Below are 45556 nucleotides of genomic sequence, written 5' to 3'. Positions count from 1 at the left end.
CGCGCCCGCAGGCCCCTGCGCTAAATGAAAAGCTCCGGGCCTACGCGCGCTGACCCTATGCAACCAGAGGCAGGGGTCACTTTTGGGAGCCGATAAGGGGTCCCGTTACCAAGCCGATTGACAGTCGGCGGCAATCAGGCCGAGGTCATGGGCGGAGATCGTCGGCTGCGCCATGTCGACTGGGTCCTGAAAAGTTGGCAAAATGCCGGAAGCGACGGCCATCGGGATCACACGCCCCCAATTGTGCATGTGTTCGGCCGACCGCAGCACAAGCAGCTGGGTTTTGAGTTGGGCGAGCCGCGCCTCAAGATCGCGGAACATGCTGGGCATCCCAATATCATCGGTGACGTGGGCTCCGTAATCGGAGATTGCCAGCACCTGCTTCGGCCGTGTCTGGGTCAGCGCCTCGAACAGGCCTTCGATCGATCGCCGGAGACCATCAGCCGGATCCTTTGTCAGTGGCGATACCGGGATAATGATTTGCACGGCGTCAGCATCGCCGATCGCCATGGCTAAAGCGGCGGCATTTTGCAAATCGGCGGTAGCAATCTCGCAGCCGATGTCGCTCAGCCGCGCTGCTTTTGTCCTATCGCGTAGGATCGCCCGGACTGGCATACCCGCCCGGCGCAGGGCCGATGACGTTGAGTAGCCGACATTGCCCGCGGCTCCGACGATCGCAAACATGCTCCATCTCCCTGTTGTGATGGCTAGGAATTGAGAAAAACCAGCCAGCATCGCACCCAGCCACTTATCTAAATGTGGAATCGTTAAGGCCATGCAGCAATAGCCCTCATAACGCATGTTATCGGGGGTATTGCCTATGTCGGAGAATTTCTTCGGAGACCCAAATGCGAACTTCGATTATGTGCTATGGCGGTGATCCATATGTGAGTCCGCCTAATTGACGGACGACAGCAGACCGACTGGCGTTGCAGTTGGCGTTGTCGTGGTATTTGGAGCGATGATGAAGGACAAGAAGGCGAATGCCGAGTTGGTTGTGTCACCTCAACAGATCGCTCAAGCAAAAGCAGAAGGTAAACTGGGCCGTGAGAACTCCCCGGGCTTATTGACTGTCCTGCCGATCCGCAGTGAAAAAGACGATATGCTGCCCCCGACTTGACCTATTTTCGGCGTTGCTGCCGGCCGCGCGGCCTTCGTTGTCACTCGGCGCAAATTAATCCCAGCGCGGAAGCCTCCTTTGTCTTCCCGCGCTCGATATAGACCTAGAGTGAGCGAACCAAATGCCCCGCTTTCTATTTGCCCTGATTATCGGAGTCGGAGCACTCCTGAACGGCTGGTATCGTCTTGGAACTCCGGCAACTGATGCCGAGCAGGCAGGCTGGCTATACACGCGTTTCGGCCCGAACGGGATCGGGTGGGGTATGATAATGCTCGGGGCAGTCGTGCTTGTTATCGGTGTTCTCATGCTACGTACTTGGCTAGTCAAAATGGACGAACCTAAAGTCAGACGCGACAGGTGAATGGTGGCGCTCGTCCCAGGCATGACGGATATCGGCCCGAAGTGGTCATCGGGAATGGTACCTGCCTGTCTGGTGGCGCGCGCAAGCGACAGGTCGGTGGGCTGGACCATATGTCATTGGTTGGGACCGCTTTTAACTCCCTGCAAGAAATTGTGAAAACAATACAATGCGTGGGAAATTGTGGGCTCCGCTTTCGCAGCGAGGCCGCATCCGCTCCCTGGGTCAGAGACTATGTGTCTAAGCCCGCTTTAGACACGATATGCTAGCCAAGATCCTTTTCACGATCATCTTCCCTATATTTCTTCCGCGCATTATGTCGAGAAAGGCCTGAACCGCGTGTTCGACCACGGTCTCGTCGTACACGATACGGCCGTCACTAAGCCCCTTTCCATGAGCGCGCGAAACTCGCATGCAAGGCCGAGATAACGTAAACGGCAGAAACTTGATAGAGGGCGTGGCGATGCCCTGAACACTTTGCGGGGAAGGAAAGGATCCACCCTCATTACGCCCCCCACAGGAAACAGAGCGGCGCGGCTAAGCCACGCAAGTAAATTGACCCCGACGTCGACCGATATTTCGAACTGAGGTGGCGTCCTATTTTCTGCTGACCATGGCGCATGTGTCCGCACCTTCTGACCTGTCACGACAGTACTGATCTTTATCTTCGTGATCGAAAACGTCCAGTCTCATCCACTCCTGCATCGAGAGAAAGAAACATCAGCATTTGAAGCCAAGCCCGCTCTTGCGAAAGCGGGCCATACACGCCTTGAAGGGATACGAACTGCCGACCCGTTATTGCCCCACCCACGCCCGTACGACCTTTGGATGAATTCAAGAGGCTGTTGAGTTTGTGCTTGCATAATCAGCAAGCGTCTCTATATTTGCTAGCATGAACAGCAAGCAGAGGAAGGCTCTCGCGGCGGTCTTCAAGGACCCGGTCTCGGGTACCATTGAATGGGCCGCTATAGAGAATCTGCTTGTGGCTGCCGGAGCCGACCTCATTGAGGGGAACGGTTCCCGCGTTAAGTTTGAAAAAGACGGGATCATTGCGAGCTTCCATAGACCACATCCGGCCAAGGAAGCAAAGCGTTATCAGGTGCGCGATGCTCGCGAGTTCCTGATGCAGATTGGAGTAACGCCATGAACATCATGACCTACAACGGATATCACGCTCGCATCGAATTCGACGCTGAGGACGATGTGTTTTTCGGCAGGATTGCAGGTATCTCCGATGTAATCGGCTTTCACGGTGACAGTGTCGCTGAACTCAAGAAAGCCTTCCATGAGGCAGTCGATGACTACCTGGAGACCTGCAGGAAAATCGGCAAAGAGCCTCAGCGACCCTATTCTGGGAAGATGATGTTTCGTGTCGCTCCCGAAGTCCATCGCCGAGCAGCTCTTGCTGCTGAGCTTGCGGGAAAGAGTCTGAACCAGTGGGCAGAAGAGGTGCTGGAAGAGGCCGCCGACCATTACGCCGAGGCGCGCTTGCCGGCGTAGTTCCCTTCACAGTACCGCCCATCGGCGTGTCCGATGAATTGGTGTTCCATTCGAACCATTACGCGATCTTCTTCGCCCATAGTGAACAGCATGGCGACAAGCTGGGTGCGGGTCTCCAAGCTCTCGCCCTGCCAGAACCATTTACCCCGCTATTTTCAGTGTCAGTGGCGTAAAGTGCATTTATGAACTTCAGGTTCTCGGTCCGATTTGCAGGAGCGTCTGATACTTCCCTTGAGCAACCACACTCTGCTGCGCGTCATCCGCATGCAGGACTATCGCCGTCGGGGAGCATCCGCCACTCTGTGAGATAGGTCGATGGAGCGAGGCCTGCGACCGTTTTGAAGTGGAGTGCTAATGATGTCGCGACATTGCGCTTTCTTGAGCAAGTTCTTCAAGCAGGCTCGAGGGGGGTCAAACACAGTGCCGGGGGAACTCGCGGTTCGGCCGGAGCCCGCAGTCAACCGGCCGGCATACGGCTTGAGGCGTTGATGTGAGATCGCAGGATCTCGATGAAAAGAAACTGCGCCGAGCTGGCTAATTCATAGAGTTGGCTTCTTCGAGGGTGAAGTGCAGCGGGGGCTACTTCGCCGCATAAGCGATCGAGCGTGCGGTAACCAACTCAAGTGCATCGGCATCGATGTCGGCGAACTCCAATCCTCGCGCCGCGCACTCTGCCGCTCCTGCCTCGACTGGTGCGAAAGGCTCGCCCATCTTGCCGGCAGCCTCGGCAAGGCGCTGCTGTCAAGCTTCCTCGACAAGGGCTGGGCGAGGCGCACCGCCGAAAGCCGCTCGATCATCTTCTCGCTCGAAGGCTCCCGGCAGTTCGTGAAACTGTTTCCGTCACAGGCGTAGCTTTCCGTTAGAATCTGACGTCCAATCGAGCGTTGGCGCTATGGCGGTTCTGGCCATCGCCGAATTCTCCCCGGTACGATACGGATGCGGCCGCGGCCGCGGTCAACTGCAATGCCACCGATCCACCGGCAACGACGCTGTTTTCGGCATTGCGCAACCCTTTCACGACGAAACTCCCGCCATTTTCGAATGTCAGCGCGGAGAGCGCCGTGTCCTGATCGGCTATCCGTCTTCAGGCGACATCGAAACCGGTTACGACGTTCTTTCGGCGACCGAAGCCTGCCGTTCCGCACGCAGTCCGACCGTCGTTGCAAACTGGTCTTCGCGCGCGCTTTCTCCGGAAAGGGAAGAAGCGCCGCCATCTTCGTGGAAGCTGTCGCGCTGAGCGATTGCATAATCCAGTCTGCCGAATGGGGTGATAATAAGGTCACGGGAAAGGCCGAAGTCGAATGAGGCCTCGGAAAAGAATTGGGCGGTGTGGCGTTTTATCTAGCGGCGCGAGCTTTGGCACCGCATCTCAGCAGGCTAGGTTGCGGTGGAGGGGACTGCCAAGAGGACTAAGTCCTGAGGAACATGCCCACTGGAGCCGCGTTTTGCTACGAAGGCAATTAAGCACTGACCCGAACGAACATGGACCGGCGGAATTTCTCGAAAATCCACATATGTGTTCTTTACCTGGTCGCAGCCCTGGCAGGCTGTTCCTCCTCTTCCGATGCTGATCAGATCAGTGCGCAAGCGAGAATTATTGCGTCCTGTTCGAATTCGGCTCGCATGGCGCTCGTCGAATGGGACTTGATGCAGTTGCCGGATGCTTATGTACAGCGGACCTTGCAGTCGATGCAGCGCAATGTCGAAGTTGCCGATTCAAAGATCGGAACCGTCCACGGCCTCGACGCGAAAGCGCGCGAAGTGACGCGATCGGCGAGCGATATTCTCGATCTACTCCGACAAGCGCGGAACCAGGTTGCGCAGGGGGATCGCGACACCAATCAAACGGCGACGCAGCTAAAAGCTGCGAGCGACCGCCTGAACCTGACCTCAGGTGTGAGACGCACATGAAGAAGATATTAGAAATATCGCTTGGAATTGTGACGAGCGTTGGCGGTTTTCTGGAAATCGGATCACTGGCAACGGCGGCCCAAGCGGGAGCGGCATTCGGTTTTCAACTGATCTGGGCAATTGTGCTCGGGACGATCTGCATCATCTTCCTTGTTGAAATGGCTGGCCGCTTTGCCGCAGTAAGCGGTCACACTATCTCGGATGGTATCCGTGAGCGGTTCGGTTTCAATTTCTTCCTTCTGCCTTTCCTCTCGATCCTGTTGCTCAATCTGATGGTCCTTGCCGCCGAAATAGGAGGTGCGGCTGTTGCACTGGAGCTCGCTACAGGCGTGGCCTTTCAATGGTGGGCACTCCCCGTTGCGTTCCTTGCCTGGTTGTTACTCTGGAAGGGCACTTTCGGTTTCATCGAGAAAGGCGTTTCCGTCCTCGGATTGGTGACCCTTTGTTTCGTGGTTGCTTCCGTATTGCTTAAACCTGATTTGAAGGCGGTGGCGGTCGGTGTATTGCCAAGCACGCCGCATCACGACCATGCCAGTTATTGGTTTATAGCGGTCAGCATTCTCGGTGCCTCGATATCACCATATCTATTTTTATTCTATTCATCCGGCGCCGTCGAAGACCAGTGGGACGAAACGTATCTAGGCACCAATCGCGCAATCGCGGGACTTGGAATGAGCTTTGGTGGCACCATATCGATCGCCGTTCTCATCGTGGCCGCTCTTGTGCTGGCTTCCAATGGGGTGGATCAAATCACCGATTACCATCAATTACCGACCATGCTCGTTCCCGTGTTCGGGCTGTGGGGATACTGGCTATTTGTTGCTTCCTTGGGAATTGCCTGTTTGGGCGCGATTTTGGAAGTTGGGTTGCAGCAGGCGTACCTGGCGGCTCAGGGATTGGGCTGGAACTGGGGCGAAGACCGCAAACCGCGCGAAGACCCCGGATTTAGCGCTGCATACACGCTGGCACTTTTGTTTGGCGCCATTCCGATCGCTTTTGGCCTCGATCCGCTGAAACTGACGATTATGTCCATGGCTTTGACTGCAGCCACACTTCCGCTGACAGTCGTCCCATTTCTCTTCCTGATGAATGATAAGCGATATGTTGGGAAACATGGAAACGGGATCATCTCCAATTCGGCAGTCGTCCTCATCATCCTGCTGGGCTCTGTGCTGGCGATTGTGACCATCCCACTCGAACTGATCGGAGGCACGTGATGGATTTGCTGCGTGATGTACTCGACAAGCAACTGGTCGACCGGGACGGCGTGAAGATGGGCAAGGTTGACGGCATCGTCGCCGAACTGGGCCCAGATGGCCCGCCCCGCGTCGTCGCAATAGAGGTCGGCGCTGTTGCGTTGGCCCGCCGATTTGGCCACCGGCCACAGCAATGGATAACCTGGCTCGCGACCAAACTCGGTGGAGAAAGATACTCAAGACCTCATCGCGTGGCGTGGAGCGCAGTCCGGTCTATTGGCGTCGACGTTCAGTTAGAAGCGTCCGTGAGCGATACCGCAATCTTCGATTGGCAAGACTGGTTACGAGACAGAGTGGTAACTAAAATTCCCGGAGCCTGACGTGGTAGAAATCAATATCGAATTGCTGGTCGGTCGCGCCGTCTCGTCTAGAACAGGGAAAACAATTGGCCACATCGAAGAGGTACGAGCCGAACGAGACGGGCCCGATCTTGTCATAACTGAATTCCATGTCGGCTCGTACGCAGCCCTGGAACGCATGTCTGCGTCGCCGATAGGTGCAGAGCTACTGGATCTCTTTCGCCTCCGCCGTGAACCGCGCGGCTTTCGCATACGATGGAATCAAATCGAACTCGGCAAGGCCGAGCTAAAGCTGCTTTGCGATGAATCCGAACTCACGGCGCTGGACCGCCATTCGGAAAGCGATTTGGGCTCTGCCGACCAGCGATATTAGGCCATTTTTGGCACGGTGGCTCGGGGGGGTGCAGCTTGGCTACCGATCGGCGGATCATCAGGCTTGTTGCCAGACCCTTCCGCCGCAACCATGCCTTCATGGAGTTCTCCTCTTCTTCCCGCGGTGATCATAAGTGGAAAATTCTAGGTCTGAACGGCCTAATTCAGCGGGGCACGTTACTCGGCAACAGCCCCAAGAACCAAACCAGTATGCAAGGCTGCTTATGAACGCAACGGCGAACACGAGCGCCCAGATGAGAGGACTTTGCCTGCTCTCGCACCCCGGCGTCCTTGTGCGTCGTACGGAGTGCCCTTCTCGATCGAAACGTAGGGATCACGCTGCCGGTCCCGATGATGATGAAGCTGCATGAGCCCGGCCCTATACCGGGCCGTATCGTCATCCGTCTCGGCTCGTGTCGTCATCTTCCGTTCAACGGTTTCAAACATCGCCCGCTACCATTCCGTGTCCTTCGCGTCATGTTAACCGTGGATGACATCGACGAGACGAGACGCTTGAAAGGCTACGCAAGCCGGGCGCGCAGGTCGTAGGCGAAGTCGTCGATTATAGGGACGTTTATCGGCTCTGCTACATCCGTGGGCCTGACGGGCTTCTCATCGGACTCGACCAGGAACTCGGCTGAGCGTTGGGAGCTCTGCGCGTCATTCTTGCGACGCTTCGATCAACGCCCTGGCGCGGAGCAGCACGGGGCTCGAATGACCTTCCGAGAATTGTTGATAGATGGGAGAGAGCACACTCCTTGCCTCGCCTTGGTATCCCGCCGCCTTGCGGAAATTTATGAGGCTGACGGCCGAGGTCAATTGCCAGTACAGCGCCTCCTGCCGGGCGGCTTCCATCATGGCGTTCTGGAAAAGCTCTTCTATCTCCAAAGGCGTTCTCAAGTCCTGATCCCTGAGAACCTCACCCTTTCTCCTCAAGATTTCCGGGATCATCCAGTGGTAGCCATGCTCCCGCGAAAATGACAATGCGTGGCTGAGCTCGCTCAGTGCCTCATTGAGCCGGCCCAAGGCTTGCAGCGCCGCAGCGAGTTCGCAAAGGAAGGTGGGATAGAACAACAGGTATGACGCTTCGCGCATCTCCGCGATGCCGGCCCGCAGATCTTCGACGCCCGCGTAGGCATCGCGGAGCCTGCGCGCAATTGCTCCCCTGACGCTCAGGCCAACGGCATGAAAGGGCCGAAGGCCGTGTTGCGACGCCTGCCGCGACAGCTCTTCGCCCCAGACTTTCGCCCGGTCCAAGTCGTCGATGCTGAGCGCAACGAACGAGGCGGACCAGGCGAGCGCGACGCATAGGACAAAAGGCTGCGCCGTTTCCCGGGCCTCCTGAATTGCCTGCTCTGCCGTTTCCGCCGCCTGCTCCAGCAGGCCGCGCGAGATGAGGTTGACCGTGTTATGAGACAAGGAAGAGGTGCGGACATCCGCTTCCAGTCTCAGCAGATCAATTTTGCGGTGCTCGACCGGATAGTTCGCCGCTGCCCAGCTCAGCCGATCACCTGCCTCCCGGTGGCGCGCCTGATAGGTTTGCGGGATACCGACGAGCCATGAGGCCGTGGTCCGTTCGTGCAGGTCTCGCTCGTCGAGCGTGGCCTCGTATTCCTGCGCGAATGTCAGCGCATCGTCCAGCCTGGCTGATCTCGCGGAAAAGAGCCACAGGGCACAGGTGACGCGCTGGAGGTAGTCGGGATCGTTGAGGCTCCTCGCCAGATGCAGCGCGCCGATGAGTACCTCTTTCCCGCGCGGATTCATTCCTTGCGTATAAATGAGGGCGTAACCGAGCGCACAGCGCAAGACCATCTCGATGCGACTTCCTTTTTCCTCGCCAAGGCGGTCGAGAGCGCGCTCGGCCCAGTCGCCCGCTTCGGAAACCAGCGAGATTGCCGTCCAGAAGTCGCTCGATGTCGCAGCGAGCTTAGCGCCAAGGCCACCCTTGCCGCCCTCGGACAGTGCCCATCGCAGGGCCGCTCGCAAATTGTCGATCTCGCGTCGATAGTGCGTGATGTTCTCGATGGCCGCAGAGAGCGTGCGTCGCCCCGAGAAGGGTTGAAAGAGCTTGAGGAAATGCTTCGCCATTCTGCACATCGTCCGGCGAAAGTCCTCGCCGTCGCCGAGCTTCTCGAGCGAGTAGACGCGCACCGTCTCGAGCAGACGCCAGCGCGGTACCGTTTCCGATCCGTCGAATGTGATCAGGGATTTGCTGACGAGGTTGGATATGGCCAGCGTCGTTTCCGCGTCCCCTTCACCACTTACGGCCACGGCGGCATCCAACGTGAAGCCTCCTGGAAACGCCGCCAGCCTGCACAATAGCTGGCGCTCCGACTCCGGCAGGAGCTGATAGCTCCAATCCAAAGCTGCGCGCAGCGTTTGATGACGGGGCAAGGCGGTGCGGCGACCGCCCGTGAGAAGAACGAACCGGTCGTCTAGGCGACCGGCAATCTGCTGTAGTCCGAGGGTCGCAGCGCGGGCCGCCGCCAGTTCGATGGCGAGCGGGATGCCGTCGAGATGCCGGCAGATATCGGCGATCGTTGAAAGCTTCTGCTGATCCGGCTCGAAATCCCATTGGAGCGCCCGTGTGCGCGCGACGAACAGATCGATGGCGCTGTGTTCTGCGGCACTGACCACCTCTCCACTATCCGGTACTTCCAACGGCGGTACGCGGTAGGCGAATTCTCCCTCTATTCGCAGGGATTCTCGGCTCGTCGCGATAACGGTCACGTGCGGGCAGATTCGCAGGATCGTATCGATCATCGCGGCAGCGGCGTCAATGACGTGCTCGCAGTTGTCAATAAGAAGCAGAACCCTGCGTTCGCCGATGGCGCGCGCCACCACCTCGGCGGTGATTTGATCACCCTGAAGCTTCAGATCGACAGCTTGGGCGACAGTCGTCGGAACGAGCTCAGGCTCCCGAAGCGAGACCAGTTCCACGAAGAATGCGTCGCTGCCCAGCTGCGGCAGCAGACGGCGTCCCAATTCAGACGCGAGCATTGTCTTGCCGATGCCGCCAGGACCGGTCAGGGTGACGACACGATATGCCGAGGTGAGCGTCAGAAGTCTGCGCAGGGCGCTCTCGCGCCCAACCAGTTCGGAGGCGGGTGCCGGAATGTTTGAGACAGGTCGGCTTTCCCGGGACGGCATGCCTGTCGTCGTAATCTGCGACGCGGCAGACGGAGGATCGGATTTCCACTGACCGATCAGTCGATACCCCCGGCCCGAGATCGTCTTCAGCAGATCCCGGTCTTTTCCCAGCGCCTTCCGGATCGCCGATATATGGACTTGGATCGTGTTGTCCTCCACGACAAGCCCAGGCCAGACGCGTCGCATTAGATCGTCCTTGGTGACGGCCTCTCCCGAGGCTGTCGCCAGCACTTCCAAGATATCGAAGGCGCGGCTGCCCAAAGGGACCGGAGCCCCGAGAGCACGGAGCTCCCGCTTCCCAAGATCCAGCTCCCAGCCCGAGAATTCGAATAAATTTCGTTCTATTTGTCCCAAGCTTATCCGATCTCTTTTGCCAAAGCCGCGAAAAATTCAGGGACGCTGAACCTCAAGGCGCCTGCTTGTGAAGCGATGCCCTCTGCGCAAGCAGATATATTTCAGGATATTTCAGATTCTCTCAAGCGACTTAAGTCGCGTTGGTGGTCATCCCGCTTTAGAAGATTGAACCCAGGTCCCGCGCCGCATCGGCGCTACTAAATTCTTGGACCGCTAAGATCACAAAGAGAAGGAGGCTGGCATGTATAGTGGCAAACTACTTCAGTTCCCCCCAAAAAAGATAGCACCGCCGGCGGAAGATGCGCCGGTTGTGTGCCTCGTGAGCAATGATCCAGTATTCAATCGATCTCTGGACCAAGAGATCCAAACTCTCGGCGCGCGGCCAACCAGCTTCAGTTCTGCACGGGATTTTCTCACCCAGGCTCGCGATGCACGCTTCGCGTGCGTCATCATCGACAATGCCCTGGCCGATCTTGACGTCGACGTCCTCACCCTCCTGATTTGCCGGCAGGCAGTTCGTCACCCCGTGATCGTGCTGACATCCGAGGGCGATTCTCAAGTGACGTTGACTGCCACCCGATATCCGGTGACATTTCTGCCGAGACCTTTAGCCACGGGCAATCTCGTCCAACTGATCCACTCTTCCGTTGAGGCGACCATCTCGATCAGCCAGCTGGATTGCCGTTACCAGAGCCTTTCGGCGCGCGAAAGGCAGGTCATGCAGTTCGTCGTCGAAGGTCTGCTGAACAAACAAGTCGCATATAAATTGAATATCAGCGTGATCACGGTAAAGGCCCACCGCGGTCAGGTAATGAGGAAGATGCGAGCCCGCTCACTGCCGGAGTTGGTGAACATGGCCGCGAAGATTGGACAGGGCCTCTACGCCGTATGCTGAAGCCGAGCCAACGGCAGTTCGAGACAGTTTAGCCAATACCTAAGTGTAGTTATAAGTGCGCGCCGATCGGTCTAATCTCCTCTATATCGCCGCCCTCGATAAGGCGATACGCTTAAACAGCGACAGTGCTCCCGCGTCCTCCCCTCCGCCGGAGCGCGCGGATCCTCAAGGTCCGCCAGAGGCCGTCTCCGACCGCCCGGAGACGGCCTTTTCTTCATGGGGCCGCCAATCGCGCGCCCCGCGATCGCGTACCGGCCATAGTGACGGAGACGGTTTCAGTGTCGAGCTTGTTCAATTCTTGCGCAATCAATTCGAAAGCCGCACTCCAAACGATCGGCTCGTAGCGATCGCTGCCAGCGTTGTAGCGCAGCGGCACAGTCAGCCTGCCGGAATCTTCCAGCTTGTGGTCCGTCCATTCCCAAAGCTCCGAGACGGCATGGTCAGCGAAAAAAACGGTCCCGATCGTTTTGCGGTCGATTCCCAGGTGATGGCCTTCGCGCCATTTTTACAGAAATCGAAAGACGATGTGTGCTTGGGATCGGGCCAGGCGCAGCCGGGACAGTCGAAACCCTCCGGCTGGTTCGCTTTGAGCAATGTCATTGCCCCCTGCGCGACCACTTGTGGTGCGCAAGCGTTTTTGCGACGGCCTTGAGCGCATCCCATCCGCCAGCCGGGCGGATCATACTGCTCGGTACCTTCCGGACGCTTATCTTTCATCTCGGCAACTCCTCAAGGCTTGATAGCTTTGTGATCTGGACGCGCGGGCGCGACCGCCAGAAAGTTAGTGCCGAAGGCGGACGACGGACATAATACACTGGGATAGGCGCGCGGGCGCATTTGCCGTCGCGCTCCGCGAGGCTCATCCCTCGATGCCTATGTCGTGGAAACCATCCGCGAAGCCCCGACAATATGAACGGACAAGGGCGCGGCCCCTCGATGGACGGGCCGCGGGATTGAACCGAAATTAACGAACCGGCTTGAAGGCCGCCCGCAATTCTTCGGCGAAGAGCTGCGGCTGTTCCCAAGCGGCAAAATGCCCGCCTCGCTCAACCTGGTGGTAGTAAACCAGGGAAGGATAGGCCTGGCGGCTCCAGCTCTCCGGCGCTTTGTAAATTTCCTTCGGGAAGACCGAGATTCCGACCGGGATCTTTATGTCCTTGGTCTTCTGCGCTTCGGAGCTGAAGTTGTTGTTGTTATTTTCCCAATAGAAGCGGGATGATGACGCGCCCGTGTTGGTCAGCCAATAGAGCGTGATGTCATTCAGCATTTCATCCCTCGACAAGACGCGTTCGGGAACGCCGTCACTGTCGCTCCACTGCGCGAACTTCTCATAGATCCACGACGCCAGTCCGGACGGCGAATCCGAAAGCGAATAGCCGATCGTCTGGGGCCGGGTGACCATCATGGCGCCGTAGGCGGCATTGCGGCCGAAGAACACGCTCAAGGAATGGTAGGCTTCCTTTTCGGACTGGGACAGTCCGGCAGGAGCCGCGTCGCCGCTATTGATCCCCCGCATGAGTTCGCCAGGCACGGTCGCCGGCATGTTCAGATGTATTGCCAGCAAACCAGTCGGTGCCTGCCTTGCCAAAGCATCCGAGATCACCGAGCCGTGGTCGCCGCCCTGCGAGACGTAGTGGGTGTAGCCCAGCCGCTTCACCAGGACATCCCAGGCGCGGGCGACGCGGTCAGGCCCCCAGCCTTGATCCGTCGGCCGGCCGGAGAAGCCGTAGCCGGGGATCGACGGAATGATCACGTCGAAGGCGTCTTCCGGCTTGCCGCCATAGGCAGTCGGGTCGGTGAGAGGGCCGATCGCCTTGATGAACTCGAACATCGAGCCTGGCCAGCCATGGGTCAAGATGACCGGCAGGGCGTTCGGATGGCGGGAGCGGACGTGAATGAACTGGATGTCCACCCCGTCGATCGTCGTGACGAACTGCGGCAGGGCGTTGAGCTGGTCTTCGGCTTTGCGCCAATCATAGTCGGTCCCCCAGTAACGGACTAGCTCCTGGACGCGCGCGAGCTGGATGCCCTGAGAGATATCTCCAACGGTCTCCTTATCCGGCCAACGCGTTTCTGCGATCCGTCTCTTGAGATCGTCCAGCTGGCTCTGCGCGACGCGAACGTGAAACGGCCGAATACTCTCGTCCGACGCTGGCTGGGTCTGCGCGATCGGCGCGCTCGTTTCTGCCGCGCCAGCGGACTGAACACAAGCCGTCGATATAAGCATGGTCGATCCGAGCGCGATCGCGACCGCGCGTACAAATAACGGGTTCGACCTGGAAAACTGGGCAATATTGGTCACTGAAACTCTCCTTCGCCTGTCGTTCTGCAACTACTCGCAATGGGAGTGCTAGGCGGCGGAAGTATCACATATGTTTCGTGGCGATATCTCTTTTGTCACGGATTGTACCGTCGAAGTCGTCAGATACTCGTTGATACAAATCCTGACATTACTCGTCCGTTGAAAATATCCGGCATCGCCGGCACTGCCCTTCGGCAGGCGCTGCAAAGAAGCTCGGCTGAAACGAGCATCACCTCATTAAACGATTTCGGAATTTATCATTCTATGGAAAACGGCGAACCAGATCAGCGGATTGTCGTGCGCAAATCGCGCCTAATCCCGGCGCGCATTCCCCTGTTGTTGCCGGGAAACAAAGCTGAAAGATCCAGGTTCGGCGCTGCCCAGAGATCAAATCATCGAGCATCGACGAATGCTGGATTCCGGTCCGGAGAAGTCAAACAAGCGTAATTGCCTGATACTCACCCGTTCCGCGATGAACCGCTGGTCGGAGGCGCCTTTGCCTCTGCAGTCGGAGCTGTCATCAGTCCAGCGCTTCCGAGGACCGAAACGAGGATCAGTCGGCCGGGGAAGCAACCGGCACCGGCAATGAAGCGATCAGGGCTCAAGCATCCGTGCTTGTCGACCAAGGCGTCCCTTGCTGGGAACGCCTATCAAGCCTAAGACTGTTTTCTGAAAGCGACCCGAGGGGCAACCGACTGGCGCACGATCATGTCGCACTCCAGCTTGACCTTGTGATTGTCATGCTGCATCCGCGGCGCCGCGATCATCTCGGCCAGCTTTTCGACCGCATAGCGCGCCATGTCGGCATGGGGCAGCTGCATGGTGGTGAGCGGCGGCAGCATGTCGCCGGAATAGGATTCGTTGTCGAAACCGATGACGGAAAGATCTCGCGGGATCTGTAGGCCGGCCTCCTTCGCTGCCTCGTACACACCCATGGCGATGCGGTCGCAGAAGCAGCATATTGCAGTCGGCCGGTCATCGAGCACCTGAAGCCGCTTGAAGGCGGCATAGCCGCCTTGAATGGTCCAGCGCCCCTTGATGATCAAATGATTATCGACGGGAATGTCACGCATGGTCAGGGCCCGACGATAGCCCTTGATCCGCTCGCGGGAGGCTTCGATCGAATCCTCGCCGCCGATATAGGCGATGCGGGTGTGGCCGGCATCGATCAGCGACAGCGTCGCATTCATCACTGCCGACAGGTCTCCCGGCACCACGCTCGGCAGAGGTTTTTCGACAGCGTAGCAATTCAAGAGGACCGTCGGCCATTCAGTGAGGTGCGGGGGAAGCGTGACCTGCTGCGTGATCAGCCGCGCATAGATGACCCCGGCAACAGGCAGCGTCGCGAGTCCAGGCGCCACAACGTAAGCGCGATTTTCTCCGCACCTTCAGTAATTGAGTGAGCTTTGGCATGAGATGTCCACCTAAAAGAGGTGGACACCAAGTTATGGATGAATGTCAAAAGTTGCCGTGCGGCTGGTTGGTCGGAATGGGAGACGCCGTTTCGATCAATGTTCGAAAGATCGCCTTGTTGCGGCCTGCCTTGAACCTGGCGCATCGGTATCAAAACTTGCGCGCCTACACGGGATCAACGCGAACCTCGTTTGGAAATGGATCAGGAAACACACCCAGGCCCATCCATTGCCGCCTTCTTCGCCATCAGTCTTTATTCCGGTTCAGGTCGCCTCCGCGAGCAGCAAGTTTGACATTGAGATGCTTGCGACGGATCGTGAAGAGCTGCCGCCAAAAGTGGAGAGGAACGGCCCGCTGTCTCCTCCAGCGAAGATGAGCGCGTCATTGCCGAATGGTGTGAGATTGACGACGCTGGAATGCGGCGATCTGGACGCATTGACGGCCGTAATCGGAGCCTTGGGTCATGTTCAAGCTGGGCGCTGATCTTCAAGTCTATCTGAATCGCGAACCGATCGACCTCAGAGCCGGCATCAACAGCCTTGCGGTTCTGGTCCAGGAGACGATGGCGCTCGATCCGTTTGCCCCGGCAGTTTTTGCCTTTTGTAATCGCAGGCGTGACCGCGTGAAGCTGTTATTCTTCGATCGCTCGGGCTTTGTGCTGATCCTGAGGCGGCTGACTGAAGGCAAGTTCCGATGGCCGCGCCGAGAGGTGCTGGTGGTCACGCTGACGACCGAGCAACTGCACTGGATTCTCGACGGGATCGATATCGGTGCGATGATCCGCCATCCCGTGCGGCAGTATCAGATCGCCGGTTGAAGGTGGCGAATTGAGCTGTTGACGCAAAGGGGCGGTTCAGATTCAAAACTACGATGAATCGAACCGGCGAACCGAAGCGTTGCAGAGCTGATGGCGCAGTTGGCGGCCAACGCCGCCGAAATCGCTGCGCTCAAAGCCGAGAAGGAAGCACTCTCGCAGCGGGTCGTCAAGCTGGAAGAAGAACTGGTGCTCGCAAGGCTCCGTCGTTTTGCCCCACGTAGCGAAAAGCACATCAATCGCCTCTTCAACGAAGCCGAAGAGGCGGCGGGTGAAGATGACAGTGACGACGGCGACGTCGTCTATCTTCCCAGGCCTGCCGCCTGTCGAGAGCGCGGCGGGATAGAAGCGCGGCCGCAGACCTTTGCCGGAAGATTTGCCGCGCGAGCGTGTCGAATATGACCTTCCCGACGATCAGAAGGCCTGCCCGTCCTGCCACGGCCAAATGCATCGCATGGGCGAGGCGGTTCCCGAGAACGCCAGGGTGAATGATCTCGGCGTTCAAAACCCATAGCGCCCGACTACAATGATTGAATTTAAAGAAATCACAGGTTGCGCGAGCGTCTCGCGCAATGTGAGCCGTCATCTTTCCAGTAACCGGAATCGCTGTTCTACTTTAAGACGCGCGTCCAAAAGGAGGCCGCGGGAGCAAGATCTCGCGTCCCCTTTTTCGCTCGCCGATTATCGCCTAGGCGACGACGGCGCCGGTTTTCACAGTGGTGAGAAGCTTGATGAGCGCCTGCGCTCCCGCAGTGGAAGATGCCGGGTTTTGCCCGGTGATCAACATGCCGTCGATGATAGCGAAGCTCTCCCAGTTCGCCTTCTTCTCATAGAGACCGCCGAGACGTTTGAGCTCGTCCTCAACAAGGAAAGGAACGACCTTCGTCAGTTGCACTTCCTCCTCCTCGCCATTGGTAAAGCCTGTCACCCGCTTTCCCTTGACGATCGGAGCGCCTCTATAGGTGACGCGATGAAGCACCGCCGGCGCGTGGCAGACTGCCGCCACCGGCTTGCCGGAGTTGTAAAAGGACTCGATCAGCTTGATGGACTCCGGGTTGTCCACGAGATCCCACATGGGACCATGCCCACCGGGATAAAAGACGGCGTCGAAATCTTCGGAACGGACTTCGCTCAGCTTCTTGGTGCTCGCAAAAACCTTCTGCGCGGCCTCGTCGGCCTTGAACCGCGTCATGGCGGGCGTCTGATTTTCCGGCAGATCGCTCTTCGGGTCGATCGGAGGTTGACCGCCTTTGGGGGACACGAGTGTCAAGTCGACGCCTGCATCGCGGAAGACGTAGTACGGTGCGGCGCCCTCCTCCAGCCAAAAACCAGTCTTGCGCCCAGTACTTCCGAGTGTGTCGTGCGAGGTGAATACCATGAGGATCTTCATGCTTAGGCTCCTTCCACTTTTCTGAATTTGCAGCCGATCGGCTGCACGACTGGAAGCATGTCTTGGATCAGCCGGATTTGCATGTGCACATTAGTATCGCCGATACCTTGGTATTGGTGGACCCACCAGACCGAGACGTGTGTACCTACCAGAGCTCGCCTGTCAGGAACTGCGCGCTGCCCATGCCGAACGACCAGTCCTCGTCCGAGTTGATATGCAGAGAGACCATCACGTCAGATGGCGCCACGTCGCAGCGAGCCTGGAGCGCACGCGTGAGGCTTGAATAGAAGGCCACCTTGGCATCTCGAGACCTCGGGCGGCTGGTTATTTCGAGCAGTAGGAACTTCTCGGTCCGGGTGATGTCGAGCCCAGTGTCAAGCGCGCGAATATTCGACGCCTCGTGCTCTTGAAGGATCTGGTATCTGTCTCTCCGCGGAGCTCCGAAAGTCTCCACGACGACGTCGTGAATGGTATCAAGCAACACGTCGACCTCCTGTGGCGAACGACCTTTCAGGATATGGATTTTGACGAGGGGCATTGGTGTCTCCAAAATTGCCGAAAACAGTGTCGCTGAGAACTGTCCTCCTGCTCCGGGGCCAAGGCTATTGCACGATGGTATTTCCGACGCCTCGACGGGACGGAGAAGCGATGGCGGATCCTTGCCGCAGCACCAGGCACGCCGGCTGGCTGGGATGAACCCACTTCGCTCACAGGGTGCTCCGCATCCTGTTTGCCGAACTGAGAGCTTCCAGTTGGATCAGGCCGGCAGCGAAAAACGCACACGCCGCCGGTGATCACCGGCGGCGTGCATATTCTTCCTCTGGAATAGCGTGAGGTCAGGCTTTGCCTTCAGCCTTCCTCTTCCGGTATTGGACGGTTGGAAGGCCGCCCCAGCCCCAGTTGTCCAAGTCGACTTCCTCGATCACCACGTAAGTCGACTCGAGCGGCTTGTTGAGGACGTGGAGCATGACCTGGCTGACGCCAGCGATGATTGCGGCTTTCTCCTCGGGAGTCACCGACGCGCGATCTGGGGTCGTGCCCTCACGGGTTACTTGCACGGTGACTATGGGCATTTGCTATTCTCCTTGTTCGATGACTTCGTCGATCTGCTAGGCGGCCATTGCAGCGAGGTGCTTCTCAAGTTCGTCGACATGCGCATACCCAGCGCCGACCTTGCTGAGAGTTCCAGCCTTGTTCAAGAACAAGGTCGGGAAGCTTGAAACACCCATTGCTCGCACCGTCGCGAAGTCCGTTGCGGCTTCTTCGATCGTGCTACGCTTATTCCATTCTGCCAGGAATTCCTCCGAGCTGACGGGATGACCTAGTTCAGCGAGCGCGCGAGAACCGGTCTCAGCCAGTGTGGCTCCGTCCGTCGTGTCGAGCGCGTCGACGTAGAAGGCATGCTGGAATGCCCGGAAGACGCTCAGAAGATCGGCTTCCGGCTTAAGTATGCGGGCGGTCACCACCGCACGGCACACGGGTTCGGTGTCGTAGACGAAGCCCTGTCTGGCAAGAAGGCCTTCTCGGTTGAACGGTACGCCGCTGGCTTCCTCGACCTTGCCCCAGTGGTGCAGTCTGAACTGTTTGCCCGCGTCATCGAGAACGTCGGTCGCGCCCGCGCGCAATCCACCGAGGAGGATCTTCAGGGATAGGTCCGGACGCCGCTCGAGCAGCAGCCCCATCTGTTTGCCGAATCCATAGCACCACGAGCACATCGGATCGGCGGCTAGTACAAGTTCCATTGTCTTTCCTTTCACTCGCATGCAGAACGCAGCGTATCCACGCCACGCGCCCGCGTGATATTCGAGACCTACCAGCGGCCGGCGTTCTGGCCACCGTCGACATGGAGGATCTCTCCAGTGACGAAGCTTGCGTCTTCGAGGTAGATCACCGCGTCGACAATGTCGCTGATCTCGCCCATGTGGCCGACGGGATGCAGCGCGGAGAGGAATTCGTGGGTCTCTGGAGCATGCATCGGGGTCTTGATGATGCCAGGAGACACGGCATTCACCCGGACGCCCGTCTTGGCGAACTCGATCGCCAGTTCCTTCGTCACGGCGTTAAGACCGCCCTTCGTGAGCGAAGCAAGGGCCGTGGGGACGCTCGACACCGGCTGGTTTACGAGGCTGGTCGTGATGCTGACAATGTGGCCGGAGCCCTGCTTGAGCATCTCCCTCGCAGCCCGCTGCGTAATGTGGAAGAAGCCCGAAACGTTCACGCCGAAGTTCAGATCATAATCTTCCTGAGTGAAGTCGACGAACGGTTTGGCAGTGAAGACGCCGGCATTGTTCACCAACGTGTCGATCCGACCAAAACGGTCAATCGCCTCGCGGACGACGCGCTCTGCGGTCTCGGAGTTGGAGATGTCGCCCGCCACGGCATGTACGCCATCGTCGGACCCTTGTTTGATTGAACGCGAGGTGGCGACGACGTGGTAGTCCCGCGCGCGGTAGGCTCGAACCAGGCCTTCACCAATGCCTTGCGATGCACCGGTGATGACGGCGACCATCTGCTGATTGCTCATGATATCATCCTTTCAATTGCATCGGTCCTTGTCGGGCCGCCCGTCGCCTCGGCGTCGGTGCTATTGATTTAGATGCTGTCGACCATCGGGAGAATTGCCAGGCAGCGGCAGTCAGTGAACCGTTTTTCGGCATAATTGTTAGCGCGCTCGTCGGCGGCCCGTGGACCAGCTCGCTATCCCCACACCGCCTTAGTTAGCTCCTTCGTAAATGCGGTATCTCCCTTGCGCCCAGGAAGGCGGGTCGTGATCTCCTGAACAGTCCACTCGTTTCCATCCGGGTCATGAAAAATGAAATACGATGGGTAGCTTTTCCGCTCCGAATTCAGTCCAGCCGTGATGCCCACGCCGTTGGAATGATGGAAAATTCCGCCGACGTCATGAAATGGCTCGCTCGTTTCGACGCCTTGAGATAGGAGATCGCTCGGTGCTGCCGGCAGATCCGAAACGACCAGGTGCAATCCCCGCGATGAACCAGAGGGGGCCGTAATTATATTCTGCCCGAATATCACGGAGCATCCAGATCCAGGCGGAGTGAACTGCACGATGCGGTAGTCGTCGCCTTGAAAATCAATATCGAAACGCCATCCGAGAGCTGCATAAAAAAGTTTGCTTCGGTCGACGTCGGCGACGGCGATCACCGCAAGCTCGAGTGTCATCGCAACTCCCGAGAGGGACTGCGGGGCTTCCTTGCTGGATGGTCTCAGTTCGCTATCCACATCAGTGCTCCTTTGAGATGGTCGCCGACGGATCCTAAAAGTGGCGACACGCGTCCCAAGCTTATGAACTCGCACCACGCCTGCCCTTGCACTTAGGTATCGACGCTTGGAAGCGGCCAGAACGCCGTGGGTTGGATGTACGACACCATCGTACCGTAGCCCCGTTGAGCCGAGGGATTTATCATAAGCCTCCTCGCTTAGCGCCAAAGGGCTGCGACGAGACCCACGCCGCACCGCAAGAACAGGCGAGACAAATTTCAAATACGAAAATAATAGCCGAACCGTCCGAGCCTCCACTCAGCACCGCAGGAGAACTGCACGAACGAGGCAGACACCTCGGCCTATCGATCGTTGGTTGCAGGCGGCGGGCAACTTCGGACGCGAGTACGGTTTTCCCGATCCCACCGGGTCCCGTAAGGGTTACAATCCGATCGGCCGACATGACCGTCACAATATGAGAAATTGCAGCCTGACGGCCGATGAGCTCGGACGCCGCCACAGCGCTTTGGTCGCCGTATTGAATAACGGCACCGAATTCGATCCCAATTTGCATCTACATATTTCGGGTATGGGCCGGCGACTACAACGGTTCACCTCAGCGCACGACTTGCTAAGCGGCGCCCAATCTGGACGCTTCAACTCTATCCTCGTTGACGCCAGTATGGCCGATCTGCCGGTCTGAGATCTAGCGCGATTGATTTGCTCTTACGCCGTGCACTGCCCAATCATCGTTGTCACCCCTCGTAACAGTCCGGCCACCTCTGTTGTCACAACGAGATTTCGGGTGAGCTTCCTCCCCAAGCAGGACGATCCCGCGGTGGCTGCAGAAGAAGTCAACACATCTATCCTTGCGTTCAACGAGGCGAACCGTTTGGAGGCCAATTTTCTGACGCTGACACCGCGAGAACGTCAAGTGATGAAGTTCGTGGTAGAAGGCTTGCTGAACAAGCAGGTGGCGTTCAAGTTGAATATTAGCGAGATCACCGTCAAGGCTCATCGTGGCCGGCTCATGCGGAAGATGAACGCCAGAACACTTCCCGACCTTTTGTATATAGCCGCAAGACTCGGCCCCGCGTCAGGCTCCGCCCCGAACGAACTGCCGGCGTTCTGAGGCGCCGCCCGCGCCTACATGTTTGTGCACTCCCGTAGCTGACCCAACACCATTGGACAGTAGCGCATTTCTATCGCCTGTCTGAAATGGACTCGCAGGGCCAGTCGTGCGGTAGGCTCAACAAGCGATCTTTGGAGACACAGCCATGAGCAACTCAAATAATGCGACCTGGACACGCCGCTCCTTTGGCGGAGTGGCACTCGGGCTGACGGCCGCAGGATTCCTCGCAGGGCGCGTCGAAGGTGCCGAGCAAAGCAAAAGGCCGGTACGGCACGAGGGTGTGGGCCTGGTTGCCGACAAGCGTACCGACGCCGGAGACCTGAATGTCGGATACGCCCAGCTCGGTCCTGAAGACGGCTCACCCGTTATGCTGTTCCATGGCTGGCCCTACGATATCAACGCCTTCGCCGAGGTGGCGCCTTTGCTCGCGGAGCGTGGTCATCGTGTGATCGTGCCACATCTGCGCGGATACGGCAGCACTAGGTTCCTGTCCGATGACACTATGCGGAACGGCCAACAGTCGGCGCTTGCTGTCGACGCCATCAAGCTGATGGACGCCTTGAAGATTGAAAAGGCGACGATCGCCGGGTTCGACTGGGGTGCGCGGACCGCCGACATCGTCGCAGCGCTCTGGCCAGAACGATGCAGGGGTTTGGTATCCGTCAGCGGCTATCTCATAGGGAACCAAGCTGCTGGAAGGGCGCCCCTGCCCCCAGCCGCGGAGGTTCAGTGGTGGTATCAGTTCTACTTCGCCACGGACCGCGGTCGCGACGGCTATGAAAAATATACGAACGACTTCGCCAAGCTGATCTGGCGCCTCGCCTCGCCGCAGTGGAAGTTCGACGACGCGACCTTCGATCGGAGTGCAGAAGCATTTGCCAATCCCGATCACGTCTCGATCGTCATTCATAACTACCGCTGGCGGCTGGGCCTGACGGAAGGTGAAAAACGCTTCGACGAATTCGAAACCAGGCTTGCAGCCGGTCCCGAGATCCATGTGCCGACGATCACGATGGAGGGCGACGCCAACGGAGCGCCTCATCCGGATCCCAACGCCTACGCCGCAAAGTTCAAGGCGAGATACGAACACCGTCTCTCAGTGGGCGGGATCGGCCACAATTTGCCGCAGGAGGCGCCCGAGGCGTTCGCCAAGGCGGTAAGAGATGTCGATTCCTGGGCGTGAGCAACCGGGTCCCGACACGCTCAATTATCGAAAAAATCGATGATCTCCATGCGAAAAACCACACTGGCGAGGCATCGCCTAGTCGTGAGATGGGAAGCGCTTCCGCCGGGAAGGCGTCAGAACGCCGTGGCTCCGGGTGCGAGCTCCTTGAAAGGATTCAACTTTGGAAATCGGTATCGATAGTTTTGCGATGCTCCTGCCCGACCCTGACACGGGTCGCCTGCAGTCGGCCGTCGATCGCATGGAGAGCGTACTTTCCGAGGTGGAGCTGGCGGACCAGGTCGGTCTGGACGTCTTCGGAATGGGCGAACACCACAGGGAAAACGCGCTTGATTCCGCGCCCGCCGTGATACTTGCCGCAGCAGCGGCGCGCACCAAGTCGATAAGGCTGACGAGCGCCGTCGCCGTCCTTAGCGCCTCCGATCCCGTCCGGCTTTTCCAGGAGTTCGCAACGCTGGACCTGATATCCCGTGGACGAGCGGAGATCGTGGTCGGTCGTGGCTCTTCCGTGGAGGCCTATCCCCTGTTCGGCTTCGACCTGAGGGAATACGATGCGCTGTTTGCGGAAAAGCTGGACTTACTGCTCAAGATCAGGGAGCAGCCCAACGTCAAGTGGCAGGGCCGGTTTCGTCCTGCGATCAATGGCGAGGGTGTCTTCCCTCGTCCGCATCAGCACAAATTGCCAATCTGGCTTGGCGTTGGCGGCACGCCCGAATCCTTCGTCCGCGCAGGAACTCTCGGTCTCCCGCTGATGGTGGCCATCATCGGAGGGAGCTTCGAGCGCTTTCTGCCCCTGGTCGAGCTCTATCGTCGAGCATGGCTCGTCGCCGGGCATCCCGCTGAAAACCATCGGTTAGGCGTCCACGCTCTTGGCTTTGTCGGAGAGACCGACGAGGCCGCAAAGAAAGCGTTTTTCCCCGGCTGGTTCCAAATGTTCACGGACGCCGGAAGAGAGCGCGGCTGGCCGCCGCCGACGCAGGCTCAGTTCGAGCATATGTGCGGGCCGGGTGGCGCGTTCCTCGTCGGCAGCCCGCAGACGGTGGCTGCCAAGATATCCCATGTTAACAAAACGTTGAGAGGAATTTCTCGCATCACCTTTCAGATGAGCACGGCCGCGCTCGACGCGGAATCGATGCGTCGTTCGATCGAGCTGCTGGGAACCGACGTCGCGCCTTTGGTACGGGGACAGCGTCGCGACTAGCGGGTGCGCGTCGCGAAGAGCGCCGACGTATGCCGGCGCCCCATCTCTTCAGCCGAAGATCAGTTTCTGATAGGCAGCCAGCATCTGCGGATCCTCGACGGAACCATGATGGTGAAGCTGTCGCCAACCGCCGTCCTTGCGTACAAACCACCGGGTCGTCCGGAAGGCGACATCAAGCGTCTCTGTCGCCGTCTGACATACTCCGCGTTCGCGGCCGACGAACAGATGCCACTCGTCGCCGCCCTGGCTCGTGAAGTCGTGGAAAGTAACTTGGACCTTCGTTTTTCCCTTGAAGAGCGTTGAATACCCGTCGGCGATCTGGTCCCAACCGCGGCGGATGCCGCCGATCGGGTTGTCCATGCTGGGATCCGGGCCGTCGAGCCAGACCTGTTTCAGCCCCTTGAGATCGCCAGCGTTGAAGGCCCGATAGAATCGTATCAGAGCATCCAAGGCGCATCCATCGTTATGCGCCGTCTCGCCACCGTTAACTTCTGTGAGATGCCGGTCCATCAATTTTCTCCGTACTTCCTCGAAGGTGCCTGACGCACTTGGAATACATGTAGCTCTCCTCGTACCGGCGAACTTGGTCTTATCTCTTGATCAGGGCAGCATGCGCAATCGATACCAACCCTTCAATTGTACGATGGTGTCGAGCATAAATTTGGAGATACGCGACGATCGCGCCGGAGAAGATAGAAGCGCGTGACTTTCAAGTGGGACGGACCGAGCGCCCTACAGTCCTCGCATTCCGCTCGCTTGGAAACAGCAGGATCATCGCAACATAGATCGCGGCGCCGACTACGAGCGCGATGCTGGCGACGGCAAGCGCGAGATCGAACCCGACGTCTACATTCACCACATGCCTCATGATCACTCCTACGGCAGGCGGCCCCATGATCTGTCCGATCGCGAACACCGCCGTCAGCAGTCCCATGTAACGCGCGTGGTGGCTCGATCTGATCCGCCTAACTTCGTTCATGGCGAAGAAGCTGATCGCAGTGAACGGCAGCCCTACGAGAACGCTGCTGAGGGCAAGACCGAAAGCGTCCTGCCAGATAACCGACAGCCCCACCCCGACCGCCTGCACGAGGTATGCGGCAATCAGATGGAGCCGCACGTCGGCGCTATGCGGAACGCGCGCCGCCAGCAGCGATCCCACGACTGCCGCGACCCCGAAAAGCGGCCAGAAGACGGTGAGCAAGGGTGAACCAGGAATGCTGTTCTTCGCGATCACCGGAAGATAGGTCGCCGTGACGATGTAGCCGAAGCCGGCCAGCCCGTATGCGATCGCAAAAAGAGGCATTTCCGATTTCGGCACCTTGCCGGAGGCGCGCGTCGGCGCCCCCACCGAATAGGCGTCGGATGGCTTCGCGCTCTCGCTAAAGGTCTTCCAGATGATCCCGCTGATCGTGGCGGAGATCGCGGCGAATATCAGCCAGGCGGTGTGGCCGGACAGCCCGAGAATGCTCATCCCGCTGGCGGCCAGCCCGGACACGGCGATGCCTGCACCGGGTCCCGTGAATATGGCGCTTCCGATCGAGCTGCCAGTTCCCGAAAGCTGGGCGAGACACCAACCGGAGGTGAAGACCAATCCGATCGCCGAAGCGACGCCCGCCAAGAACCGAAGAGCGACCCAGGCCTCGGCATAGGGCGCAAGCATCAGAGCCGTAAGCAGAACCGTGGCCACCAGTGTCAGGCGTATGACGAAGGTATGGTCCCACCTCTTGGGTACTGCCATCGCCGCCAATGCACCGACCAGGTAGCCGACGTAGTTGGCAGTCGCGAGTCTTCCGGCTCGCGAAAGATCAAGGACGCCGTCGTGTAGCATCATCGGCAGAATTGGAGTGAATGCGAACCGACCGACGCCCATGGCGATGGCGAGGGACGCCGATCCAGCGAGCACGACCACATATGGGCTGGGGCTGTGTTTAGACATGACGCTGTCCTTTGTTCGATTGGAGATATGTCGCCACGAATTCGCGCGACGGCTGCTCCCCTTCAGGTAGATTGGTCGAGGTCTGGGTGAACCGTCAGTCTGCGGCAGGCTGTCTGCCGGGATCCGGAAGGATCTGCGGGATGCCGTCAGGTAGGACTGCGGCGTGCGATAACGTCCAATGCGGACTGGTAGAGCTTTCGCGTCAATTCCTCGGCACCAACTTTTATAGCAAGACGGGAGGCCTGCCCCGACCAGAGGTTCGTGAAATCGTTCCTCGACTCCGCCTCGGCTTTTGCTCTGATGGGAACGAGAGCTCCTCCAGCAGTTGGAAATGCAGGCACGGCATCTGAGATTGGACCTAGATCGCGCATCAGACGGTTTACGATGCCTCTCGCTGGACGGCCGGTAAAAACGTTCGTTATCGCGGTGCTGTCGTCTCGGGCCGAAGCCAGCGCCTCTGCCTGAACTGCGGGAATTCTCGCCTCAGGGCAGAACAGATAGGCTGTCCCGACCTGGACGGCGGAAGCTCCGAGCATCAGGGCGGCGGCGACACCTCTCCCGTCGGCGATCCCGCCGGCGGCGATGACCGGCACCCGCACCGCGTCGACCACCTGGGGCAGGAGCGCCAAGATTCCAACCTGTGTCGTCATGTCCTGGCTCAAAAAATTCCCGCGATGTCCGCCGGCTTCGAAACCCATGGCGATGACTGCGTCGACGCCGTATTTTTCGAGCCAGACGGCCTCGGCCACGGTCGTGGCAGATGATATGATCTTCGCGCCTGTCGCCTTCACACGCTCGACGAGTGACTTTTCGGGCAGCCCGAAATGAAAGCTCACGATCTGCGGTTTCAACTCCTCGACCACCTCGCAAAACGAAGAGTCGAATGGTGCACGGCCCGCCGCGGCGATCGGCGCGGCGGGGTCAATTCCTTCGTCTACGAAGTAGGGCGCGAGCAGAGCTCTCCATCGCATCTGCGCTGCCAGATCTTCGGCGGGGGTTACATGTGAAAAGAAGTTCACGTTCACAGGCGCGTGGGTAGCGCCGCGGATCTCATGGAGGGCCTGACGCAGCCCCTCGACGTTTAACTGAGCGCTTGGCAGAGACCCCAGACCGCCGGCCTTGGCTGCGGCGACGACCATTTCGACCGTCGTGGCTCCGGCCATCGGCGCCTGGATGATGGGAAGCTCGATTCCAAACAGGTCGAGAATTCGGCGATCCGGCCAGCGGGTCATGTGGACTCCTTGTCATGCGTGACGTTGCAACGCTGATACCTTCGGCCACGACCCGCGTCTATTGGACCTTGATGTCCTGAAGAGCGACCCAATCCGAAGGTATCGGGAACACCTTGGTACAATATCGGGTCCCGATTTTCGGCGCGATTGTCGTGGCAGAGCGGACGACGGCGCGACCGCCGGGAAGCTCCCGGCCGATCGCTGGATCAACGCATCACACGAGGAACAAAGCGACCGACCGCCACCTGGCGGACGAAGGGTACCCGCGTCGCCACAACGGAGGCAGGCATGAGCGTGCATAAGACTGTTATCATCACAGGCGCGTCGCAAGGGATTGGAGCCGGACTCGTCAAGAGGTTCCTGGACAAGGGCTGGAACGTCGTCGGAACCTCTCGGAACATCAGCGAGAGCACGCTTTTCGACCGTGCGGGGCGACTGGAACTGATCAGCGGCGACGTCGCGGATCCCAAAACCGCCGAGCGGGCGGCGGCGGCGGCGATTGAGCAGTTCGGCTCGATCGACGCACTCGTGAACAATGCCGGAGTGTTCTTCACCAAACCGTTCCTCGAATACACTATTGACGATTTCCGGCGCCTGTGCGCGACGAACGTCGAGGGATTCCTCCATTTCACGCAGCGCGCGATCGGACAAATGCTGCGCCAGAAGTCCGGCGGGAGCGTCGTGACGATCACGTCGTCGCTGACGGACCATCCGATTGCCGGCGTGACCGCGTCACTTCCTATGGCTACCAAGGGCGGCCTCAACGCCGTCACGAAGAGCCTGGCGCTGGAGTTCGCCAAGGACAACATCCGCGTCAACGCCCTGTCTCCGGGGGTGGTCGACACTCCTCTCCATGCGAAAAACCCGCGGTCCTTCCTCGAATCCTTGTCGCCGATGGGGACTATCACGGCGGTTCAGGAGATCGTCGACGGCGTTGTCTATCTGACGGAATCCTCCAACATCACCGGGGAGGTGCTGCACGTCGACAACGGCGCACATCTGGGCAAATGGTAGTCGCGAGCGCTGAGGCGCGCATCAAGGAACTGGCGATAAGCCTCCCGAAGGCGCCCACGCCATTCGGCGCGTATGTCGAAGCGTTCCAAAGCGGCTCGCTGCTTTTCCTAAGCGGCATGCTACCGGTCGCCGGACATTTGCCACTCTATACGGGCCTCGTCGGCCGCGAGCTGTCCGTCGCCGAAGGCTACGACGCGGCGCGAGCGGCCTGCCTTAGTGGTCTAGCCGCCGCGCTGTCGCAGCTAGGAACGCTGGACAGGATCCGATCGGTCGCCAAGCTGGGAGTTTACATCGCCTGCCCCGCCGATTTCCATGAACACCCCAAAGTCGCCGATGGAGCGTCAGAGCTGTTGCTCGACGTATTCGGTCCCGCCCGGCTCCCTCCCCGTGTCGTCCTCGGCGTTTCCAGCATACCGCTTGGAATGCCCGTCGAGGTCGAACTGGTCTTCGAGATCGGGCCAGCGTTCGCCTCACAAACTCAAGAACGGAGCCAAGTATGAAGTTCAGACAACCAACCAGGACAAGCGCCATCGCGATGTCGTCGAAAGCCCTTACCGCTGCGGCGCTACTGCTGCTTCCAGCGCTCGCCCTTTCCGGTCAGACGAAGGTCGCCGAGAAAGTGGATCGTGCTGCAGAGGTCAAGGCCGACCCAGGTCGGGAACATGCACAGATCAAGGTGGACAAGCGGACGCCCGCCTACTGGCGCGTCACCTTCGACAACCCGCCCTTCAACATCTTCGGACCGGAGACGATCCCTCAGATGGAGAAAGTGGTGGCCGAAATCGAGAGCGATCCTAATCTTCGAGTCGTCGTCTTCGACAGCGCTGTGCCGGGGTTCTTCCTCACCCACTACAACTTTACGCCGCCTCTCGCCGAATCCACCAGGCTCCCTTCTGGCCCGACCGGTTTGCACCCCCTGCCCGACATGCTGGTCCGTATCAGCAAGTCGCCAGTCGTCTCGATCGCGCTGATCCGCGGCCGCGCGACGGGGGTCGGAAGCGAGCTTGCTCTCGCCAGCGACATGCGCTTCGCGAGCCGTCAGAAAGCAATTCTCTCTCAGTGGGAGGTCGGCGCGGCACTCGTCCCCGGCGGCGGCCCGATGGCAAGGCTGCCGCGGCTGATGGGGCGCGGTCGAGCGCTGGAGGTCCTGCTTGGCTCCGACGACATCAATGGCGATCTCGCTGAGAGGTACGGATACGTTAATCGCGCCTTCGACGACGACAAGCTCGATCCGTTCGTGGACGCTCTCGCCACCCGGATCTCTGGCTTCGACCGCCAGGCGATCGCCGACACCAAACGCCTGGTCGACTTCGCGAGCCTTCCGAGCGACCCAGAGATCGCCGCAGGCTGGGACGCGTTCATTACGTCGGTCCAGCGTCCGGCGGCGCAGAAGAACATCGGACGCCTGATGGACATGGGCCTGCAGAAGGACCCGGACATCGAGGCCAGGCTCGGACACTACACGCAAACTCTGGCCGACGAGTAGGCCGAGGCGGTGCCCGCGCAAGGACTCGGCAGGTCGCGCGGGCATCAACATCCTTCAACGCACTCAACGACAAAGGAGAAGTCTCATGCACAGCCTTGAAAACCAGATCGTCGATTCCAGCTTTTCGGCCATCATCAACGCCCCGATCGAGAAGATCGATATTCCGACATGGTGTTTTAACCTGCCCGAAAAGGAATACCAGGGATGCTCGCCTGCCCACATCGCAGCGGGCTTCACGACAGCGGACGACGGCACGCGGATGTCGATAAATGTCGAGACAATCGGCGGCAGTCTGATGGTCCAGCATTACCACGAAACAATCGGCGAAAAGGATCATCTCATCCTCGACTCCGATTCCGACGTCTTTACGCCGAACGGCCGGGTCACCATCCACGTCACCTGGGAACTGAGTGTGAAGAAGCTCGATGCGAACCGCTGCGAATTCACCAACCGCGTCCAATCCTATGCGACCGACGAGATGATGGCCTTCCTTGATCGCCAGGGCATCCCGTTCGAACTCTTCCGCACGCAGCGACAGCCGATGTCGATTGCTCACAACAAGGGCGAGACGCCGCTGTTTGCGGCGAGCATTGAGCGCGCGGCCCTGAAGAACTCGGCCACGAAAGCGGCTTAGCCGAAGGAAAACATCATGACAGAACTTTCCTTTGATCGGGACAACACTGGCCTGCTGGTGGTCGACCCCTACAACGACTTCATCTCGGAGGGCGGCAAGATTTGGCCCCGGATCAAGGAGGTCGCCGAGGCAAACAACTGCGTGCCGCACATGCTCGAAGTGCTAACCGCCGCCCGCGAAGCCAAGCTCCGGGTCTTTTTCGCGATGCATCATCGCTATCGGGTCGGAGACTACGAGAACTGGAAGTATGTGGCGCCGATCCAGCGTGCGGCCTGGCACCGCAAGAGCTTCGAGTTCGGCACGTGGGGCGGTGAGTTTAGAGCCGAGTTCGTGCCCGTGGCCGGCGAGGTCGTCGCATCGGAGCATTGGTGCTCGAGCGGCTTTGCCAACACCGATCTCGATCTCGAGCTGAAGCGGCATGGCATCCAGCGTGTCATCGTGATCGGATTGGTGGCCCACACCTGCATCGAAGCAACCGTCCGGTACGCCGCCGAACTTGGCTACGACGTGACCGTCGTTAAGGATGCGGTCGCCGACTATTCGCCGGAAATGATGCATGCGGCACTGGAGGTCAATCTGCCCAGCTATGCCAGCGCCATCATCGACACCAAGGAAACCGTGGCGGCGATCGCCCTCACCCAGGTGGCGTAGGCAGCCATTTTACGGGCTACTTGCATTCGGGAGGCATCAAGCTTGCCGGATGCAGCTCCATTTGAAAAGTAATACTATTTGCATGCCGAGGTTGGCAGGCCTCGCGTCGACGCCTATTTGAGGTCAAAGCCAACTGCCAAAGGTTCGCGTCGAGCCTCCCACATGAGTGGAGGACAGTATTGGCTCTTCGTTTCGAAAGGATCCACAATGACACTCTCAAGCGACCTCCTCATCGGCGGCGCGAGCATGCGCGGCGCGGCCGCGACATTCTCCGCGACCAACCCAGCCAACGGCAGCTCCATGGTGCCGAGCTTTGCGGGCGCGACCAGGGAGCAGGTCGAGCAGGCCGCGTCTTTGGCTTGGGACGCCTTCCCGGTCTACAAGGAAACATCGCTCGATGATCGGGCTCGCTTCCTGGAAGCGATCGCGGAAGGAATTCTAGCCATCGGGGATGAACTTGTCCTACGAGCAATCGACGAGACGGGACTGCCGCGCGGCCGCATCGAAGGAGAGCGTGCCCGAACGGTCGGACAGCTTCGGCTCTTCGCGAAGGAAGTCCGCGACGGCGTTTTCCAGGAACTGCGTTTCGATCCCGCCGACGCCGACCGCAAGCCGGTGGCGAAGCCTGATCTTCGGCTCCGCAACATCGCTCTCGGACCGGTCGTAGTGTTTGGGGCGTCGAACTTCCCCCTAGCCTTTTCCGTCGCTGGCGGCGACACTGCCTCCGCCCTCGCCGCCGGCTGTCCGGTGATCGTCAAGGCCCACTCCGCCCATCCCGGAACCTCTGCACTGGTTGGCAGGGCCGTCGTCGACGCCGTCGCGGCATGCGGGCTCCCGTCGGGGACTTTCGCGCTGTTGTTCGACGCAGGATTCGAGGTCGGCCAGACCCTGGTCGCCGACCACCGGGTACGCGCAGTTGGTTTCACCGGCTCGCGCCGCGGCGGCACCGCGTTGATGAAGATCGCGTCGGAGCGGAAGCAGCCGATACCCGTCTACGCCGAAATGAGCAGCATCAACCCCGTCATCCTCTATCCAAATGCACTGCTGGGCCGGGGCGCGGAAATCGGGAGATCGTTCGCGGCTTCGCTGACCCTCGGCGCCGGTCAATTCTGCACGAATCCTGGGCTGATCATCGCCATCGAGGGAGCGGGCCTCGACGCTTTCATCGAGAGCGCAGCGGAGGCGTTGGCCGAAGCGCCGGCTCAGACCATGCTCACAGGCGGCATCTACGAGGCGTATCGAAAGGGCGTGGCAAGGCTGTTGTCTTCACCGTCCGTCTCACACGTCTCTGCGGGGAAAAACGGAACGGCTCATCAAGCGTCCGCCGCGCTTTTCGAGACGACGGCGGCTGCCTTTCTCGCCAATCCAGAGCTCGAGGAAGAGGTGTTCGGCGCGGCGGGGCTGATCGTTCGTTGCCACGACGACGACGACCTCCGTAAAGTGGTCGAATCCTTAGAAGGACAGTTGACGATCGCGCTACACGTGGATGCCAAGGACGTCGATGCGGCCTCGCAGATGATCCCCCAGTTGGAACTTCTCGCCGGCCGGCTCCTCGTCAACGGCTTCGGGACGGGCGTCGAAGTCTCCCCGGCGATGGTCCATGGTGGACCTTATCCGGCGACGTCGGACGGAAGATCGACGTCGGTGGGTACATTGGCGATCTATCGTTTCCTGCGACCCGTCTCCTACCAGGACTTTCCGGTCGACCTGCTTCCTGCCCCTCTCAAGGACGGTCGGTCCGCCCCTCGCGTGTAGAAGATAAAAACGGAGCGGGACGGCTCACGCCCCCGCTCCTTGTCCGGCAAGGGTTAGACCTCTGAAGCCTTCGCAGCCATCGTGGCCTTCGCCCACCACACCAGCTCGTCGAGCGCAGTCTTCGCCGATGGCAGGAGATTGGCTTCGATTTCTTCGATCGGCTTGTTGCCGCCCATCGAGAAAACGGTGAAGAAGTCGCTGCCGCCAATATGAACGGCCGCATGGGTCGAAACCATCTGCAGCTCTACGCCGATGCCGCGAAGATGCTCGAGAGCACGCGACCCGCCCGCGGTGCCGTAGGCGATCGCAGTGAACGGCTTGCGCGCCCATTCCACATAGGACTGGTCGAGGGCGTTCATCAGCACGCCGGTGATCGAGCGATTGTATTCAGCGACAACGAAGATGTACCCGTCGTAGCGGGCGACGGTGTGCTGCCAACGAACGGCTTCGGCACTCTGGCTGGGTGCGTAGGCGTTCGACGCCACCTCGTCGAAGAACGGCAGGGGATGGTCACGCAGATCGACGATTTCGACGTCGATATCGTCGCGGGCCTGAGCCTGCTTCAGTATCCACTGTGCGGGCTTGTCGGCGAAACGGGTCGGCCGGGTGGAGCCGATGATGATGGCGATCTTTGGTTTCGTAGGCATGGCGTTCCTAATTTTATGTCGGTTGATGATAATGACCCTCTGGGAGAGGATCAGTCGCTACTCAGGGCGTCTGCATAGGCATAAAGCCCAGGAGAACCTCCCGTCATGACGAACAGGACGTTGGATCCTGGCGCGATGACTTCGTTTTCGATATCGGACAGCAGGCCGGCAAAGGCTTTCGCTCCGTAGACGGGATCCAGAAGCAGACCTTCAGAGCGGCCGACGAGCCTGATCGCATCAATCATTTCGGACGTCGGCATGCCGTAGCCGCCACCAAGCTGCGCGCCGTCTATCGCCAGCTCCTCCGCTCGAATGCGGTTTTTCTTCCCGAGGAGGTCGAGGACCGCATTGACCTTCTCCACCGTCGCGGCGACGCATTTCTCCGCTGGCGAGAGCACGGTGTATGCTTTGATCCTGGAAGGATTTTTTCCGACCAGGGCATCTCCCACGGCCAGACCGGCGTGCATGCCGCCGCTACCGTTCGGGATGACGACGTGGTCGAACGCGATGCCGATCTCAGTCGATTGCGCTGCGATTTCGAATGCGCAGTCGACGTAACCCAGAGCTCCGACCGGCGTCGAACCGCCAAGCGTGCCCACGAAAGCCTTCCCTCCGGCCGCGGCGATCTCCGACGCGCGGGCCGTGGCGAACGCGCTCGCATCATCGCCCGTGCCGAGGAGGTGTACGCGGGCGCCAAAGATCCAGTCCAACAAGACGTTGCCGTTGGCCTGGTAGATCTCGGTCCCGCGGGGCACCATTTGAGCCAGAACGACCTCGCATGCCAGTCCGGTTCTGGCGCAGGCGGCCGCGGCCAGACGGGCGAAATTTGACTGCACGCCGCCGGTTACGACGAGGGTATCGCAGCCTTTCGACCGGGCCTCGCCGATCAGGAATTCAAGCTTGCGGAGCTTGTTGCCCCCACCCCCGAGTTCCATCAGATCGTCTCTCTTCGCCCAGATCGAGACGCCTCTTCGGCTCTCGCCGAGCACTTGCTCCAGACGATCCAGCCGCTGGATCGGCGTCGGTCCCTTCACCAGGCGTACGCGCGAAAACCGGTTCAAAAGGTCCCAGTCGGACATCTTTGCCTCGCTTCTTGAGTGTTGTCGCACGGGTGTCAGGACGCCAGTGCCGACGTCCGGTAGCGCGGGGCGGGAACGTTGCGAGAGAGGTTCGGCATCAGCTTTTGACGAGCCGCCTCATATGAGTTCCAGTCGGCGATGTCAGGAACCGAGGGAAGAGTGATCAGCTCGCCCATGTCGAGACCGGCGAGTGCCGCATCGACGGCGTCTTCCGCCTTCATGACGATCTGGTCGGGAAGACGGTCGAGCGAGCCCCCCGACGCTTCCCAGAACGGAGTCTCCACCGCGCCGGGAAGGACTGCCTGGATTCGAATATTCTTTTCGGCCAGCTCCTTCTGCAGCGAGAAAGTCAGGGCGATGACGAACGCCTTCGTCGCGCCGTAGACGCCGTTGAGGATCTCAGGCGCGATCCCCAATGCGGAAGCCATGTTGACGATCGTGCCGTGCTCGCGGGCCACGAACGACGGCGCGACGGCATAGACAAGACGGGTCAGGGCCGTGACGTTCAGCTTGATCATCCGCTCCATCGCCTCGACGTCGGACATCAGGAGAGGCTCGACGGCCCCGACCCCGGCGTTGTTGATGAGCATGGTGATCGACGGGTCGCTCCGAAGGATTCCCTCGACCTTGAGAAGATCGTCTCTCTCGCCGAGATTCGCGCGAACCGTTTTCACGCTGCGGCCTGTCGCCTGCGCGATGTCCTTTGCAACCCTTGTGAGCGAATCCTGACTACGCGCCACGAGTATGAGGTCGTAGCCGCGTCGCGCCAGCCTGTCGGCATAGAGCGCACCGATGCCGGACGACGCGCCGGTGATGAGGGCCGTGCCCGTTGGGAAGTTCGTCATGGAAGTTATCCTTGCTAGAGTGAAAAACCGTGGGCTGTCAGCGTAGCGTCCTGAACGCGGCCCGAAGCTCAGATGCGAAAAGGTCCGGTTGCTCCCAAGCCGTGAAATGGCCGCCCTTGTCGACTTTGTTGTAGTAGATGAGGTTGTGGTACGCCTTCTCCGCCCAGCTCTTCGGAACCTGGTAGATCTCGCCGGGAAACACCGTGATCGCGGCCGGAATCTTGATGTCGACGGCGTTGAAGTTGTTGGCGTTGTTCTCCCAGTAGAGCCGCGCGCCCGACGTGGCGGTCCCTGTGAACCAGTAGCGGGAGATGTCGTCGAGCATCTCGTCCTTTGTCAGAGACTTCTCCGGATCGCCGCCGCTGTAGGTCCAATCGGCGAACTTGTCCTAGTACCAGGCGGCGAGACCGACGGGTGAATCGGTCAAGGCATAGCCCAACGTCTGCGGCCGCGTTATCATCATGAGGGCATAGCCGGCGCCCTTTGTGTAGAGCGCATTCATCTGTTCGTCGGCGGCCTTTTCGTCCTCGGAAAGACCGACCGGCGCCGGTTTGCCGTCGGCGAGTGCCTTCGCAATGTCCGGAGGAACGGTGGCAGGCATGTTGGTATGGATGCCGAGCGGTCCTTCAGGCGCCTGGGCGGCCATCTTGTCGGATACGACAGCGCCCCAGTCGCCACCTTGCGAAACGTATCGATCATAGCCGAGCCGCTTCATCAGCACGTGCCATGCGCGCCCGATGCGGTCCGGTCCCCACCCGGGATCACTCGGCACCTCCGAGAAACCGTAGCCGGGCATCGACGGTATAACGACGTGGAAGGCGTCCTGCGCCGCGCCACCGTGCGCGGTCGGATCTGTCAGCGGCCCAATGGTCTTGATGAGTTCGAGCACAGATCCCGGCCAACCATGTGTCATGATTAGCGGCAACGCGTCCGGGTGTTTGGACTTGACGTGAATGAAGTGAATGTCGAGACCGTCGATCCTGGTCATGAACTGCGCATGCGCGTTGAGCTTCTTTTCGCCCCTCCGCCAGTCGTATTCCGCGCCCCAGTACTCAACGAGCGGCTTTAGCTTTTGAAGTTGCGCGCCTTGCGAACGGTCGGAAACCGTCTCCTTGCCAGGCCAACGTGTCGCACGCACACGGCGGCGCACCTCGTCGATCTCCTTCTGCGGTATAGCGCATTTGAACGAACGAATTCCATCTTCTGCCGTCGTCGCCCGGACGGGCTTCGGCAGGATGCTGAGGGCCGCGGTCGCGGCCGTGACTGCACGCAGTTCCCGCCGCGTCGGGGACAGTGCGGTTGCCGTTTCTACTGCTGCTCTCATGACGTCCTCCATTGAAACTGAGTGGTTTGATTGCGTCCTAGGGATCATCCTGCAGGGCTGCCGAAGATATTGTTCGAAGGTATCGGCGATACCAATGGATCGGTGCTCGCGCATCAACACCTTCGGACAATGGACATCGTGATCAGTGACGGCGCATCGTGCCCATCGCGGTGAAAATGACCGCGATTAACAGGGAGATCGAGATGGCTATCCAGGAACCCACCCCAACCAATTCCGTCAGCACGGATCACATCGACACGAAGCTCGAAGTCGTCGTCATTCCCGTGTCGGACGTCGATCGGGCCAAGTCCTTTTACACCGGCCTGGGCTGGAGACTCGACGCCGACGTGTCGGGCAAAGAAGGCTTTCGCGTCGTGCAGGTGACCCCGCCGGGCTCGCCTTGCTCCGTAATCTTCGGATCGAATGTGACCGCCGCCGCACCCGGTTCCGCTCAGGGCCTCCACCTCGTCGTCACAGACATCGAGATGGCGCACGCGGCCCTTGCCTCCCGCGGCGCCGAGATGAGTGGCGTCTTTCACGACGCCGGCGGCGTCTTCCACCACAAGGGCGCCGACCAACGGCTGCCAGGACCACATCCGTCCCGGTCGAGCTACGGTTCTTTCGCCTCCTTCTCAGACCCCGACGGCAACGGCTGGCTGCTACAGGAGGTCACCGCGAGGCTTCCCGGTCGCATCGACGCCAAAGGCGTTGCGTTCGCATCCGCCGGCGACCTCGCACAGGCGCTGCGAAGGGTCGCTTCCGCTCATGGCGAGCATGAGAAGCGCGACGGCGGCAAGCACGACGACGCCTGGCCGGACTGGTACGCCGACTACCTGGTTAAGGAGCAGGCTGGCCAAACCCTACCGACGTGACCGCTTCAATCTTTCACTTCACGGCTTTCTGACCGCCCACCCCTCCGGGTCTGAAAGCCTGCGCCCCAGGCGATCCTCCCCGCCTGAGCGTCGCGCAAGAACGCCGGTCCTCTCCGGCCGGCGTTCCCTCTGCCTACCGGCGGCACTCGTCCGTCCGCCTCGGATACGGACGCTGAGCAGGTACCGAGCTCTTCACCGCAACTATGAGATTAGCTGGGGAGAACGCCGCGGAGAACCGTCATTTACCCGCAGACAGCCAACCGCTTTCGGCACAATTATTCGAGGCTGCCGGATTCCGCGGCGATGCGTCCCAGTTCCGAACGTAGACGTGGGACTGCAAAGTCGATGAAGGCTCGTACTTTCGGAACGGCTGCGCGCCCTTGAGGCGTTAGGATGTGGACAGGTAGCGCAGGTGGCTCCGCCTGAGCAAGGACGACTTTGAGGCGGCCGTCTCGGACATATGCCGCGACATGATAGGAATAGAGCCGGGTCACGCCCATTCCTTCGGCGGCCGACGCCGCGGCTGCTCGGACGCTATTGACCAGATAGCGTGGGGTGAAGTGAAGGGTTCTTGGAACGGAAGTACCTTTGGCCGGCGCAAAGCTCCAGGATTCGAGCCCGAAGTTCGAGAAGGCGATCAAGTCGTGGCGAGAGAGTTCCGACGGCTCGTTGATGGGAGCTCGGCTGTCGAGATATCGCGGCGCCGCGACCACGACGCGGCGGACATCTCCGCCGATGCGGGTGGACATGTGAGTCGAGTCGGCGAGATTCCCGATCCTCAGGGCGACATCCACTCCCTCGTCGACGAGGTTCACGAACCGGTCGAGCATCAAAAACCGAACTGAGACGTTGGCGTTCTCACGCAGAAAGCTGTCGAGGATCGGCCGGAGCACCTCTTCACCTAGGATGGGGGGCGCCGAAATTGTCAACGTTCCTCGCGGAGAGGATCGCTCGGAGCCGGCGATCATGTCCGCCTCCTCGAGATCGACAAGCACCCTGCGGCATGCTTCGACATATCGCTGGCCCGCTTCGCTGAGCTTTAGACTCCTTGTCGTGCGGTGAAGGAGCTCCACGCCAACATGTTGCTCGAGCAGACCCAATGCCCGGCTGATCGCAGTCGGCGACCGCTTCAGCCTACGAGCGGCGCCCGCCAGGCTTCCTTCTTCAACCGCAGTGACGAAGACCTTCATTGCATCGATACGATCCATTATCTGCTCCCGACCCGCTCTAGGCACCGGCGACCCGCGCGAAGTTGCCGGTCACCGGCCTTCTACCCAACAAGCAGGTGACGCGCGACCCTTCAGGCCCGATACCATCGTACAATGGACTTACCCGCTGGACTGCTCATTCTGTCCAGGCTTGCTAAGCGAACTGATGAGTTTGTCGCTAAGCCACGTTTCAGATACCTTTTTCGGGAAGTTGGCGACGACCTGACAGCGCTTTGGGAGAGCACATGTACCGGATGACCTCCACGGTGACCACTTTGAACCCAAGCGATCAGGATCGACCGACAGTTTTCGTCGTTGATGACGATATTTCCGTGCGAGAATCGCTGGAGCTGCTGATTGGCTCCGCCGGGTGGCTCCGCTGCATTTTGATTCCGCGCAAAGTTTTCTCGAAGCACCGGTTCTGGCCTCTCCCTGCTGCCTGGCTCGACGTGAATATGCCAGGACTAAACGGCCTCGATCTCCAGAGCATGATTGCGATAAGCCGGAGTAGGATGCCCATCATATCGTGTCCGGTTTCGGCGACGTTCCGACGAGGGTGAAAGTCGGTCTTTCAGTCTGTCGCTCCATCATTGAGAGTCATGGTGGGCAGCTTTGGCTGAGCCTAATCAGGGGTCGTGCGTTACCATGCACTTCTCCGTACCAGCCGCCGAAGAGGCGACAGTCGGAGGAACCAGCCAATACCAAGGTGTTGTGCATACCTTGGTGCAATTGTTGCAGAAGGCCTTCAGTGCGAATTTCCTCCTCGTCAAAGAACAGCGCACGAGCGAGGAGGACGCCATGTCCCGAGTAGAGTCAAAAATAACCCGTCGAACACTGCTTGCAGTCGCTGCGTCCGCCAGCGCTATCGGGGTCTTTCCCGAAGCGTTCGCAGAGACCGGTACCGTGTCTGGGTTCCGACCCTTCAAGTTCACCGCGTCCAAGGATCAGCTGGCCGATCTCCATCGACGCGTTGCCGCCACCCGTTGGCCGGACGAGGAAAACGTCACAGACGACAGCCAGGGCGTCAGGCTCGACACGATTAAGAAGCTCGCCAACCATTGGAAGACCCATGACTGGCGAAAGGTCGAAGCTCGGCTTAGTTCCCTTCCACAGTTCCTCACAGAGATTGACGGCCTCGACATCCATTTCATTCATGTCAAGTCGAAGCACGAAAATGCGCTGCCGATAATCATCACCCATGGCTGGCCTGGATCGGTTATCGAACAGATGAAAATCATAAAACCCCTCACCGATCCGACCGCCTTCGGTGGCACCGAAGCTGATGCCTTTCATGTGATCATTCCTTCTCTGCCGGGCTATGGATTCTCCGCCAAACCCAGGAACGCGGAGTGGACGCCACCCCGAATTGCCAAAGCATGGGCTGTTCTAATGCAACGCCTCGGCTATTCAAAATATGTGGCCCAAGGTGGCGATTGGGGCAATGCCGTCACAGAACTGATGGCGGTGCAGGAGCCCGCGGGGCTCCTCGGTATCCATACCAACATGGCGGCTACCGTCCCTACCGAGATAACCAAGGCGCTTGCCGCCGGCATTCCACCTTCCAATCTCTCAGCAGACGAGAAGCGGGCCTACGATCAGCTCGACGATTTCAACAAGAATGGGCTTGGCTACGCGATTGAGATGAACAACCGGCCACAGACCCTCTATGGAATCGTAGACTCGCCGATCGGGCTCGCGGCCTGGATGCTGGATCATGACATCCGGAGCTACCGAATGATCGCAAGGTCTTTCGATGGCGAACATGAAGGCCTTACGCCAGACGACGTCCTAGACAATATCACCCTTTATTGGCTTACGAACACTGCGATTTCGTCAGCACGACTCTATTGGGCCAACGCGCATTTCCCGTCTGGCGGTTTCTTTGATCCGCGTGGCATCAAAATCCCGGTCGCTGTCAGCGCTTTTCCGGACGAGATATACCAGGCGCCACAAAGCTGGGCCGAAAAAGCATACCCAAAGCTGATCCACTACAATCGGCTACCTAGGGGTGGGCACTTCGCAGCCTGGGAGCAGCCGGAGCTGTTTACCTCGGAGCTGCGGATAGCTTTCAAGTCTTTGCGCGACCAAATCTAGGTCGAGCCTTCAAACCCCACCCCTCGTGCCATCTTAGTATGCGGCGCCCACATCGGGCGCCGTGCGGGAAATCCGCCGATGTGTATTGGGAAGGTTTCCAGCTTCCTGCACTTCTGCGCGGGAGCATGACGTGGGCGACGTCCTCCGCCTGTCCGACACTTGAGAAGACCGACAGCGCTTCCGCGCCGGCGCGCGTGTCCGGCGAGGCCAGCTATTCGGCATTCATATCGGTTTCTTTCACACCCGGCAGCACGGCATTGACGGTAATCCCGAGCGTTGCAACTTCAGGGGCCAGCGCCAGTGTCAATGTCTCCAGCGCTCCCTTGGAAGCAGGCGGGATCTCGAACTCAGTTGCAGTCAATTACAACTCAAGCTTCGCTCACTGTGACCTTGTCCCAGGTCTTATCCCCACCTTTGAGTTCGCTCCTGCATATCCCTCCGGGAGAGTGGGCAAACACTCCGCGCAATGGGCGTTCCGCTAGACGGTTGTTCTGCCGGCGATCCCGAAGTTTGAAACCAGCGTGGCTTTCTCTCTCCGCAGTCACTTCAACTATTTTCCATAGATATAGGAATGTACTGTACGTGTCTCCCTTCGCGCCCGGTTGAGAAAACATCCGCCTCTGTGGCACACTCGCCAGTACCCTATCGCGCCGATTATGTGATGTTGCTTATGCATCTTTCGGGAGGCACACCAGACCGATGTGTTTTTCGGCCGGGCATCAAGGTATGGTATCAGCATCACCGAGGCCAAGGGAACAAAAGCTCTCGCCGGCCTTTCTTTGCGGAGAGGCCACTTTGGACACGCGCATGGAAGCTCCTCCTCTTGATCGAAAGCTAGCCGCCATCCTCGCTGCCGACGTGGAGGGTTATTCCCGGCTCATGCATGTAAACGAGGAGCGGACTCTGGCTACTCTGACTTCGCATCGCACGATCGTCGACGGCATCATCGAACGGGCAAAGGGGGAAATCTTCGGGACGGCTGGTGACAGCGTTCTTGCTGAATTCCCATCGATCGTGCTCGCGTTCAATGCCGCCGTTGCAATGCAGCAATCTATCTGGCGCGCCAACCAAGCTTTACCTGACGAAGAGCGCATGAATTTTCGTATCGGCATTAACGTCGGCGACATTCTAGTCAAGAACGGGAATATCTTTGGCGATGGTGTAAATATCGCGGCTCGGTTGGAAGGCATGGCGGATGTCGGCGGCATCTGCGTCACCCGCGGTGTCAGAGACCACCTGCGGGATCGTGTCGACGCGACGTTCGAAGATCTTGGTGAGCAGACATTTAAAAACATCGCAAGACCGCTGAGGGTCTTCCGGGTGCAGTTCGACCGGGAGGCAGACCCGATCATCGATGGACCCGAGCCCCGCTTCCCGTATCTCGACGATGGGAGCGACAAAGGCACTTGGGTACAGCATGCCGAACCGATACCGACCGATTACCGAACCCCCGACGACATGCAGCAGGTCGAGATTGCTTACTGGGACTCTGTACGGGAAAGCAATGACCCCAATGAGTACCGACAGTATTTGACGCGATATCCGAACGGCAAGTTTGTCGATCTGGCGCAGGCTCGCCTTGAAAACGGCAAGCCGTCGACGGAAGAGCTGGCGGTCGAAGTTGCCTTCTGGGACACGGTACGCAGTGATGGGAATGCTGCAATGATCGAAGCCTACCTTGCCAGATATCCCCAAGGACAATTTTGTGACTTGGCGCGTCTGATGCTCGCGGGACCGGGCAGGTAGAATTATCAAACACAGAAGCTGCCGCGTTTATTGTCTTTACCTGCGGCTCAACCAAGGCGCACAGCTGCCACAAGCGAAATCGAGGATCGCATGTTTTTCCTTTCAGTTGCGGCAATCTGGGCCATCGCCTCCATGACGCCCGGACCAAACACGCTGCTGTCCATCCGCTATTGCCTGACATCGACACGCAAGGTTGCGCTCACCGCGGCTTGCGGTACCGTCACTGGGACGTTCGCTTGGGGCCTGGCGGGATGGTTGGGCATCAACGTGTTGTTTCAGGCCGCTCCGTTTGCCTATCTGGCTCTGAAATTCGCCGGCGGGCTCTACCTTGTTTGGCTCGGGCTGAAACTCTTCCTCGACGTACGGAAAGCACGCGGCGGCGATGCGGACATTTTGCCGGCGTGCATTGAAGTACCATTAGCCACAGCTTATCGCATGGGTCTTGCGACTAACCTTGCCAATCCGAAAACAGCGCTTTTCGTCGCGTCGCTTTTCGCCGCGACAATGCCGGCGGGCACACCCTTCTATTACGGCGCGGCTGCAATTGCCGAGATGATGATGATCTCAACCATCTACTACACCTGCCTGATCAGCCTGATTACCCATCCAGCGGTGGCCGCCGGCTATCTCAGGGCAAAGCGCAAGATTGATGTCGGTGTGGCGACCGTGTTCATCGGCTTCGGCACAAAACTTCTCCTATCGCGGCAGTAGGATCAACACGAAAGTTTCATGCCAGAGCTGAATTGGACCTGGGAAATCCGTTTGCGTGGGCTATCATTGTGCTGAGCGCCGTTGCACCGTTGTTTTGGTTCTGGCGCAGAGGGTGATTTTGAGCCTATACTATCGGAAACCTTGCTTGCCATCCTACCGACACCCAGCAACACATCTCTGGCCTTTGAGGATCGGTCGCCGAGCGCGCCCACCTTGGACAGCGCCCGACGGAGGGGTCGAACAACCTTTGTGCATCCTGCCGGCGACCAGTGAGCACATAGGCATCAGCCAGCCAGAAGCTGCACGCCAGGAATGCGCCTTCCCGGCCGCCGACCCCATCGTCGGTCTCGTTCGTGGAGTAGCGCATAACGAGCCCACCCTGCAGAAGCTCCCGCTCCACCGCGGCGATTGTACCAATGACGCGCGGGTCGTCGGCTGGCAAAAAGCCAACCTGTGGCATCAGCAACAGGCTCGCATCGAGCGTGTCACCGCCTTAGTATTGCACAAAGCTGTTCTTTTTCTCATCGAAGCCTTTGGAACAGATCTCGGCATGAATTTGCTGGCGCATCTCACGCCACTCCGCGACAGGGCCTTCAAGACCATGCCGCTCGGTGCAGATGAAGGCTCGGTCGAATGCCACCCAAGCCATCATGCGCGAGGGCTGAATGCCCGCGCCGGCCCCCCGACTTCCCAGATGCCCCGATCCAGCGTTTGCCACGCAGTCATCAGGTGAGCGAGCAGCACCTTTTGCAGCCGCCACGCCTCCTCTTGCGGCTGCAGTTCGGCATCGCGCGCAGCATTCAGAGTGTCGATCAGTTCGCCATAGACGTCGATTTGTACCCAGGTAGTTTATTGCAACTCGTGCACCCTCGGCGGCGAAGGCCCTAGAGATCGCCGCGCCGAGACCAGAGTTGCCCCCCGTCACGAGAACACGTCTGTTGTTAAGTCCGAGGTTCATCGTGATGTTCGAGCATCGATCAAAAGGAAGCTTCATCGCCACGACCAATAACGCCAATCGGAAGCGCGTTGTTCCTGGCAAGTGAATTGCGTCAGCGAACCGCAAATCGGAGCGCCCTATCCCATTTGATGGTGTCGTCGAATTCCAATGAGCTTTGCTGATGTCTTCAACATGTAGAGCAGCCGTTCCTGTTGGCCTGCCGCCATGGTCTCTCATGCGCGAGAACACCCATCTCGGTGACAATGGCAGTAGAATTTGCCCAGCCTCTCGAGTTGCAGCTCGAACCGAAATCGGATTCCTTCCTCCCATCAGGAGGCGTCAGGATGAGCCAGAACGAGTTTGCTTATGTAGGTTTGGAGCGAGATCGAGCCGCGAATAGGATTCTCGGGATACTCGGGACCATCGGCGGTGAGAGCCGTCATCCTTGCATATGACCGAGCCGCTGCGTCGGAGAAGCCAAAGCCGCGAAATGCGTCTTGCCAGCTTTCGCGCGGGATCACGTCGACGCGAACGGTCCGGCCGAGAGCGCCTGCGAAGGCCGCGGCGACATCATTAGGGGAGTACCGGTTCGGCCCCTCTACGGGATATGTGCCGATCTGTTCGACCGGCGCCTGCAATAGCTGCGCGGCCACCTTTCCTAGATCCTCCGGCGCGACCATCGGCAGCTTGAGGTCGGCGGGGAGCATGGTCGATAGCACCCCGTCCTTCGTGACGGATCCCACCATCGCATCCCAATTGCTGTAGAAGTAAGCTGCGCGGATGATACTGGCAGGAATTGGCTGGTTCCTCAGGCCCAATTCCAGTTCGTAAAGGACGTTGAGATCGCCGCATTCCTCGCCCGGCTGCGCGCCCATGGTTGAGTGCGCCACCACCTTCTCGAGTCCGGACCCTTCAATCGCCTGAAGCAGGCAGCGCACGGTCTCGCGTTCCTCCCGATCCGTGTCGCTCGATACGTCCGCGTTCGGGTTAAGTAGGAAGGCCCGCTTCTCTTGGCGGAACGCCTCCCGCATCGAGGCTACGTCGTGGACGTCGACGAGCGCGACCTTCGCGCCCTGCTGGCGCCAAGCGGCGGCCTTATCAGGGTTTCGCGTGACGACGGTGACGGCCTCGCCCTCGTCGAGAAGCGTCTTCGCCACGCCGAAGCCGACGTGGCCCGTCCCGCCGACAACAATGTACATGGTGCTGTCTCCATCAAAGATGCGGGACGAAACGTTTCACGCGTGCAAGGGGTTCCTTCCGGTTTCTCACTGATGCGGAGCACTTTTCGCCTGGACTTGCCATAACCCGGCGGCTGCTCATTTGTTGGGCGAGGCAACGTTGACGAGGCCTTCGAGCAGAAAGTCCGGGACCTGCGCGGCGCCAAATCGATGGTTGAAGCCGTTCTTGCCGGCGGCCTGCCACGCAACATCGCGATCGGCGGTTCTGGTTTGCCCCCTGCGGATCAGCGTCGTCGGTTGCGCCCTTCCAGGCTCTGCCTGCGGTGCCATTGCTCAAT

General features: G+C 59.4%; 45 protein-coding genes and 8 pseudogenes. 27 read left to right on the top strand and 26 right to left on the bottom strand.

Translation table 11 applies throughout. The features are described from left to right. Positions 1-105 precede the first annotated feature (105 nt). Positions 106-684 carry an NAD(P)H-binding protein gene (locus tag K6N12_RS26395; protein ID WP_222135061.1) on the bottom strand — a complete coding sequence of 193 codons (579 nt, stop codon included), beginning with the start codon at positions 682-684 and terminating at the stop codon, positions 106-108. A gap of 217 nt (positions 685-901) precedes the next feature. On the opposite strand from K6N12_RS26395, the gene K6N12_RS26390 reads away from it, so the two are divergent. The 4 genes and pseudogenes from K6N12_RS26390 to K6N12_RS26375 form a co-directional block, all read left to right on the top strand. Continuing rightward, positions 902-1120, top strand: a complete 219-nt coding sequence (locus K6N12_RS26390; RefSeq protein WP_131711474.1) for a hypothetical protein — start codon at positions 902-904, stop codon at positions 1118-1120. A gap of 1250 nt (positions 1121-2370) precedes the next feature. After that, complete coding sequence (locus tag K6N12_RS26385) at positions 2371-2625, top strand: type II toxin-antitoxin system HicA family toxin (RefSeq protein ID WP_222135060.1); 255 nt, start codon at positions 2371-2373, stop codon at positions 2623-2625. Continuing rightward, a complete protein-coding gene (locus K6N12_RS26380) occupies positions 2622-2978 on the top strand; it encodes a type II toxin-antitoxin system HicB family antitoxin (protein ID WP_131711471.1) in 357 nt (118 codons plus the stop codon). Before K6N12_RS26385 ends, K6N12_RS26380 begins: the two co-directional genes overlap by 4 nt. A 612-nt stretch (positions 2979-3590) precedes the next feature. Further along, a pseudogene (locus tag K6N12_RS26375) lies at positions 3591-3830 on the top strand (transcriptional regulator); the annotation flags it as partial. Between the two features lie 252 nt (positions 3831-4082). On the opposite strand, the gene K6N12_RS35030 reads toward K6N12_RS26375, so the two are convergent. Beyond that, complete coding sequence (locus tag K6N12_RS35030; RefSeq protein ID WP_425517729.1) at positions 4083-4253, bottom strand: autotransporter domain-containing protein; 171 nt, start codon at positions 4251-4253, stop codon at positions 4083-4085. A 348-nt stretch (positions 4254-4601) separates the two neighbouring features. Between K6N12_RS35030 and K6N12_RS26365 the strand changes: the two genes are divergently transcribed. From K6N12_RS26365 to K6N12_RS26345, 5 genes and pseudogenes are all read left to right on the top strand, one after another. Next, a complete protein-coding gene (locus tag K6N12_RS26365) occupies positions 4602-4889 on the top strand; it encodes a hypothetical protein (RefSeq protein WP_131711470.1) in 288 nt (95 codons plus the stop codon). Continuing rightward, complete coding sequence (locus K6N12_RS26360) at positions 4886-6106, top strand: NRAMP family divalent metal transporter (RefSeq protein WP_222135059.1); 1221 nt, start codon at positions 4886-4888, stop codon at positions 6104-6106. The genes K6N12_RS26365 and K6N12_RS26360 overlap by 4 nt, the downstream gene beginning before the upstream one ends. Then, positions 6106-6465, top strand: coding sequence for a hypothetical protein (locus tag K6N12_RS26355; RefSeq protein ID WP_131711468.1), 360 nt, complete (start codon positions 6106-6108; stop codon positions 6463-6465). Before K6N12_RS26360 ends, K6N12_RS26355 begins: the two co-directional genes overlap by 1 nt. A 1-nt stretch (position 6466) precedes the next feature. Beyond that, a complete protein-coding gene (locus tag K6N12_RS26350; protein ID WP_131711467.1) occupies positions 6467-6817 on the top strand; it encodes a hypothetical protein in 351 nt (116 codons plus the stop codon). Between the two features lie 464 nt (positions 6818-7281). Further along, positions 7282-7457 (top strand): annotated as a pseudogene (locus K6N12_RS26345) (VOC family protein); the annotation flags it as partial. A gap of 19 nt (positions 7458-7476) precedes the next feature. Here the strand turns inward: K6N12_RS26345 and K6N12_RS26340 are convergent. Next, on the bottom strand, positions 7477-10320 hold the full coding sequence (locus K6N12_RS26340; RefSeq protein WP_222149013.1) for an ATP-binding protein: 2844 nt from the start codon (positions 10318-10320) through the stop codon (positions 7477-7479). A 241-nt stretch (positions 10321-10561) separates the two neighbouring features. Here K6N12_RS26340 and K6N12_RS26335 point away from each other — a divergent pair, with 241 nt between their 5' ends. Continuing rightward, the gene (locus tag K6N12_RS26335; RefSeq protein ID WP_131711465.1) at positions 10562-11215 is read left to right on the top strand and encodes a response regulator transcription factor; all 654 of its coding nucleotides are present in this window, start codon (positions 10562-10564) and stop codon (positions 11213-11215) included. A gap of 280 nt (positions 11216-11495) precedes the next feature. On the opposite strand, the pseudogene K6N12_RS26330 reads toward K6N12_RS26335, so the two are convergent. The 3 genes and pseudogenes from K6N12_RS26330 to K6N12_RS26320 all read right to left on the bottom strand — a co-directional run. Next, a pseudogene (locus tag K6N12_RS26330) lies at positions 11496-11932 on the bottom strand (CbbBc protein); the annotation flags it as partial. A gap of 247 nt (positions 11933-12179) precedes the next feature. Further along, entirely contained in the window at positions 12180-13517 is a 1338-nt protein-coding gene (locus K6N12_RS26325) for an epoxide hydrolase family protein (protein WP_425517726.1), read from the bottom strand. Between the two features lie 656 nt (positions 13518-14173). Then, entirely contained in the window at positions 14174-14878 is a 705-nt protein-coding gene (locus tag K6N12_RS26320) for a substrate-binding domain-containing protein (RefSeq protein WP_245500056.1), read from the bottom strand. A 94-nt stretch (positions 14879-14972) separates the two neighbouring features. Here K6N12_RS26320 and tnpA point away from each other — a divergent pair, with 94 nt between their 5' ends. From tnpA to K6N12_RS26305, 3 genes and pseudogenes are all read left to right on the top strand, one after another. Further along, on the top strand, positions 14973-15413 hold the full coding sequence (tnpA, locus tag K6N12_RS26315) for an IS66-like element accessory protein TnpA (protein ID WP_131711463.1): 441 nt from the start codon (positions 14973-14975) through the stop codon (positions 15411-15413). Further along, complete coding sequence (tnpB, locus tag K6N12_RS26310; protein ID WP_131711462.1) at positions 15394-15747, top strand: IS66 family insertion sequence element accessory protein TnpB; 354 nt, start codon at positions 15394-15396, stop codon at positions 15745-15747. Before tnpA ends, tnpB begins: the two co-directional genes overlap by 20 nt. Before the next feature lie 53 nt (positions 15748-15800). Next, positions 15801-16231: pseudogene (locus tag K6N12_RS26305) on the top strand (transposase domain-containing protein); the annotation flags it as partial. A 201-nt stretch (positions 16232-16432) separates the two neighbouring features. Here the strand turns inward: K6N12_RS26305 and K6N12_RS26300 are convergent. The 7 genes from K6N12_RS26300 to K6N12_RS35025 form a co-directional block, all read right to left on the bottom strand. Continuing rightward, positions 16433-17134 (bottom strand): type 1 glutamine amidotransferase domain-containing protein, encoded by a 702-nt coding sequence (locus K6N12_RS26300; protein WP_131711461.1) that lies wholly within the window; start codon positions 17132-17134, stop codon positions 16433-16435. A gap of 145 nt (positions 17135-17279) precedes the next feature. After that, entirely contained in the window at positions 17280-17672 is a 393-nt protein-coding gene (locus tag K6N12_RS26295; RefSeq protein WP_131711460.1) for a tautomerase family protein, read from the bottom strand. Positions 17673-17970: 298 nt separating this feature from the next. Then, the gene (locus tag K6N12_RS26290) at positions 17971-18207 is read right to left on the bottom strand and encodes a tautomerase family protein (protein ID WP_131711459.1); all 237 of its coding nucleotides are present in this window, start codon (positions 18205-18207) and stop codon (positions 17971-17973) included. Positions 18208-18243: 36 nt separating this feature from the next. Further along, complete coding sequence (locus tag K6N12_RS26285) at positions 18244-18876, bottom strand: DsbA family protein (protein WP_222135057.1); 633 nt, start codon at positions 18874-18876, stop codon at positions 18244-18246. Positions 18877-18944: 68 nt separating this feature from the next. After that, positions 18945-19658, bottom strand: a complete 714-nt coding sequence (locus K6N12_RS26280; protein ID WP_131711457.1) for an SDR family NAD(P)-dependent oxidoreductase — start codon at positions 19656-19658, stop codon at positions 18945-18947. 173 nt (positions 19659-19831) lie between these two features. Beyond that, on the bottom strand, positions 19832-20314 hold the full coding sequence (locus tag K6N12_RS26275; RefSeq protein WP_246645623.1) for a VOC family protein: 483 nt from the start codon (positions 20312-20314) through the stop codon (positions 19832-19834). A gap of 401 nt (positions 20315-20715) precedes the next feature. After that, positions 20716-20892, bottom strand: coding sequence for an H-X9-DG-CTERM domain-containing protein (locus K6N12_RS35025; RefSeq protein ID WP_425517728.1), 177 nt, complete (start codon positions 20890-20892; stop codon positions 20716-20718). 266 nt (positions 20893-21158) lie between these two features. Here K6N12_RS35025 and K6N12_RS34285 point away from each other — a divergent pair, with 266 nt between their 5' ends. The 3 genes from K6N12_RS34285 (at position 21159) to K6N12_RS26255 (ending at position 23869) form a co-directional block, all read left to right on the top strand. Continuing rightward, positions 21159-21485, top strand: a complete 327-nt coding sequence (locus K6N12_RS34285; RefSeq protein ID WP_239620668.1) for a response regulator transcription factor — start codon at positions 21159-21161, stop codon at positions 21483-21485. 145 nt (positions 21486-21630) lie between these two features. After that, entirely contained in the window at positions 21631-22668 is a 1038-nt protein-coding gene (locus K6N12_RS26260) for an alpha/beta fold hydrolase (RefSeq protein WP_131711455.1), read from the top strand. 163 nt (positions 22669-22831) lie between these two features. Beyond that, positions 22832-23869 (top strand): LLM class flavin-dependent oxidoreductase, encoded by a 1038-nt coding sequence (locus K6N12_RS26255; RefSeq protein WP_222149011.1) that lies wholly within the window; start codon positions 22832-22834, stop codon positions 23867-23869. Between the two features lie 48 nt (positions 23870-23917). Here the strand turns inward: K6N12_RS26255 and K6N12_RS26250 are convergent, their stop codons facing one another. The 3 genes from K6N12_RS26250 to K6N12_RS26240 form a co-directional block, all read right to left on the bottom strand. Beyond that, the gene (locus K6N12_RS26250; RefSeq protein ID WP_131711453.1) at positions 23918-24379 is read right to left on the bottom strand and encodes a YybH family protein; all 462 of its coding nucleotides are present in this window, start codon (positions 24377-24379) and stop codon (positions 23918-23920) included. A 199-nt stretch (positions 24380-24578) separates the two neighbouring features. Beyond that, the gene (locus tag K6N12_RS26245) at positions 24579-25778 is read right to left on the bottom strand and encodes a YbfB/YjiJ family MFS transporter (RefSeq protein WP_343228886.1); all 1200 of its coding nucleotides are present in this window, start codon (positions 25776-25778) and stop codon (positions 24579-24581) included. Between the two features lie 173 nt (positions 25779-25951). Further along, entirely contained in the window at positions 25952-27037 is a 1086-nt protein-coding gene (locus K6N12_RS26240) for an NAD(P)H-dependent flavin oxidoreductase (protein ID WP_131711451.1), read from the bottom strand. Positions 27038-27325: 288 nt separating this feature from the next. On the opposite strand from K6N12_RS26240, the gene K6N12_RS26235 reads away from it, so the two are divergent. The 6 genes from K6N12_RS26235 (at position 27326) to K6N12_RS26210 (ending at position 32577) form a co-directional block, all read left to right on the top strand. Then, positions 27326-28051 carry an SDR family NAD(P)-dependent oxidoreductase gene (locus K6N12_RS26235; RefSeq protein ID WP_131711450.1) on the top strand — a complete coding sequence of 242 codons (726 nt, stop codon included), beginning with the start codon at positions 27326-27328 and terminating at the stop codon, positions 28049-28051. Continuing rightward, on the top strand, positions 28045-28551 hold the full coding sequence (locus K6N12_RS26230) for a RidA family protein (RefSeq protein ID WP_131711449.1): 507 nt from the start codon (positions 28045-28047) through the stop codon (positions 28549-28551). The genes K6N12_RS26235 and K6N12_RS26230 overlap by 7 nt, the downstream gene beginning before the upstream one ends. Next, a complete protein-coding gene (locus K6N12_RS26225; RefSeq protein WP_222149010.1) occupies positions 28548-29537 on the top strand; it encodes an enoyl-CoA hydratase/isomerase family protein in 990 nt (329 codons plus the stop codon). The genes K6N12_RS26230 and K6N12_RS26225 overlap by 4 nt, the downstream gene beginning before the upstream one ends. Positions 29538-29622: 85 nt before the next feature. After that, a complete protein-coding gene (locus K6N12_RS26220) occupies positions 29623-30171 on the top strand; it encodes a hypothetical protein (RefSeq protein WP_131711448.1) in 549 nt (182 codons plus the stop codon). Between the two features lie 15 nt (positions 30172-30186). Next, positions 30187-30822: a cysteine hydrolase family protein gene (locus K6N12_RS26215; RefSeq protein ID WP_131711447.1), complete on the top strand. Its 636-nt coding sequence runs from the start codon at positions 30187-30189 to the stop codon at positions 30820-30822. 207 nt (positions 30823-31029) lie between these two features. Further along, a complete protein-coding gene (locus tag K6N12_RS26210) occupies positions 31030-32577 on the top strand; it encodes an aldehyde dehydrogenase (NADP(+)) (protein WP_131711446.1) in 1548 nt (515 codons plus the stop codon). Between the two features lie 53 nt (positions 32578-32630). Here K6N12_RS26210 and K6N12_RS26205 read toward each other — a convergent pair whose 3' ends face one another. From K6N12_RS26205 to K6N12_RS26190, 4 genes and pseudogenes are all read right to left on the bottom strand, one after another. Beyond that, the gene (locus tag K6N12_RS26205) at positions 32631-33224 is read right to left on the bottom strand and encodes an NADPH-dependent FMN reductase (RefSeq protein ID WP_222135053.1); all 594 of its coding nucleotides are present in this window, start codon (positions 33222-33224) and stop codon (positions 32631-32633) included. A gap of 50 nt (positions 33225-33274) precedes the next feature. Next, complete coding sequence (locus tag K6N12_RS26200) at positions 33275-34303, bottom strand: D-cysteine desulfhydrase family protein (protein WP_131711445.1); 1029 nt, start codon at positions 34301-34303, stop codon at positions 33275-33277. Between the two features lie 35 nt (positions 34304-34338). After that, the gene (locus K6N12_RS26195; protein WP_131711444.1) at positions 34339-35148 is read right to left on the bottom strand and encodes an SDR family NAD(P)-dependent oxidoreductase; all 810 of its coding nucleotides are present in this window, start codon (positions 35146-35148) and stop codon (positions 34339-34341) included. Between the two features lie 37 nt (positions 35149-35185). Further along, positions 35186-36472, bottom strand: a pseudogene (locus tag K6N12_RS26190) (epoxide hydrolase family protein). Positions 36473-36675: 203 nt separating this feature from the next. Between K6N12_RS26190 and K6N12_RS26185 the strand changes: the two are divergent. After that, the gene (locus K6N12_RS26185) at positions 36676-37344 is read left to right on the top strand and encodes a VOC family protein (protein ID WP_131711443.1); all 669 of its coding nucleotides are present in this window, start codon (positions 36676-36678) and stop codon (positions 37342-37344) included. A gap of 275 nt (positions 37345-37619) precedes the next feature. Here the strand turns inward: K6N12_RS26185 and K6N12_RS26180 are convergent, their stop codons facing one another. Then, positions 37620-38552 (bottom strand): LysR family transcriptional regulator, encoded by a 933-nt coding sequence (locus K6N12_RS26180; protein WP_131711442.1) that lies wholly within the window; start codon positions 38550-38552, stop codon positions 37620-37622. A 245-nt stretch (positions 38553-38797) separates the two neighbouring features. On the opposite strand from K6N12_RS26180, the pseudogene K6N12_RS34835 reads away from it, so the two are divergent. Beyond that, positions 38798-39114: pseudogene (locus K6N12_RS34835) on the top strand (response regulator transcription factor); the annotation flags it as partial. Between the two features lie 236 nt (positions 39115-39350). Next, positions 39351-40646: an epoxide hydrolase family protein gene (locus K6N12_RS26175; RefSeq protein WP_222149014.1), complete on the top strand. Its 1296-nt coding sequence runs from the start codon at positions 39351-39353 to the stop codon at positions 40644-40646. Between the two features lie 124 nt (positions 40647-40770). On the opposite strand, the pseudogene K6N12_RS34280 reads toward K6N12_RS26175, so the two are convergent. Next, positions 40771-40977 (bottom strand): annotated as a pseudogene (locus tag K6N12_RS34280) (SDR family oxidoreductase); the annotation flags it as partial. A gap of 476 nt (positions 40978-41453) precedes the next feature. Here K6N12_RS34280 and K6N12_RS26165 point away from each other — a divergent pair. After that, complete coding sequence (locus K6N12_RS26165) at positions 41454-42392, top strand: adenylate/guanylate cyclase domain-containing protein (RefSeq protein ID WP_131711484.1); 939 nt, start codon at positions 41454-41456, stop codon at positions 42390-42392. Between the two features lie 90 nt (positions 42393-42482). Then, positions 42483-43103: a LysE family translocator gene (locus tag K6N12_RS26160; protein WP_131711440.1), complete on the top strand. Its 621-nt coding sequence runs from the start codon at positions 42483-42485 to the stop codon at positions 43101-43103. Between the two features lie 124 nt (positions 43104-43227). Here the strand turns inward: K6N12_RS26160 and K6N12_RS35020 are convergent. The 4 genes and pseudogenes from K6N12_RS35020 to K6N12_RS26145 form a co-directional block, all read right to left on the bottom strand. Beyond that, a pseudogene (locus K6N12_RS35020) lies at positions 43228-43752 on the bottom strand (glycoside hydrolase family 15 protein). Further along, a complete protein-coding gene (locus K6N12_RS34270; protein WP_245500064.1) occupies positions 43752-43883 on the bottom strand; it encodes a glycoside hydrolase family 15 protein in 132 nt (43 codons plus the stop codon). The pseudogene K6N12_RS35020 and the gene K6N12_RS34270 overlap by 1 nt, the downstream one beginning before the upstream one ends. 486 nt (positions 43884-44369) lie before the next feature. Further along, the gene (locus tag K6N12_RS26150; RefSeq protein ID WP_222135052.1) at positions 44370-45239 is read right to left on the bottom strand and encodes an NmrA family NAD(P)-binding protein; all 870 of its coding nucleotides are present in this window, start codon (positions 45237-45239) and stop codon (positions 44370-44372) included. A gap of 117 nt (positions 45240-45356) precedes the next feature. After that, the gene (locus K6N12_RS26145) at positions 45357-45548 is read right to left on the bottom strand and encodes a hypothetical protein (RefSeq protein ID WP_131711438.1); all 192 of its coding nucleotides are present in this window, start codon (positions 45546-45548) and stop codon (positions 45357-45359) included. Positions 45549-45556: the final 8 nt, after the last annotated feature.

The sequence above is a fragment of the Rhizobium redzepovicii genome (genome assembly GCF_019793435.1).
GTDB lineage: Bacteria > Pseudomonadota > Alphaproteobacteria > Rhizobiales > Rhizobiaceae > Rhizobium > Rhizobium redzepovicii.
The sequence above is the reverse complement of the archived record's forward strand: the minus strand, read 5'-3'. Positions and strand labels throughout refer to the sequence as shown.

What these genes read in the sequence shown, in the direction of transcription:
- K6N12_RS26165 (WP_131711484.1), top strand. Translation starts at nt 41,454, where the DNA reads ATGGAAGCTCCTCCTCTTGATCGAAAGCTAGCCGCCATCCTCGCTGCC.
- K6N12_RS26205 (WP_222135053.1), bottom strand. Translation starts at nt 33,224, where the DNA reads ATGCCTACGAAACCAAAGATCGCCATCATCATCGGCTCCACCCGGCCG.
- K6N12_RS26290 (WP_131711459.1), bottom strand. Translation starts at nt 18,207, where the DNA reads ATGCCCATAGTCACCGTGCAAGTAACCCGTGAGGGCACGACCCCAGAT.
- tnpA (WP_131711463.1), top strand. Translation starts at nt 14,973, where the DNA reads ATGTCAAAAGTTGCCGTGCGGCTGGTTGGTCGGAATGGGAGACGCCGT.
- K6N12_RS26250 (WP_131711453.1), bottom strand. Translation starts at nt 24,379, where the DNA reads ATGGACCGGCATCTCACAGAAGTTAACGGTGGCGAGACGGCGCATAAC.
- K6N12_RS26150 (WP_222135052.1), bottom strand. Translation starts at nt 45,239, where the DNA reads ATGTACATTGTTGTCGGCGGGACGGGCCACGTCGGCTTCGGCGTGGCG.
- K6N12_RS26385 (WP_222135060.1), top strand. Translation starts at nt 2,371, where the DNA reads ATGAACAGCAAGCAGAGGAAGGCTCTCGCGGCGGTCTTCAAGGACCCG.
- tnpB (WP_131711462.1), top strand. Translation starts at nt 15,394, where the DNA reads ATGTTCAAGCTGGGCGCTGATCTTCAAGTCTATCTGAATCGCGAACCG.
- K6N12_RS26230 (WP_131711449.1), top strand. Translation starts at nt 28,045, where the DNA reads ATGGTAGTCGCGAGCGCTGAGGCGCGCATCAAGGAACTGGCGATAAGC.
- K6N12_RS26335 (WP_131711465.1), top strand. Translation starts at nt 10,562, where the DNA reads ATGTATAGTGGCAAACTACTTCAGTTCCCCCCAAAAAAGATAGCACCG.
- K6N12_RS26395 (WP_222135061.1), bottom strand. Translation starts at nt 684, where the DNA reads ATGTTTGCGATCGTCGGAGCCGCGGGCAATGTCGGCTACTCAACGTCA.
- K6N12_RS26180 (WP_131711442.1), bottom strand. Translation starts at nt 38,552, where the DNA reads ATGGATCGTATCGATGCAATGAAGGTCTTCGTCACTGCGGTTGAAGAA.
- K6N12_RS26200 (WP_131711445.1), bottom strand. Translation starts at nt 34,303, where the DNA reads ATGTCCGACTGGGACCTTTTGAACCGGTTTTCGCGCGTACGCCTGGTG.
- K6N12_RS26295 (WP_131711460.1), bottom strand. Translation starts at nt 17,672, where the DNA reads ATGCCCCTCGTCAAAATCCATATCCTGAAAGGTCGTTCGCCACAGGAG.
- K6N12_RS26300 (WP_131711461.1), bottom strand. Translation starts at nt 17,134, where the DNA reads ATGAAGATCCTCATGGTATTCACCTCGCACGACACACTCGGAAGTACT.
- K6N12_RS26260 (WP_131711455.1), top strand. Translation starts at nt 21,631, where the DNA reads ATGAGCAACTCAAATAATGCGACCTGGACACGCCGCTCCTTTGGCGGA.
- K6N12_RS26160 (WP_131711440.1), top strand. Translation starts at nt 42,483, where the DNA reads ATGTTTTTCCTTTCAGTTGCGGCAATCTGGGCCATCGCCTCCATGACG.
- K6N12_RS26285 (WP_222135057.1), bottom strand. Translation starts at nt 18,876, where the DNA reads ATGGAACTTGTACTAGCCGCCGATCCGATGTGCTCGTGGTGCTATGGA.
- K6N12_RS26240 (WP_131711451.1), bottom strand. Translation starts at nt 27,037, where the DNA reads ATGACCCGCTGGCCGGATCGCCGAATTCTCGACCTGTTTGGAATCGAG.
- K6N12_RS26235 (WP_131711450.1), top strand. Translation starts at nt 27,326, where the DNA reads ATGAGCGTGCATAAGACTGTTATCATCACAGGCGCGTCGCAAGGGATT.
- K6N12_RS26380 (WP_131711471.1), top strand. Translation starts at nt 2,622, where the DNA reads ATGAACATCATGACCTACAACGGATATCACGCTCGCATCGAATTCGAC.
- K6N12_RS26195 (WP_131711444.1), bottom strand. Translation starts at nt 35,148, where the DNA reads ATGACGAACTTCCCAACGGGCACGGCCCTCATCACCGGCGCGTCGTCC.
- K6N12_RS26280 (WP_131711457.1), bottom strand. Translation starts at nt 19,658, where the DNA reads ATGAGCAATCAGCAGATGGTCGCCGTCATCACCGGTGCATCGCAAGGC.
- K6N12_RS26220 (WP_131711448.1), top strand. Translation starts at nt 29,623, where the DNA reads ATGCACAGCCTTGAAAACCAGATCGTCGATTCCAGCTTTTCGGCCATC.
- K6N12_RS26175 (WP_222149014.1), top strand. Translation starts at nt 39,351, where the DNA reads ATGTCCCGAGTAGAGTCAAAAATAACCCGTCGAACACTGCTTGCAGTC.
- K6N12_RS26275 (WP_246645623.1), bottom strand. Translation starts at nt 20,314, where the DNA reads ATGACACTCGAGCTTGCGGTGATCGCCGTCGCCGACGTCGACCGAAGC.
- K6N12_RS26145 (WP_131711438.1), bottom strand. Translation starts at nt 45,548, where the DNA reads ATGGCACCGCAGGCAGAGCCTGGAAGGGCGCAACCGACGACGCTGATC.
- K6N12_RS26185 (WP_131711443.1), top strand. Translation starts at nt 36,676, where the DNA reads ATGGCTATCCAGGAACCCACCCCAACCAATTCCGTCAGCACGGATCAC.
- K6N12_RS26225 (WP_222149010.1), top strand. Translation starts at nt 28,548, where the DNA reads ATGAAGTTCAGACAACCAACCAGGACAAGCGCCATCGCGATGTCGTCG.
- K6N12_RS26355 (WP_131711468.1), top strand. Translation starts at nt 6,106, where the DNA reads ATGGATTTGCTGCGTGATGTACTCGACAAGCAACTGGTCGACCGGGAC.
- K6N12_RS26360 (WP_222135059.1), top strand. Translation starts at nt 4,886, where the DNA reads ATGAAGAAGATATTAGAAATATCGCTTGGAATTGTGACGAGCGTTGGC.
- K6N12_RS26210 (WP_131711446.1), top strand. Translation starts at nt 31,030, where the DNA reads ATGACACTCTCAAGCGACCTCCTCATCGGCGGCGCGAGCATGCGCGGC.
- K6N12_RS26365 (WP_131711470.1), top strand. Translation starts at nt 4,602, where the DNA reads ATGGCGCTCGTCGAATGGGACTTGATGCAGTTGCCGGATGCTTATGTA.
- K6N12_RS26215 (WP_131711447.1), top strand. Translation starts at nt 30,187, where the DNA reads ATGACAGAACTTTCCTTTGATCGGGACAACACTGGCCTGCTGGTGGTC.